62 protein-coding genes, 2 pseudogenes and 1 riboswitch (2 of these 65 running past the window's edge) are annotated in these 56162 nt (G+C 37.9%); of the genes and pseudogenes, 41 read left to right on the forward strand and 23 right to left on the reverse strand.

The genetic code is table 11. From position 1 onward, the window contains the following. From ACW0TQ_RS08705 to ACW0TQ_RS08715, 3 genes and pseudogenes are all read right to left on the reverse strand, one after another. A protein-coding gene (locus tag ACW0TQ_RS08705) for a DUF4183 domain-containing protein (protein ID WP_042536064.1) crosses the window boundary here: on the reverse strand, nucleotides 1–218 show its 5' portion. It extends 166 nt beyond the left edge of the window; only the first 218 of its 384 coding nucleotides appear in the window; the start codon lies at nucleotides 216–218; its stop codon lies beyond the left edge, outside the window. 145 nt (nucleotides 219–363) lie between these two features. Then, on the reverse strand, nucleotides 364–822 hold the full coding sequence (locus ACW0TQ_RS08710; RefSeq protein WP_455725569.1) for a DUF4183 domain-containing protein: 459 nt from the start codon (nucleotides 820–822) through the stop codon (nucleotides 364–366). 128 nt (nucleotides 823–950) lie between these two features. Beyond that, nucleotides 951–1236, reverse strand: a pseudogene (locus ACW0TQ_RS08715) (ATP-binding protein); the annotation flags it as partial. A gap of 653 nt (nucleotides 1237–1889) precedes the next feature. On the opposite strand from ACW0TQ_RS08715, the gene ACW0TQ_RS08720 reads away from it, so the two are divergent. The 3 genes from ACW0TQ_RS08720 to ACW0TQ_RS08730 are packed head-to-tail and all read left to right on the forward strand — an operon-like array spanning nucleotide 1890 to nucleotide 4973. Further along, on the forward strand, nucleotides 1890–2258 hold the full coding sequence (locus ACW0TQ_RS08720; RefSeq protein WP_042532685.1) for an ArsR/SmtB family transcription factor: 369 nt from the start codon (nucleotides 1890–1892) through the stop codon (nucleotides 2256–2258). Next, a complete protein-coding gene (locus tag ACW0TQ_RS08725; RefSeq protein ID WP_368901672.1) occupies nucleotides 2251–4374 on the forward strand; it encodes a heavy metal translocating P-type ATPase in 2124 nt (707 codons plus the stop codon). The genes ACW0TQ_RS08720 and ACW0TQ_RS08725 overlap by 8 nt, the downstream gene beginning before the upstream one ends. Nucleotides 4375–4382: 8 nt before the next feature. Further along, nucleotides 4383–4973, forward strand: a complete 591-nt coding sequence (locus tag ACW0TQ_RS08730) for an NAD(P)-binding domain-containing protein (RefSeq protein ID WP_455725570.1) — start codon at nucleotides 4383–4385, stop codon at nucleotides 4971–4973. A 192-nt stretch (nucleotides 4974–5165) separates the two neighbouring features. On the opposite strand, the gene ACW0TQ_RS08735 is transcribed toward ACW0TQ_RS08730, so the two are convergent. Further along, the gene (locus ACW0TQ_RS08735; RefSeq protein WP_212929579.1) at nucleotides 5166–6098 is read right to left on the reverse strand and encodes a helix-turn-helix transcriptional regulator; all 933 of its coding nucleotides are present in this window, start codon (nucleotides 6096–6098) and stop codon (nucleotides 5166–5168) included. 123 nt (nucleotides 6099–6221) lie between these two features. On the opposite strand from ACW0TQ_RS08735, the gene ACW0TQ_RS08740 reads away from it, so the two are divergent. Together ACW0TQ_RS08740 and ACW0TQ_RS08745 are read left to right on the forward strand one after the other, a co-directional pair. Continuing rightward, nucleotides 6222–6860: a type 1 glutamine amidotransferase family protein gene (locus ACW0TQ_RS08740; RefSeq protein WP_256705940.1), complete on the forward strand. Its 639-nt coding sequence runs from the start codon at nucleotides 6222–6224 to the stop codon at nucleotides 6858–6860. Between the two features lie 218 nt (nucleotides 6861–7078). Further along, the gene (locus tag ACW0TQ_RS08745; protein WP_042532689.1) at nucleotides 7079–7276 is read left to right on the forward strand and encodes a cold-shock protein; all 198 of its coding nucleotides are present in this window, start codon (nucleotides 7079–7081) and stop codon (nucleotides 7274–7276) included. 247 nt (nucleotides 7277–7523) lie between these two features. On the opposite strand, the gene ACW0TQ_RS08750 is transcribed toward ACW0TQ_RS08745, so the two are convergent. After that, on the reverse strand, nucleotides 7524–8627 hold the full coding sequence (locus tag ACW0TQ_RS08750; RefSeq protein ID WP_256705941.1) for a DNA alkylation repair protein: 1104 nt from the start codon (nucleotides 8625–8627) through the stop codon (nucleotides 7524–7526). 676 nt (nucleotides 8628–9303) lie between these two features. On the opposite strand from ACW0TQ_RS08750, the gene ACW0TQ_RS08755 reads away from it, so the two are divergent. Then, nucleotides 9304–10197 carry a hypothetical protein gene (locus tag ACW0TQ_RS08755; RefSeq protein ID WP_455725571.1) on the forward strand — a complete coding sequence of 298 codons (894 nt, stop codon included), beginning with the start codon at nucleotides 9304–9306 and terminating at the stop codon, nucleotides 10195–10197. A 160-nt stretch (nucleotides 10198–10357) separates the two neighbouring features. Here the strand turns inward: ACW0TQ_RS08755 and ACW0TQ_RS08760 are convergent. Next, a pseudogene (locus tag ACW0TQ_RS08760) lies at nucleotides 10358–10939 on the reverse strand (N-acetylmuramoyl-L-alanine amidase family protein); the annotation flags it as partial. A gap of 745 nt (nucleotides 10940–11684) precedes the next feature. After that, nucleotides 11685–12098 carry a MerR family transcriptional regulator gene (locus ACW0TQ_RS08765; protein ID WP_256706289.1) on the reverse strand — a complete coding sequence of 138 codons (414 nt, stop codon included), beginning with the start codon at nucleotides 12096–12098 and terminating at the stop codon, nucleotides 11685–11687. A gap of 218 nt (nucleotides 12099–12316) precedes the next feature. On the opposite strand from ACW0TQ_RS08765, the gene ACW0TQ_RS08770 reads away from it, so the two are divergent. From ACW0TQ_RS08770 to ACW0TQ_RS08790, 5 genes are all read left to right on the forward strand, one after another. Next, a complete protein-coding gene (locus ACW0TQ_RS08770) occupies nucleotides 12317–13072 on the forward strand; it encodes an SDR family NAD(P)-dependent oxidoreductase (RefSeq protein WP_455725572.1) in 756 nt (251 codons plus the stop codon). Between the two features lie 338 nt (nucleotides 13073–13410). Next, nucleotides 13411–13755 (forward strand): LLM class flavin-dependent oxidoreductase, encoded by a 345-nt coding sequence (locus ACW0TQ_RS08775; protein WP_455725573.1) that lies wholly within the window; start codon nucleotides 13411–13413, stop codon nucleotides 13753–13755. 170 nt (nucleotides 13756–13925) lie between these two features. Next, the gene (locus tag ACW0TQ_RS08780) at nucleotides 13926–14054 is read left to right on the forward strand and encodes a hypothetical protein (protein ID WP_256705946.1); all 129 of its coding nucleotides are present in this window, start codon (nucleotides 13926–13928) and stop codon (nucleotides 14052–14054) included. A gap of 367 nt (nucleotides 14055–14421) precedes the next feature. Beyond that, a complete protein-coding gene (locus ACW0TQ_RS08785; protein WP_212929594.1) occupies nucleotides 14422–15444 on the forward strand; it encodes a ZinT family metal-binding protein in 1023 nt (340 codons plus the stop codon). A gap of 192 nt (nucleotides 15445–15636) precedes the next feature. Then, complete coding sequence (locus tag ACW0TQ_RS08790) at nucleotides 15637–15966, forward strand: hypothetical protein (RefSeq protein WP_212929593.1); 330 nt, start codon at nucleotides 15637–15639, stop codon at nucleotides 15964–15966. A 167-nt stretch (nucleotides 15967–16133) separates the two neighbouring features. Here ACW0TQ_RS08790 and ACW0TQ_RS08795 read toward each other — a convergent pair whose 3' ends face one another. Continuing rightward, nucleotides 16134–16334: a hypothetical protein gene (locus ACW0TQ_RS08795; protein WP_332094236.1), complete on the reverse strand. Its 201-nt coding sequence runs from the start codon at nucleotides 16332–16334 to the stop codon at nucleotides 16134–16136. Between the two features lie 9 nt (nucleotides 16335–16343). Here ACW0TQ_RS08795 and ACW0TQ_RS08800 point away from each other — a divergent pair, with 9 nt between their 5' ends. The 5 genes from ACW0TQ_RS08800 (at nucleotide 16344) to ACW0TQ_RS08820 (ending at nucleotide 18348) form a co-directional block, all read left to right on the forward strand. Further along, nucleotides 16344–16646 (forward strand): RpnC/YadD family protein, encoded by a 303-nt coding sequence (locus ACW0TQ_RS08800; protein WP_455725574.1) that lies wholly within the window; start codon nucleotides 16344–16346, stop codon nucleotides 16644–16646. Between the two features lie 107 nt (nucleotides 16647–16753). Beyond that, a complete protein-coding gene (locus ACW0TQ_RS08805; RefSeq protein ID WP_246529059.1) occupies nucleotides 16754–16900 on the forward strand; it encodes a LysR substrate-binding domain-containing protein in 147 nt (48 codons plus the stop codon). A gap of 51 nt (nucleotides 16901–16951) precedes the next feature. Further along, complete coding sequence (locus tag ACW0TQ_RS08810) at nucleotides 16952–17281, forward strand: LbetaH domain-containing protein (RefSeq protein WP_455725575.1); 330 nt, start codon at nucleotides 16952–16954, stop codon at nucleotides 17279–17281. 245 nt (nucleotides 17282–17526) lie between these two features. Continuing rightward, nucleotides 17527–17907, forward strand: coding sequence for a VOC family protein (locus tag ACW0TQ_RS08815; RefSeq protein WP_212929591.1), 381 nt, complete (start codon nucleotides 17527–17529; stop codon nucleotides 17905–17907). 240 nt (nucleotides 17908–18147) lie between these two features. Next, nucleotides 18148–18348 (forward strand): hypothetical protein, encoded by a 201-nt coding sequence (locus ACW0TQ_RS08820; RefSeq protein WP_212929590.1) that lies wholly within the window; start codon nucleotides 18148–18150, stop codon nucleotides 18346–18348. 315 nt (nucleotides 18349–18663) lie between these two features. Here ACW0TQ_RS08820 and ACW0TQ_RS08825 read toward each other — a convergent pair whose 3' ends face one another. The 3 genes from ACW0TQ_RS08825 to ACW0TQ_RS08835 all read right to left on the reverse strand — a co-directional run bounded on the left by ACW0TQ_RS08825 (nucleotide 18664) and on the right by ACW0TQ_RS08835 (nucleotide 21070). After that, nucleotides 18664–20010: a TrkH family potassium uptake protein gene (locus ACW0TQ_RS08825; RefSeq protein WP_212929589.1), complete on the reverse strand. Its 1347-nt coding sequence runs from the start codon at nucleotides 20008–20010 to the stop codon at nucleotides 18664–18666. Beyond that, nucleotides 19994–20659 carry a potassium channel family protein gene (locus tag ACW0TQ_RS08830; RefSeq protein WP_212929588.1) on the reverse strand — a complete coding sequence of 222 codons (666 nt, stop codon included), beginning with the start codon at nucleotides 20657–20659 and terminating at the stop codon, nucleotides 19994–19996. Before ACW0TQ_RS08830 ends, ACW0TQ_RS08825 begins: the two co-directional genes overlap by 17 nt. Before the next feature lie 228 nt (nucleotides 20660–20887). Next, nucleotides 20888–21070 carry a hypothetical protein gene (locus ACW0TQ_RS08835; protein ID WP_455725576.1) on the reverse strand — a complete coding sequence of 61 codons (183 nt, stop codon included), beginning with the start codon at nucleotides 21068–21070 and terminating at the stop codon, nucleotides 20888–20890. 78 nt (nucleotides 21071–21148) lie between these two features. Beyond that, a riboswitch (cyclic di-AMP (ydaO/yuaA leader) is annotated at nucleotides 21149–21302 on the reverse strand. A gap of 569 nt (nucleotides 21303–21871) precedes the next feature. On the opposite strand from ACW0TQ_RS08835, the gene ACW0TQ_RS08840 reads away from it, so the two are divergent. Together ACW0TQ_RS08840 and ACW0TQ_RS08845 are read left to right on the forward strand one after the other, a co-directional pair. Then, nucleotides 21872–22366 carry a hypothetical protein gene (locus ACW0TQ_RS08840; protein WP_256705948.1) on the forward strand — a complete coding sequence of 165 codons (495 nt, stop codon included), beginning with the start codon at nucleotides 21872–21874 and terminating at the stop codon, nucleotides 22364–22366. A gap of 87 nt (nucleotides 22367–22453) precedes the next feature. Beyond that, a complete protein-coding gene (locus tag ACW0TQ_RS08845; RefSeq protein WP_455725577.1) occupies nucleotides 22454–22834 on the forward strand; it encodes a DUF6220 domain-containing protein in 381 nt (126 codons plus the stop codon). Between the two features lie 87 nt (nucleotides 22835–22921). On the opposite strand, the gene ACW0TQ_RS08850 is transcribed toward ACW0TQ_RS08845, so the two are convergent. Beyond that, entirely contained in the window at nucleotides 22922–23017 is a 96-nt protein-coding gene (locus ACW0TQ_RS08850) for a hypothetical protein (RefSeq protein ID WP_425313062.1), read from the reverse strand. Nucleotides 23018–23580: 563 nt separating this feature from the next. After that, nucleotides 23581–24453: a LysR family transcriptional regulator gene (locus ACW0TQ_RS08855; RefSeq protein WP_212929585.1), complete on the reverse strand. Its 873-nt coding sequence runs from the start codon at nucleotides 24451–24453 to the stop codon at nucleotides 23581–23583. A gap of 196 nt (nucleotides 24454–24649) precedes the next feature. Here ACW0TQ_RS08855 and ACW0TQ_RS08860 point away from each other — a divergent pair, with 196 nt between their 5' ends. Both ACW0TQ_RS08860 and ACW0TQ_RS08865 read left to right on the forward strand, forming a co-directional pair. Next, on the forward strand, nucleotides 24650–25735 hold the full coding sequence (locus ACW0TQ_RS08860) for an NAD(P)H-dependent flavin oxidoreductase (RefSeq protein ID WP_193063213.1): 1086 nt from the start codon (nucleotides 24650–24652) through the stop codon (nucleotides 25733–25735). A 286-nt stretch (nucleotides 25736–26021) separates the two neighbouring features. Next, nucleotides 26022–26726, forward strand: coding sequence for an SDR family NAD(P)-dependent oxidoreductase (locus ACW0TQ_RS08865; protein WP_455725578.1), 705 nt, complete (start codon nucleotides 26022–26024; stop codon nucleotides 26724–26726). A 151-nt stretch (nucleotides 26727–26877) separates the two neighbouring features. Here the strand turns inward: ACW0TQ_RS08865 and ACW0TQ_RS08870 are convergent, their stop codons facing one another. The 3 genes from ACW0TQ_RS08870 to ACW0TQ_RS08880 all read right to left on the reverse strand — a co-directional run bounded on the left by ACW0TQ_RS08870 (nucleotide 26878) and on the right by ACW0TQ_RS08880 (nucleotide 29239). Continuing rightward, nucleotides 26878–27255, reverse strand: coding sequence for an FAS1-like dehydratase domain-containing protein (locus ACW0TQ_RS08870; RefSeq protein WP_193063165.1), 378 nt, complete (start codon nucleotides 27253–27255; stop codon nucleotides 26878–26880). Nucleotides 27256–27607: 352 nt separating this feature from the next. Continuing rightward, nucleotides 27608–28606 carry an inorganic phosphate transporter gene (locus ACW0TQ_RS08875; protein WP_455725579.1) on the reverse strand — a complete coding sequence of 333 codons (999 nt, stop codon included), beginning with the start codon at nucleotides 28604–28606 and terminating at the stop codon, nucleotides 27608–27610. Between the two features lie 15 nt (nucleotides 28607–28621). Then, entirely contained in the window at nucleotides 28622–29239 is a 618-nt protein-coding gene (locus tag ACW0TQ_RS08880; protein ID WP_193063169.1) for a DUF47 domain-containing protein, read from the reverse strand. A gap of 416 nt (nucleotides 29240–29655) precedes the next feature. On the opposite strand from ACW0TQ_RS08880, the gene ACW0TQ_RS08885 reads away from it, so the two are divergent. Together ACW0TQ_RS08885 and ACW0TQ_RS08890 are read left to right on the forward strand one after the other, a co-directional pair. Continuing rightward, nucleotides 29656–30522 carry an aldo/keto reductase gene (locus ACW0TQ_RS08885; RefSeq protein ID WP_368901840.1) on the forward strand — a complete coding sequence of 289 codons (867 nt, stop codon included), beginning with the start codon at nucleotides 29656–29658 and terminating at the stop codon, nucleotides 30520–30522. A 157-nt stretch (nucleotides 30523–30679) separates the two neighbouring features. Further along, nucleotides 30680–31036 carry an MmcQ/YjbR family DNA-binding protein gene (locus ACW0TQ_RS08890; RefSeq protein WP_455725580.1) on the forward strand — a complete coding sequence of 119 codons (357 nt, stop codon included), beginning with the start codon at nucleotides 30680–30682 and terminating at the stop codon, nucleotides 31034–31036. A 459-nt stretch (nucleotides 31037–31495) separates the two neighbouring features. Here ACW0TQ_RS08890 and ACW0TQ_RS08895 read toward each other — a convergent pair whose 3' ends face one another. Further along, nucleotides 31496–31936 carry a cell wall hydrolase gene (locus ACW0TQ_RS08895; protein WP_368901839.1) on the reverse strand — a complete coding sequence of 147 codons (441 nt, stop codon included), beginning with the start codon at nucleotides 31934–31936 and terminating at the stop codon, nucleotides 31496–31498. Between the two features lie 244 nt (nucleotides 31937–32180). Between ACW0TQ_RS08895 and ACW0TQ_RS08900 the strand changes: the two genes are divergently transcribed. The 5 genes from ACW0TQ_RS08900 to ACW0TQ_RS08920 all read left to right on the forward strand — a co-directional run bounded on the left by ACW0TQ_RS08900 (nucleotide 32181) and on the right by ACW0TQ_RS08920 (nucleotide 37292). Continuing rightward, nucleotides 32181–33029, forward strand: coding sequence for a helix-turn-helix domain-containing protein (locus tag ACW0TQ_RS08900; RefSeq protein ID WP_368901850.1), 849 nt, complete (start codon nucleotides 32181–32183; stop codon nucleotides 33027–33029). Between the two features lie 171 nt (nucleotides 33030–33200). Continuing rightward, complete coding sequence (locus ACW0TQ_RS08905) at nucleotides 33201–33764, forward strand: hypothetical protein (RefSeq protein ID WP_455725581.1); 564 nt, start codon at nucleotides 33201–33203, stop codon at nucleotides 33762–33764. A gap of 81 nt (nucleotides 33765–33845) precedes the next feature. Then, nucleotides 33846–34820 (forward strand): TAXI family TRAP transporter solute-binding subunit, encoded by a 975-nt coding sequence (locus tag ACW0TQ_RS08910; protein WP_455725648.1) that lies wholly within the window; start codon nucleotides 33846–33848, stop codon nucleotides 34818–34820. Beyond that, the gene (locus ACW0TQ_RS08915) at nucleotides 34810–35283 is read left to right on the forward strand and encodes a DUF1850 domain-containing protein (RefSeq protein ID WP_042536085.1); all 474 of its coding nucleotides are present in this window, start codon (nucleotides 34810–34812) and stop codon (nucleotides 35281–35283) included. The genes ACW0TQ_RS08910 and ACW0TQ_RS08915 overlap by 11 nt, the downstream gene beginning before the upstream one ends. Nucleotides 35284–35318: 35 nt before the next feature. Next, nucleotides 35319–37292 (forward strand): TRAP transporter permease, encoded by a 1974-nt coding sequence (locus tag ACW0TQ_RS08920; protein WP_042536086.1) that lies wholly within the window; start codon nucleotides 35319–35321, stop codon nucleotides 37290–37292. Nucleotides 37293–37477: 185 nt separating this feature from the next. Here the strand turns inward: ACW0TQ_RS08920 and ACW0TQ_RS08925 are convergent, their stop codons facing one another. From ACW0TQ_RS08925 to ACW0TQ_RS08935, 3 genes are all read right to left on the reverse strand, one after another. Continuing rightward, the gene (locus tag ACW0TQ_RS08925; protein ID WP_042532718.1) at nucleotides 37478–38638 is read right to left on the reverse strand and encodes a DUF418 domain-containing protein; all 1161 of its coding nucleotides are present in this window, start codon (nucleotides 38636–38638) and stop codon (nucleotides 37478–37480) included. 20 nt (nucleotides 38639–38658) lie between these two features. Continuing rightward, nucleotides 38659–39123 carry a hypothetical protein gene (locus ACW0TQ_RS08930; RefSeq protein ID WP_455725582.1) on the reverse strand — a complete coding sequence of 155 codons (465 nt, stop codon included), beginning with the start codon at nucleotides 39121–39123 and terminating at the stop codon, nucleotides 38659–38661. A gap of 355 nt (nucleotides 39124–39478) precedes the next feature. After that, nucleotides 39479–39991, reverse strand: a complete 513-nt coding sequence (locus ACW0TQ_RS08935) for a cupin domain-containing protein (RefSeq protein ID WP_042532722.1) — start codon at nucleotides 39989–39991, stop codon at nucleotides 39479–39481. 180 nt (nucleotides 39992–40171) lie between these two features. Between ACW0TQ_RS08935 and ACW0TQ_RS08940 the strand changes: the two genes are divergently transcribed. From ACW0TQ_RS08940 to ACW0TQ_RS08970, 7 genes are all read left to right on the forward strand, one after another. Then, complete coding sequence (locus ACW0TQ_RS08940) at nucleotides 40172–40633, forward strand: GNAT family N-acetyltransferase (RefSeq protein ID WP_455725583.1); 462 nt, start codon at nucleotides 40172–40174, stop codon at nucleotides 40631–40633. A 274-nt stretch (nucleotides 40634–40907) separates the two neighbouring features. Then, nucleotides 40908–41537, forward strand: coding sequence for a DUF1232 domain-containing protein (locus tag ACW0TQ_RS08945; protein ID WP_042532724.1), 630 nt, complete (start codon nucleotides 40908–40910; stop codon nucleotides 41535–41537). Between the two features lie 24 nt (nucleotides 41538–41561). Further along, nucleotides 41562–42503 carry an LCP family protein gene (locus tag ACW0TQ_RS08950; protein ID WP_455725584.1) on the forward strand — a complete coding sequence of 314 codons (942 nt, stop codon included), beginning with the start codon at nucleotides 41562–41564 and terminating at the stop codon, nucleotides 42501–42503. Nucleotides 42504–42652: 149 nt separating this feature from the next. Next, the gene (locus ACW0TQ_RS08955) at nucleotides 42653–43369 is read left to right on the forward strand and encodes an FAD-dependent oxidoreductase (protein ID WP_193063174.1); all 717 of its coding nucleotides are present in this window, start codon (nucleotides 42653–42655) and stop codon (nucleotides 43367–43369) included. A 218-nt stretch (nucleotides 43370–43587) separates the two neighbouring features. Then, nucleotides 43588–44265: a hypothetical protein gene (locus ACW0TQ_RS08960; protein WP_455725585.1), complete on the forward strand. Its 678-nt coding sequence runs from the start codon at nucleotides 43588–43590 to the stop codon at nucleotides 44263–44265. Nucleotides 44266–44459: 194 nt separating this feature from the next. Further along, the gene (locus ACW0TQ_RS08965) at nucleotides 44460–44801 is read left to right on the forward strand and encodes a PadR family transcriptional regulator (protein WP_042532730.1); all 342 of its coding nucleotides are present in this window, start codon (nucleotides 44460–44462) and stop codon (nucleotides 44799–44801) included. Then, nucleotides 44785–45333, forward strand: coding sequence for a DUF2812 domain-containing protein (locus tag ACW0TQ_RS08970; protein WP_052485004.1), 549 nt, complete (start codon nucleotides 44785–44787; stop codon nucleotides 45331–45333). Before ACW0TQ_RS08965 ends, ACW0TQ_RS08970 begins: the two co-directional genes overlap by 17 nt. 587 nt (nucleotides 45334–45920) lie before the next feature. Here the strand turns inward: ACW0TQ_RS08970 and ACW0TQ_RS08975 are convergent. Further along, nucleotides 45921–46112, reverse strand: coding sequence for a DUF6366 family protein (locus tag ACW0TQ_RS08975; RefSeq protein ID WP_256705959.1), 192 nt, complete (start codon nucleotides 46110–46112; stop codon nucleotides 45921–45923). Nucleotides 46113–46335: 223 nt separating this feature from the next. Between ACW0TQ_RS08975 and ACW0TQ_RS08980 the strand changes: the two genes are divergently transcribed. Together ACW0TQ_RS08980 and ACW0TQ_RS08985 are read left to right on the forward strand one after the other, a co-directional pair. Next, nucleotides 46336–48219 (forward strand): heavy metal translocating P-type ATPase, encoded by a 1884-nt coding sequence (locus ACW0TQ_RS08980; RefSeq protein WP_368901831.1) that lies wholly within the window; start codon nucleotides 46336–46338, stop codon nucleotides 48217–48219. Continuing rightward, nucleotides 48212–48343: a hypothetical protein gene (locus tag ACW0TQ_RS08985; RefSeq protein ID WP_368901830.1), complete on the forward strand. Its 132-nt coding sequence runs from the start codon at nucleotides 48212–48214 to the stop codon at nucleotides 48341–48343. The genes ACW0TQ_RS08980 and ACW0TQ_RS08985 overlap by 8 nt, the downstream gene beginning before the upstream one ends. A gap of 122 nt (nucleotides 48344–48465) precedes the next feature. Here ACW0TQ_RS08985 and ACW0TQ_RS08990 read toward each other — a convergent pair whose 3' ends face one another. Then, complete coding sequence (locus tag ACW0TQ_RS08990) at nucleotides 48466–49083, reverse strand: TetR/AcrR family transcriptional regulator (RefSeq protein ID WP_139089090.1); 618 nt, start codon at nucleotides 49081–49083, stop codon at nucleotides 48466–48468. Between the two features lie 136 nt (nucleotides 49084–49219). Here ACW0TQ_RS08990 and ACW0TQ_RS08995 point away from each other — a divergent pair, with 136 nt between their 5' ends. The 4 genes from ACW0TQ_RS08995 (at nucleotide 49220) to ACW0TQ_RS09010 (ending at nucleotide 54991) form a co-directional block, all read left to right on the forward strand. Continuing rightward, nucleotides 49220–52411, forward strand: coding sequence for an efflux RND transporter permease subunit (locus ACW0TQ_RS08995; protein WP_246529042.1), 3192 nt, complete (start codon nucleotides 49220–49222; stop codon nucleotides 52409–52411). A gap of 240 nt (nucleotides 52412–52651) precedes the next feature. Further along, a complete protein-coding gene (gene sda, locus ACW0TQ_RS09000; RefSeq protein ID WP_042532737.1) occupies nucleotides 52652–52831 on the forward strand; it encodes a sporulation histidine kinase inhibitor Sda in 180 nt (59 codons plus the stop codon). A 668-nt stretch (nucleotides 52832–53499) separates the two neighbouring features. Further along, nucleotides 53500–54114, forward strand: a complete 615-nt coding sequence (locus tag ACW0TQ_RS09005) for an arginase family protein (RefSeq protein WP_256706292.1) — start codon at nucleotides 53500–53502, stop codon at nucleotides 54112–54114. Between the two features lie 517 nt (nucleotides 54115–54631). Beyond that, entirely contained in the window at nucleotides 54632–54991 is a 360-nt protein-coding gene (locus tag ACW0TQ_RS09010; RefSeq protein WP_042532738.1) for a Lin0512 family protein, read from the forward strand. Nucleotides 54992–55063: 72 nt separating this feature from the next. Here the strand turns inward: ACW0TQ_RS09010 and ACW0TQ_RS09015 are convergent, their stop codons facing one another. Beyond that, a complete protein-coding gene (locus ACW0TQ_RS09015; protein ID WP_042536094.1) occupies nucleotides 55064–55663 on the reverse strand; it encodes a TetR/AcrR family transcriptional regulator in 600 nt (199 codons plus the stop codon). 305 nt (nucleotides 55664–55968) lie between these two features. Between ACW0TQ_RS09015 and ACW0TQ_RS09020 the strand changes: the two genes are divergently transcribed. Beyond that, on the forward strand, nucleotides 55969–56162 hold the start of the coding sequence (locus ACW0TQ_RS09020) for an ABC transporter ATP-binding protein (RefSeq protein WP_042532740.1). 688 nt of this gene lie beyond the right edge of the window; 194 of the gene's 882 nt are visible here — the first part of the coding sequence; it begins with the start codon at nucleotides 55969–55971; its stop codon lies beyond the right edge, outside the window.

The raw sequence follows: 56162 nt of genomic DNA on the forward strand, positions 1-56162 counted from the left end.
CCGTTAATTTCCACAGTGAAATAACTATTATCTTCTGCAAGTTCTGGAAGTGTCGTTACCGCTTCACCATCATCCCCCAGGAAACTTGCAGCATCAATAGATAAGGTACTTCCTGCTGCTGTATCTTCTGTTGTGATGTAAAAGAATTTTGCGGACTCAGGATTAACATCTGTGTCAATTGTACCGCTAATAGCGATTTTCATTAATTGAAGTGCCATATTCATTTTCACCTCCATTTTATATCAACCACATTTTATTCTATGAAGAGGAGTTGGAAATGCTTGGTCAGACGAATTAGTTCGTATTGAAAGTTAACAAAATGCCCCATTAAAAAAGGCATATTTATTACATAGCCAGGTAATATTATCCTTTAACCGTGACAAACAGAAGCGTAATTGGGGCATCCTTTGGAGGGAGGTCACTGGACTCTAAGTGAAGAATACCTTCCTCGACAGTGTAAATGGACGGGGGCTGCAACACTCCATTGACAAATAAATTAAGAGTGGAAACATTGTCCGGATCAAGTATATCACTGCTTTCATATTGCTTTAATGCATCTTTATTCGTATAAACCTTTTTCCCTTCTTCGGCAAGGGTAAGGTATTGGACCGTCTCCACTCCTATGGGGGTTGGTGTATATTCAGGGGATATATTGACTGTAATGGATGGATTAAATATAGGATTAAAGGTATTTGTATTGGATGTGTTATTTTTATTTCCCTCATGAATTTTTTTGCGCTCTTTACTGCAATGATGGCAGTGGCAATTTGGACAAGAATCCCTGCCGCGTAGCTTTCTACTATGATAATAGCTTTCATTCAACGGTATTTCACCCCCTCCTACGTGAAATTTTGATGTGTTGTTTTATATCTTATTTAAAAAGAAGGTGATTTGACTGTGCAGCTGGCTGTATTTGGCAAGTAAAAATGTATGTCCCTTGCTGTCCCGAATTATTGCTGTATGAATGATTCTTTGTAACGGAAACTTTCACGGTTAAAAAAGGAGTAAATGTGAATGATGAATAAGCCGGCCAATCACCGCTTCAGTTAATATTGGATCTCCTAAAACATGATTCCATTGCCCAAATGGAAGGTTAGTAGTAATCACCAAGCTTTTATTTTCACAACACATAGAGATTACCTGAAACAATAACTCTGCACCTTCTTTAAGGAGAGGAATGTCTAATATAAGTAAATCCAGTCTATCAAGCTGTTTAATCAGCCTAGAGAGCTCGCCAGAAATAATTATAAAACATTATGCGTATTAATGGAGTAGAAATGATGAGCCACTTGCTGAAAAAATGCCAGTGAATATTCAGTTTAATCTTTCTAAGGAAACTTATGTGGATTTCAATGGAAATCAATACATTAAGATGGAATTGGTTCTTTGCCAAAAACCTGCCATAGAGAAAAATTTAGCTGAAAATAGTGATGGCAAGGGTTCTAGGTAACTCACCGACAATTGAGTGAGAATAATTCACTAGTATGATTTGAAGTGAAAACGTTAATTTGGCAGTATTTTAGGGAGACATAAAATGGAAGAAATGATTAAAAATCAATAGATTCCCCGCCAAAATCCCGCAAAAGGAATAGGCAGGGAAGTAGGGTTACTGTATAAAAGCGTGGCTCTTTTTTTGATGATAAAGTCAATGAAGTGGACGAATAGACAGCTTTTTAAGTTTTAATACGTGAAAAATTAGAGTTATTATTAAAATATCTTAACAACCTTAGGTAGAGAATGTTCTCCGCCAGAAGGTCGTTTTTTCTTTTTAAAAACCAAAATTCCATTAAAGTATTTCACCTCTTTATTCAAATATATACTTGAATGAAATTCGTGAATAAGATACTATATATTCAAATGAGTATTTGAATGAAGGTGGAGTGATTACTTTGGTTAAAAAAGATATGTGTGAAGTGTATTGTTATGACGAGGAAAAAGTCAATCGTATACAAGAAGAATTACAAAGAGAAGACTTATCTCATGTTTCTCAATTGTTCAAAGTACTTGCAGATGAAAATAGAACAAAAATTTCTTATGCCTTATGTATAGACGATGAGTTGTGTGTATGTGACATTGCGAATATCATAGGCTCTTCTGTGGCAACTGCCTCCCACCACTTGCGGACACTGCATAAACAAAAAATTGTGAAGTACCGAAAAGAAGGAAAACTTGCTTTTTATTCATTGGACGATGAACATATTAAGCAATTAATTTCGATTACATTAATCCATCAGAAAGAAGAAAAAGCAAATGTCTGAATCACTAACTAAACAAGATGTAAAAGCATATCGTGTTCAAGGATTTAGTTGTGCCGGGTGTGCAAAAACTTTTGAAAATAATGTCAAGAAAATACAAGGGGTGGAAGACGCCGAAGTTAATTTTGGAGCTTCAAAAGTATATGTAAAGGGACAAATAACCATTGAAGAGCTTGAAAAAGCAGGATCCTTTGAAAATTTAAAGGTTCGAGATGAAAAAGAACAAAAGGTAGATCATGAACCTTTTTGGAAACAAAAAGAAAATATAAAGGTTTATATTTCAGCCATATTGCTTTTGGTTAGCTGGTTTTTAGGAAAACAATTAGGAGAAGAAAATTTTTTACCAACAATCGGGTATGCACTGTCTATTTTAATTGGCGGTTACACGCTTTTTATTAAAGGGCTTAGAAATCTGAGTAGATTACAATTTGATATGAATACGCTTATGACCATTGCGATTATCGGTGCAGCTATTATTGGCGAATGGATGGAAGGTGCGACGGTTGTTATCCTGTTCGCTATCAGTGAAGCATTGGAACGCTATTCCATGGATAAAGCCCGTCAATCGATTGAATCGTTAATGGATATCGCACCAAAAGAAGCATTAATCCGTCGGGGAAATCAAGAAATGAGTATCCATGTAGATGACATTGAAATTGACGATATGATGATTGTAAAGCCTGGTCAGAAATTAGCGATGGATGGTACTGTTCTCAAAGGAACTTCCACCTTAAATCAAGCTGCTATTACAGGTGAAAGTGTTCCTGTTACGAAAACAGTAGATGATGAAGTATTTGCTGGAACATTAAATGAAGAAGGCTTACTTGAAATTAGCGTAACCAAACGAGTGGAAGATACTACACTTTCAAAAATCATTCATCTTGTAGAAGAAGCACAAGCAGAGCGTGCACCCTCTCAAGCATTTGTCGATAAATTTGCTAAATATTATACACCAGCTATTGTTATTTTAGCTATATTAATAGCTGTTATTCCTCCTTTATTTATTGGTGGAGATTGGAATACATGGGTTTATCAAGGCCTGGCTGCACTCGTAGTTGGTTGTCCTTGTGCTCTTGTCGTTTCTACTCCAGTAGCTGTAGTTACTGCCATAGGGAATGCAGCAAAAAATGGGGTATTGATTAAAGGCGGTGTCTATTTAGAAGAGACTGGAAACCTTAAAGTTATCGCTTTTGATAAAACAGGAACACTTACAAGAGGGGTTCCTACTGTCACAGATGTTGTAACGTATAGCCGAAGTGAAGACGAATTAATCACCATTACCGCAGCAATTGAAAAAGGATCACAACACCCTCTCGCTTCCGCTATTATAAGAAAGGCGGAAGAAAAAGGTTTATATTACAATGATATAGCTATGGAAGAATTTCAATCCATTACAGGAAAAGGCATTAAAGCTAAGATAAATCATGAAACATATTATGTAGGAAGTCCAAGTCTTTTTGAAGAGCTGCATAACCAAATAGAAAATGACCAAAAAGAAAAGATTACCTCTTTACAAACAGCTGGAAAAACAGTCATGGTGTTAGGAACAGAAACAGAGATTCTTGCATTCATTGCTGTCGCAGATGAAATAAGAGAATCATCTAAAGAGGTTATCAGCCAATTAAATCATCTTGGAGTCGAAACAGTCATGCTAACAGGTGATAATCAACGAACTGCACATGCGATTGGACAACAAGTTGGGGTTGTAGATGTCGAAGCTGGTTTATTGCCAGAAGATAAGTTGACCTTTATTAAAGAACTTCGAGAAAAACATCAACAAGTAGCCATGGTTGGTGATGGTGTGAATGACGCTCCAGCACTGGCTGCTTCTACGGTCGGAGTAGCTATGGGCGGTGCAGGAACTGATACAGCACTAGAAACAGCAGATATTGCTCTTATGTCAGATGAATTGAATAAGTTACCATATACCATTCAATTAAGCCGGAAAGCATTGATGATTATCAAGCAGAATATTACCTTCTCTTTAGGAATTAAAGCTGTTGCTTTACTATTAGTTGTTCCTGGTTGGTTAACCTTATGGATAGCGATATTTGCAGATATGGGAGCGACCTTGCTTGTGACATTAAACAGTTTACGATTATTGAGAATTAAGAAATGAGTTATTCCATGACATATGACGTTATCATAATCGGCGGTGGGCAAGCTGGTTTAGCTTTGGGGTTTTCATTAAAACAGAAAAACATTCCTTTCGTTATTCTTGATGAGAATGAGCAAACTGGCATGTCTTGGCGAAAACGTTATGATTCATTACGTTTATTTACTCCTGGAAGTTACAGTCAATTGCATGGGTTTCATCTGAAGGGCGACCCCAAAGGATTTCCAGATAAGAATGAAATTGCAGATTATTTAGCTGCGTTTAAAATACAGAATGAATTACCCGTTCATCGTGAGAAAGTTATCAGACTAACTCAGAATGAGAGGAAACAGTTTTTAGTCACCACTCCAAATAAAATATATACAGCTAAACAAGTAGTTATTGCTACTGGAGCTTTTCACAATCCTTGTGTTTCAAAGGTTCATGATGGGACAGCAGGTTTTGAAATTCATGCTTCCAAATATCAGAATCCATCTCAAATACCTAATGGGAATGTTTTAATCGTAGGTGCTGGTAATACAGGTGTTCAAATTGCGGCGGAATTGAGTAAGACACACCAAGTTACACTGTCACAAAGCAAACCAATGAAACGTGTTCCTTAAAATATTGCTGGGCGAAGTCTTTTTTGGTGGTTGGAAACATTCCGAATTGGTCGAGCAAAGCCATATTCCTTTGTGGGAAAAATGTTATATGTACGTATCATGTATAGTTTTAAATGTCACTATTTTACCTTGATAAAAGTAAACAGATTTAACTAACTAGAACAATATAAGGATAAAATTGAAATGCTTGATTTAATTTTCATATAAATTAGCTAGAACATGTATTTTCCGTTTCAATTCTGTTCGGATATGTAAAGGCTCTAAACATTCACATTTATCACCAAAACTTAAAAGGATATTGTAATAATAGTCATTTTCTACAAAAGGGAAAGTAACAATGTAGTACTCATCACCGTCTGGTGAAAAATCTTCATATTTACAATAATCAAGTGCTCTATCCATGATAGATTTATGAATACGAAGTTTGATTTTTGTTTGTATCGTTGCCAAAATATCAGTGAAATCCAATAGTGGTTTTTGATAATCTCGTGGCGTAAAGAAGATCTCTTCTAATTTTAGGTTTGATATACGAGCTAATTTGAACAGACGAAAATCATTTCTTTTATAACAGTAGCCTTGAAAATACCAATGATTACCCTTTAATACAATTTGACAGGCTTCAGCTTCTCGTTCCGTGCTGTTTCCATGACGGTCGGCATATTCAAACGAAAGCAGTTTGTTTTCTTGCAAAGCTATTTTTAAGATTTCTAAATAGGATTGTACATTCCTATAACCTATCCACTGACTTAAATCGATATGTATTTGATCCGTTTTTAATTGAATCTCGTCAACTCTATCCGCTGGGATAAAACTTTTTACTTTTGCAAGGGCGTTTATCAGTTCGTCACTTTGTATCATATTGGAGAGACTAGAAAGTCCTGTCAAAATAGTAGAAATATCAGCAGTAGAAAAAACCGTACTATCCATTTTGTAGTTTTTCATAATTTCAAAGCCACCTCCTACTCCCGATGTTGAGCGAACTGGAATACCTGCCATGTTGATGGCATCTATATCACGGTAGATTGTGCGTGTTGAAACTTCAAACATATTTGCTAACTCCTGTGCGCCTATCCGTTGTTTATCGAGCAGTATCATAATAATGCTAACAAGCCTGCTAACCTTCATCTGTTAACCACCTTTCAGGAAAAATATTTCTTCATTCTAGATTGTTGCCATATTGTTGTCAACAATAGATAAGTATAATAATAATCAAACAGTAAATTTATTACAATCAAATGGAGGAAAATGATGAAAATAATTTATATTTATGTACTTGATACTTTAGCAGACTGGGAACTGGGATATGTTACAGCGGAGTTGAATTCCAGGAGATTTTTCAAAGAAGATGCGAATCAAGTATTGATTAAAACAGTCAGTTACTCTAAACAACCCATCCGTACAATGGGCGGAATGACAATAGTTCCTGACTGCTTCATTGATGACATTATGGTAAGTGAAACAAACATGCTGTTATTACCAGGTGCAGATACATGGAATGATCCAAAGCATGAAACTATTCTCGTAAAAGCAAGCGAGCTGCTCACTGCAGGTGCTACAGTATGTGCAATCTGTGGAGCTACTGCGGCACTTGCAAATTTGGGAATATTAGATAATCGCCCCCATACTAGCAATGGTCCAGGATTCCTTGAAATAGTTTGTTCTGATTATAAAGGGAAAGATTTTTATATAGATCAACCATCTATTGCATCTAATAACCTTATTACTGCTGGTTCCACTGAAGCTTTGCTATGGACGAAACAAATCATTGAGTGCTTAGATGTTTTTAAATCAAACACATTAGAATCTTGGTATAACTATTTTAATACTGGCGATTCTAAATATTTCTTTGAACTTATGCAAACTTTACCGTCTAATAATAAAAATTAACCTATTTTTATGTCGAGTGAATAAATTAATGAATTTACTGCTGATGTAGAATGGTATCTTTTTTGAGTGACATGTGTTATATTATAAATAACTTAATTGTTCGTGCTAGCAATACAGGATTTATGTCATAACTTTACAATTTATATCATCGTCTTGAATTATTATCAGAACAACCAAAGTAATAAATGTGTGCATTATGCACAATGGAGGAATTTCATATGAACACAGGTTCAGTAAAATGGTTTAACGCAGATAAAGGTTTTGGATTTATCGAAGTTGAAGGTGGAGACGACGTATTCGTGCACTTCTCAGCAATTCAAGGCGAAGGTTTTAAAACATTAGAAGAAGGTCAAGCAGTTACTTTCGACATCGAAGAAGGTAACCGTGGACCACAAGCAACTAACGTTGTTAAGTAATAATTTATAATTGATAAAAAGTCTTTCTTTCATAGAAAGGCTTTTTATTTTTTACAGACCGCATGATATCAACGGTATTGCACTATATTGTATTGTCGAGATATTGAATGATAATAAAGGGCTATAAACCTTTTCTTTACAAGGATTTATAGCCTTTTATTATATTTTTATAAAAAGTGAAGTAACATGAATAGAAGCAGTACATATTGAAAATGATAAAGTCGCTCAAACGGAATCCAAGATTAGCCTATTTAGCAGCTAACAATTCAAAATCCAGCGTATACTGCTCGACGCCGTTCACAATAAGCGTAACCGAATGGATGCCTGTATAATGCTTCCTTGTGCTTAGATTTGCAAAAGAATGTTTTTTTGTGTAAGTCTTCGTTTCGTTTTTCTTTAAAGAAAGCTCGGATATTTGGAATATTTTACGGTTTCGCTTCCCGTTTGCTTTTACATAATCAATGCCATATTCCAGCCGAACCTTGGTTGCTTTTTTTGCCTCAATCTTAAAAGAAAAGACCATATTCCCGCCAATGGAAATAGACGTAGCATCTAACGTAAAGGCGTCAACATCCACGTAATCGGCATCTGCAAATCCAAAGATGGTCAATACATCCCTGTTGCCCTTTTTAAGAAGTGTCCTGCACCCGTGCTTTACAATCCAATCCGTATGCTCGTTTTGACCGTACCAATCCTTGGCAATTTCTACAACCAGGTCAGGATGTGTTTTGGAAATATCGTTTAGGTTATTGGCCACGCTTTTACGGACATACAGTGATGGATCAGCTTTAAGCTGTTCTAAAATACCAAGAACTGGCGATGGGTCTTTTTTGAAACTGATTAATGCTTGTCCCCATGGCAGTTGAGGGCGGCAACCCTCACTGGCAAGCCGCCGGACATGCTCATTGTCATGCCTGGCCCAGGCAGCCATCTGGGACATCATACGCTCTTCATGGTTTATGATAAAAGGTCTCACGGCAAATTCAGAAGAGGAGGATGAGGTATATCTTTCTAACGCAGCAATTGACAGATCCCAATGGCGTTCATCCTGCCCATAGACTTCAACAAAATCTGGTAAATACATGAAAGAAAAGTCGTTAAATCCTGCAGGATAACCCGCAATGACTTCATCAAGGATATCAAGCGCCTGTTCATAATCGGCTGGCAAATACTTTCCTAAATTTATTGCAATTTGCCGCATACGTGCTTTCAATCCTAATTCATTCCATCTTTCGTCCATAATGTCGTTGACAAAATCATCAATCTGAAACGAATGATATACAGATCGAATACTTAAAGCCAGCTCGTGAACGGACTCGTAATTATACTTGTTTTTTAGTAATTCTGCCATATGCTTCTCCTTCTCAAATGGTGTGTAGCCGAGAGTACTCCGCAATTAACGGGATAACAAAGGAATAACTGCCTTTATAGTCAAGCTGATTTACTCCCTTTCACATGCTAGTATGTGGCTATTATAGCTTAATATATGATAAAAGCATAGATACAACCTCATGCTTGAAGTGTATTCCTTTATATATTGATATAAATAATTACAAAAGGCTGTAAAACTTCCTTACTTTCAAGGAATTGCAGCCATTCATTGTCTGTATAACTATAAATGTTCAAATGATGAAACAAATAACCGCGACTATATACCAATGTTGGAAACATGAATATATAATAGTGTAATGAAACAAGAAGAGATAAAATAAAATATTCATGAAAGTGGTGATGAATACAGCTAAGAATGGGTTACTTAAAATTATTGATGAAACACCTGAACAAGAAGTGGATAAAAATCTGGATTTTGAGGAGTTTTTAAAAGCTAAAAGCGATAAAATCTGAATATTTAACAAAATCTAGTGAGAGCAGCAAGAATCGGGCGTAATTGTTGCGCAACAGAGACAGAAAATAGGTATAAAAGTCAAATGGTCTATTTATACAATAAAATAAGAAATTGTTTTGATGAAATGTCTGAGAGAGCTGTATTACAATGAATCTGAGTATGAAAGGTTAGGAGGTAGCGGATGACAAAAGAATTTAAAAAATACATTAAAGAAGTCCAGGCGAAAAAAGACCAAGTAATAGAATGGAGTGCTTACTTAGAGAACGGGCTGTATACGTTGGATAAAGATCTTAGAACTGTTTTTAATACAACAAAAACTGCTCATCCTATGGTTAATAACCTTAAAAATACAAAAAAAGAGGATCAACTTTCACTGGAAATAGGAGATTCCAGGCTGAAGTATTTCAATGGAAGTATCTTATGGTTCTGTATTAATGGCGATATCAAAATTTTTTCAGATGATGAGGTACTTGTCATTTGTACCAATAAAGAAAGTTATCAAATGAAAATCGCAAACTATACTTATTTTTCACCTTTCTTCCGTATCCCCTCATTAATCAATCAAGACGCCAAGCACAACATGTTGATGGAAGAATTCGTTCATTTTGAAGATAAAACAGATAACGATGAAGCTTTCATTTTGAAAAAAATATATGATGATTATCGTAGTTATTTCAATTATCTAACGCTTCATTCAAAGGTTGATTATCAAACGTTGAACCGCTTATTGAACACAAGTTCAAATGGGAAGCATATCCATCAGTTTGAGAAAATAATAGAAAAAGTTTCCCCAGAATTGCTTTCTCTAAATTTGCCGTTTATCAACTTACACGGCGATTTGTGGTCTGATAACATTCTTTTAACTGATGAAGCAGGGGAAAAAACTTTATGGTATATCGACTGGGAAACTGCAGGCAAATATTTCCATTTAACGTTTGAGCCTAAGTACCGGCAATCTTATTTTTGTCTCTTTTTCCTAAATTTTATTCTCACAGATACAGATAATATGGCGTTTAAATACAAACATGAGGAAATAATTAACTTTGAACGTAAAGTTTTCCCCTTCATGTCTTAAGACGGTATCCATACTATAAAGTGTATAACCTATACTTGAAGAACAGAAAAAACGTACCGCCATCTTCCCTGTAGATAGCGGTACGTTTTCCATCAAACATATTTGATTTTTTCCACTTGCTCTAACCCTGCTTAAGATTTCGAAAACGAACAAAACCTTATTTCGCAGGCAACCCAAGCGCTTTGGCTATTCCATCCGCATGCCCTTGTGCTATTTTTTCTATAGATGCAGCACTTTTCAGCTTGTCCGCATCTGCTGCATTATCGATAAACCCATTTTCCGTTAAAATGGCTGGTGCACTCGATTCGCGTAAGACATGTAAATTGGCTTCTTTTTTTCCACGATCGGTGAACCCTGTTTGTTCCACCGTTTCATTGTGGATTGTATTTCTTATGGCGTTGGTTCTCTCCTTATTTTCATAGCTTCCGTTCCATGTAAAAGATTCATAGCCTGTAGAATTACCTGCATTGATATGTATGGAAACAAAAAAGTTAGCTCCCCAATTATTTGCTTCATTTGTTCTCGCATCTAATGACTTGGTTACATCGGACGTCCGTGAAAGTTTAATCGTGTGACTGCTATACTGTTCATTTAAAATGTCTCTGGTTCTCAATGCGATATCCAGCGTTACATCCTTTTCCTGTAAACCGTTCGCTGATGCCCCTGGGTCAGCTCCGCCATGTCCTGGATCGATATAAATGCGCGTGTTTGCTGCTTCTACTGCATGATGGGAAATAGTCATACCTGTTAGGGCAATTCCCAAAATAATAGAAACAAACAGAAGCTTTTTTAAGTCTTGTTTTACTTGTTTGGAAAAGATAATGCTATTCCTCCTTCTTTATAGTTATTCAACCATTTTAGAATCTATTAAAAAATTTGTCGATAGGCCGATATGTTGATAGAGTGAGGAAATATATTTCTGGATGTTCAAAAAATCGTAAAGTGACAGGTGTTAGAAATTCCGTTTGACACCTTTTATTCATTTGACATCCAAAATTTCAAAAACATTATTTAATCCTGATACACTAGATGTCAGGTTAGGAGGGGTATTCTTCCATTAGCCGTAATGAAAGGAGTTGGATACAATAAACCATAGGATTCATTAAAATACGAACAGATACGGAATAGTCTATTGTTTCAGCCAAGAGGGCTCCTTCCTCAAAAACTCCAAAGAATTATAGGCGGGAGGTGAGTTGGAGGTTTTACCACGTCAGCATTTTAGATTCACGAGTGTCGATTAACCAATAATATACAAAAACAAAAAAGACACCTTCCCGTAGAATGTTAACAAACATACAAACTACAGAGGGGCGTCCTTATGACAAAGAATACCATATTCCATAACTTTTTTAAAAATAGCACAAGTGTTGATTATGCAAAATTAAACAGAAACACCGCTTGAAAATATTCATATCTTTTCAAAACAATAGCCATTCCTGATTGCCAATCCATCGGATCATTCTTTCCCGAAAATGATTGAACATACATTAGTCCATAGGAATTTCAGTTTCATCTTTTTTATGAATAGCTTCCGTTCCTGCCTCCAAGGCTGTTTTGTAATACCACCGTTTATGCTTGATGACCTCCATCGTCTTTTTCATTTTTTCCAGTTGTGCTTCTACCGTAGCTTCTCGTTCGATAAACATGTCATATCTTTGTTGCAACGTAGAATCTCCCTCAGAAATCCAATCAATAAATGTTTTAATTTCCTTAATAGGCATCCCTGTATCCTTTAGACATTCAATGACATTTAAAGTTTGGATATCAGATTCTTTAAACACTCTTGTCCCGCTAGCTGTACGTTCTACAAAAGGCATAAGCCCTTCTTTATCGTAGTAACGCAGGGTATATACAGTCAGATTCAATTCTTTAGCAGCCTCACTGATAGAATATGTCTTCATCATTACGCACCTTTCTTTTTTATAATATAGACTTCGATATAACTATAGGTTATCGTGATATATTCTGAGTGTCAAACGCTTCAATTAACTATATGATTTAAAAAATTTTATAAAAGCGCTTGACCTCGAGTTGACTGGAAGGCTTAACATTTGTTTTGTAAGAGAAAATAACGCAGAGGTACAAGCGTATTCTCATTAAATCATAAGGAGTGGTTTTCATGACAACGATGAAAGGTAAAGTAGCACTGGCAACTGGAGCAAAAGGTGGAATGGGGCTTACAACGGCACAATTGTTTGCAAAAGAAGGAGCAAGTGTAGCCTTAGTGGATATAAACGAACCTAAACAAGAAGCACAAGCCTTAGTTGATGCAGGCTATCAGGCGATATCCATCCAATGTGATGTTTCAGACGAAGAAGCTGTTAAAGCAATGGTAGAAAAAACAGTTGATACATTTGGAAGATTAGATTATGCATTTAACAATGCTGGTATTCAAAACCCGGTGACAGACACCGTTGATTTAGAAGAAGTCGTTTTTGATAATGTCATGGATGTTAATGCGAAGGGCGTTTGGCTTTGCATGAAATATGAATTGAAACAATTTGAGAAACAAGGCAGCGAAGGAGCTATTGTTAACTGTTCTTCCATGGGAGGAATTGTTGGTGTTCCTGGCCGTTCCGTATACCACGCATCTAAACACGGAGTGATTGGTTTAACGAAGAGTACTGCCTTAGAAGTTGCCTCAAAAGGCATCCGTGTTAACGCAGTTCTACCAGGAATCATTGAAACGCCAATGGTTGAAAATATGTTAATTAATGAAAGTGATGCAATGGAGGAATTAATCAGCCAACTCCCTATTCGCCGTATAGGTAAAGCGGAGGAAGTTGCTTCCGTTGTCCACTGGTTATGTTCACCGGCCGCAACCTATGTCATTGGTCAATCAATATCTGTGGATGGAGGATATACAGTTCAATAATTATTTGAAGATACGCAGCGCTTTTTTTTAGTTCTGATTCAAAAAGTTCCGTATCGATTCTAGTACAATGAAAGAACTTCTACTATGACTGCCTGTCAGCGGGGGATAGTAGAAGTTTTTTTGCATTTCTCTTTTCTAAGGGTATACGTAAATCACTTGTATTTCATATAGTTTCCTAAAAGTAACCAGGTTTAAATAAAGTGCCTTCTTCCCAAAAAGAAACGTTAGATTTATGCTAACTTTAGTAACCAAATGAATACAAACGTATGATTTGATTCATTCAATAAAAATTTTGAATATAGATGTTGACCAGTTACAATTTGGACTGGATACATTTGGTGATATTGCTTATTAAAGATGAGACAAAAGAACGGATGAGCTATGAAGAATCATTACGAAACATTGTGGAAGAAGCAAAATCAGCGGATGAATATGGTGTAGATGCGATTGCTTTAGGCGAGCATCACCGTGAAGAATATGCTATTTCAAGTCCAGAGGCCGTTTTAGCTGCTCTTTCTTTGGTAACGAAGAATATTACGTTAGGTACAGGAGTAACGGTTCTAAGTTCAGATGACCCAGTGAGGATATACGAGCGTTTTGCGACAATTGATGCTTTATCAAACGGGCGGATGATCGGACGTGGAGCCTATACGGGGTCTTCCCGCTTTTTGGTTATAGTTTAAGAGACTACAATGAACTTTTTGAAGAAAAGATTGCGCTTCTTAATGAATTAATTAAAAATGAACCTGTCACTTAGAAAGGCAATCTCACGCCCAGTCACTGGTTTATGTTCAAATCTATCCTAAACTGGATGTTGTTGGTGGTGTGGGCGGTATTCCGGAGTCTATCGTTCGTGCAGCGATTTAATTTAGCTTATAGTGTGGGGGGACAGCTTCAAAAACAGCGTTTCCAGACGATTCGTCTATACGGGGAAAAGGTTATTCCAAGGGTAAAAGAATTACTAAAAGAAAGTAATGAGTGAGATTATATAATTCTTATCAAAAAACTACCAAGAAAAATTTGGTAGTTTTTTAGTGATTTTACAAAATACCCACATTAAATTTAGGGTTGAATGCTCAATCTGTGAAAACAGTAATTAGAAGCTAACTTAAGGCAAGCCTTTTAAGGTCTGACTAATAGATAATAAAACTATATCCAATGTAATGAGGGAGATAGGTGGTTACCCGTCTTCCTACTATTACGTAATCACCCAAAATAAACCTACTAAAATTAACGCTTTTTAAAATAGTAAAAAATTTATCTTCATTCCCCTATTGTATTCTTTCAAATATGATGGTAACATGTAAAACGTAATCGTTACTATTTACATAAAGAAAGGGAGAATTTGCATGAGTAAAAACTTGCTCAGAATTGCAGGAATATTATTTCTGGCACTGGTGCTTGCAGCATGTCAAGATACTGCGGACGAAGAAGATACCGGGTCGGAGGAAGAAGCAGCAGCTACAGAAGAAGAAGCAACAGAGGATTCAGAGGCAGACGAAGAAGCGGACCACAATCACGACCATGATCATGAGTCCGAAGAAAATGCAGAAGCTGGCGGTGCTGAGATTGAAGGATTCAATGCCCATTATCACACTGGCGATACATTAAATCTTACAGCAGTCTCAGCTGAAGATGAAGGAGACGGTCATTGGCATTGGTATGTCAGAGGCGGCGATGAAGGGGAATGGGAAGAAGCTGACGGCGGAGATGGAGAAACTTTCGAATCTGAAGCAGTAAACCACCAGCAGATAAAGGCAACATTATATGGTGAAGACCATGAAGTCATCAGTGAAACGGAGCCTGTCACCGTAGTAATTGATGACCATGATGGCGATGTGTATGAAGGCTACTTTGATGATGAAGATGTGGAAGACAGAGATATTTCGGACTGGGCTGGAGAGTGGAAATCCATCTACCCTTACTTTGAAGAAGGTGCTCTTGACGAAGTATATGAGCATCGAGCTGAAGAAAGTGACGATATGACATTTGAAGAGTACAAGGAGTATTATGACACAGGTTATGCAACGGATGTAGATAACATCGAAATCACAGAAGATGGGGAGTTTACCTTCCATGAAGGGGACGAAACCTATTCAGGCACCTATGCATATGACGGCTACGAAATCCTTGAATATGAAGCAGGAAACCGTGGTGTCCGATTCCTGTTTGAATTAGAAGAAGGCGATGAGGAAGCACCTCAGAACATTCAGTTCAGCGACCATATCATCGCACCACAGAAATCTTCTCATTTCCATATTTATTGGGGAGATGACAAAGACGAACTTTTGGAAGAAGTTGACCAATGGCCGACTTACTATCCTGAAGATTGGAGCGAGGAACAGATTATAGATGATCTGTACTTGCACTAAGCATTTAAGGATTTCTATAATGTGCTGTTACATGTAGATAATTAAAGAAAGACTATAAACCTTATCGATTCTATATTATAAGGTTTATAGTCTTTCTATTTAAATAGCAATTGAGAAATAGAACGAGAATCCAAGCCCATTCCTTTTCTAGGTGAATGCATACATTAAAAGTGGATGTGAAAAGAGAAAGGAATGAGCATGAATATGGATGAGACGCATATGCCTTCTGCACAGCAATATAATCAACATGGAATGATGGATTCCCGGCTCTTTTTTGGAGGACCGGGGCCGTGGGGACCGGGATTTTTCGGCCCAGGATTTGGCCCGGGATTCGGCCCGGGTTTTTATGGGCCTGGCTTTATAGGACCAGGTTTTGGAGGCCCGTATTATGGAAACCCAGTTTTCCAATATGGCGTGCCATTTTTGGGCGGAGTCATCACAGGTCTGGCGATTGATAATTTTCCTCGTTCTAGCCCATATGGATATGCAGCTCCTTATTGGGAAGGAAATCAATCTAGTTAAGTAAAAAATTGTCCTGCTGTGAAGCGAGTCGTTCCTGTAGAAGTCTTGTACGGAATTTGGTGGAGACATCCCTCGTTATAAAATGGATGGAATCGGAAGAGAAGTGAAAGATAAGAACAGCTGAAAAAGGCATTCCAGCTTATTAGTCTGGAATGCCTTTTCGCATGTTAAGCTGAAGGATTTTTACGAACAAATAGCAGATAGCTTAACAACCCGCCAAGATTGGCAATCACCATGGTGATCCCCATTGGAACAGCAGTACTTTCTCCGGCAATCCCCACAAAAGGGATCGCGATGCCGCCTAATAGATAAGGCAGAATTCCTAAGAAAGCAGATGCGCTTCCTGCATGCTTTTTCTGATTACGCATGGCTAAAGAATGGAAAAATTGAGAGATACCCCGACGTTTGGAAGACTGTTTAGAGAAATCGAGGAAGAGGCGACAAAAAAGGGCATGGAAAAAGGCATGAAACAAGGTATAGAAAAAGGTAGACAGGAAGGAGTAGAAGTAGGAAAAGAACAGGGAATAAAGCAAGGCAGGGTAGAAGCGGAACGGAATTTTGCCACCAAGCTGTTAGAGAGAAACTATTCGGATGAAGAAATCACTCAATTAACAAGCCTCAACATGGAAGAAGTAAAATGCTTCGGGAATCACTTGAAAATTAATGTAGAAAACAAATGAGAAAAATGATGCTTGTTGCATAAGTTCAAACTTGGTTGCTGCTTCATGACTTGATGGCAACCAAGTTTTTTATGTACACTTTCAAAATAACTTTAGTAAAAATTGCAGTGGTAATATTATCAGAGATTCTAGAGGAATTTATTGCAGATTATCCTGAAGTAACGTTTAGCATTTTCAGTGGTACAGGTGAGGATATTATTGATAAGCTGGATCGAGGATTATTAGACGTTGGCGTATTAATAAAACCAATCTAAACAGTATACTGTCAAACCGCCATTTTATTGCAGCATGGTGCGCATATTTATGTGGGAAATAACTTTTTCTGCAATTTTAACTGTATTTTTTTAGACTTAAACAAGATTCATAATGTTGCGATTGGTCCGAGAGTCAGCATTTACACTGCACTGCATCCCATTGATAGAGAGGGGAGGAATACTGGTCTAGAATATACCTCGCCTGTTACGATTGAAGATGATGTTTGGGTAGCGGGGGATGTTGTAATCAATCCAGGGGTAACTATTGGTGAAGGAAGTGTGATTGGTTCCGGATTTGTCGTGACAAAGAGCATACCCAAAAATGTTGTTGCTTTGGGGAATCCCTGTAGCGTTCAAAGAGAAATTACAGAAAAAAGATAAAAATGATTGGCAGCTCCTGTACGAAGCGTATCGAGCAAGTGTAGAATAAAAGTATTCATAATAATTGTTGTAGAGAATGGAAGAGCAGAGGAACGAATTCTGTTATTATGGATTTAATGATATTAATTAAGTGCACTTATGACGAACAAAGCAATATCCAGCAGGTGCATACTTATTTAAATGGATTACAAAGTCTCGGACTGGATTTCTTGTTAAGAGTGGCCATCCGAAGGGAGAGAAAAAATATGAAAATAGAACACGTAGCAATTTGGGTGAAGGATTTAGAAAAGATGAAGACATTTTATGAAACATATTTTCAGGCGGTTGCAGGTGAGAAGTATCATAATGAAAAGAAGGGGTTTGAATCCTATTTTCTAACATTTGATACGTCTGCACGCTTAGAAATCATGCGCAGAGCAGATATTGAACAATCCGCTTCTGTTGAACTGCTAGGCTGGGCTCATATTGCCCTTTCGCTGGGCAGCAAAGAGCTCGTTGACCAAATGACTGCCAGATTAAAAAAGGATGGCTACCCGCTTGTAAATGGCCCGCGTGTGACTGGGGACGGGTATTATGAAAGTGTCTTTGAGGACCCGGAAGGTAACTTGATAGAATTGACTGTGTAATAGGAGAAGCTGATGGATATAGGGTTGCTTCGGATTCCGTCGTCATAAAGGAAGTGCCCGATAATATTTTAATTGCCGGGAATCCAGCATCCATTTGCTTATGATTAACAAAAGGCATATTTATCAATTCAAAGAGAACTGTTCATAGATAGCCATATTAGTTGAATAGAGAGAGAATAGAGGTCGATTTTCTGTCACTTACAGAAAAAAGTAGACACCATTTCGAGGGAGGGGTAAGTGATGAATGATAAATTAGGATTTTTTGCTATCTATTTCTTTTCTGTTGCGATTATAAGTTTAACGATACTTTATTTTTCTGGATACCTTTCTGTTGCGACTGGTTTAGTAGATATTCTCTTAACGGCGATTACTGGTTTAGGTATTATTAAGTTATTGGAATTAGAAGCAAGGGCAAAAGAAATAAAAAATAAAAAGAGGTGAAAGAAAAAAGCTTTACCTTCTTTAACTAAAAATAAAATGAAAAGGCAAAAGGTAAATATTAACTTAACTTGATTGTCATGTTTTCATACTTGCGAGCAATCCCTTCTCTGCAAAATAGGGATTGCAATTCAACGATGATACCATTATTAAAAAGTTATCTATCATTTAAAAAATCTAAGTAGTAGAGAAAGTAACTTGCAGACATACAAAAAGGGTAATGAATACACTACCCCAAAAGTATGGCGTATGAAGTTGGCGAAAAAAAGTATCTAATTGGAATGATTGGAATGTTTGCACCTCCATCATTAATAATTTCTATCCGATTAAGATATGATCCTCTGGATAACCAATTTTAGAGTTTCTTTTTTTCTTTGCTAATGCATACGCTAAAGTCAGTGGACCTAACCGCCCAGCGAACATTGTTATGGTGACAATTATTTTTCCGATTGGTGATAATTCGCTTGTTAATCCCATCGAAAGGCCAGTAGTACTAAATGCTGAAGTAGCTTCAAATAATACCTCTAAAAAATGTTCTTCTAGCATTCCTTCTGTGATGGTTAATAATAAAGCTACAATGAGGACACAGGCAAGCGAACTCACGACAACAGCTAATGCTCGCATGACAGTATCTATCGCAATTCGGCGCTGGAATACATGGATTTGTCCGCCACCACGAAAAGTATTGATAGTAGCTAATATTAGAACGACAAAGGTATTTGTCTTTATACCTCCGCCTGTCCCCCCAGATGATGCTCCTATGAACATGAGTATAATAAGAAGCAGTTGAGAAGAGGATAACATGCTTCCAATATCAATCGTATTAAAGCCGGCACTTCTTGGTGTCGCACTTTGGAAAAAAGCAGCGGATATGCGCTCTCCCAAATTTAATTCTCCAAATGTAGCAGAGTTAAAGCTTTCTAATAAAAAAAGTAAGAAAAACCCGCTTATCATTAATAGTCCGGAGGTCATCAGTACTACTTTTGTATGCAAAGAAAACTTTCGCCAAGAGTGTTTCCTGAAGAGCTCAACAATAACGATATAGCCTAAGCCTCCGGAAACAAACAGCGTAATAATGATTATATTCACTATAGGGTCTTGAATATAGGCACTAAGGCTATCTGAAGATAAAGCAAATCCTGCATTATTGAATGCAGAGACAGAATGAAATAATGCATAATACATTGCTTGCCCCAGTCCCATATCTCCCATCCATCGAAAAGTCAAAATGATAGCTGCTATGATTTCAAACGATAAAGCAATGAGAATAATATATAAACAGAGTTTGACTAAACCTTGATTAGAACTTGAGTGAGTCGTTTGTTGTATCACCAATCGTTGTTTTAAGCCTATCCTTTTACCCAGCAGGATGGCAATAATTACCCCTAAAGTCATAAAACCAAGCCCGCCAATTTGAATCAAAATCATAATGGTAATTTGCCCAAAAGTCGAAAAAGATGAACCCGTATCTATCACAACTAACCCGTTTACGCAAACAGCAGATGTTGCTGTAAAAAGTGCGTCCTTCCAACCGATGGATATACCATTAGCAGAGGATACAGGCAGGGCTAATAGAATAGTTCCGATAGTGATAAGTAATATAAATATTAACATCACCAACTGAGGCGGGCTCACATTCCATTGACGTTTACCGTTTTCGTTCATATTTTTCCTCCATATGTCGAATATCTTCATTATTTCCCATTAATAACAATGTATCCCCTGTTTGAATAGTGTCCTCGGCCTTAGGAGTTATATTAATTTGTTTTCCATGTTTAATAGCCATAATGTTACACCCATAAGTTGCAGGGATGCTTAATTGTTGAAGTGTACGACCATTCATTGCTGGTGGAGCTTTCATTTCTACTAGATTATAATCAGGAGATAACTCAATATAGTCAATCAAATTTTCCGAACTCAGTTGTTTACCTAGTCGTATCCCCATATCTCTTTCCGGATAAATGATTTGGTCGGCTCCAATCTTTGTCAGCATTTTCCCATGTGTCGCGTTTTTTGCTTTTGCTGTTACCTTTGGTACGCCCAATTCTTTTAACAACAGGGTTGCTAAAATACTTGTTTCCAAGTTTTCTCCTACAGCAACAATGGCGTGACTGAAATTCTTCACACCTAACTCTGTTAATACATCTTCATCAGTACAATCTCCCTGAATAGCTTGGGTAGCGATATCAGACATGGCTTCAACTAGGTGCAGGTCTTTATCTACCACGAGTACTTCATGTTTATTTTGGATAAGGGTTCTGGTTAAACTAATTCCAAACCTTCCAAGACCAATGACAATAAATTGCTTTTTCATAAATAAGATCCTTCCCATGCTTATTTTTCTAAAGAAACGATATGCAAATCGATTTCACCGCAATTCTTTAGCAAGCGATTAATAAAATCCCCTTTTTTTATAATTTCCCAACGGCTTAGATGATATTGTCCGACAAGTAATTGAGTGATGTGATATTGTTTTGCAATTTCAAGAATCGTGGTGACTTTGTAAATCTCATCTTTATAGAGTTGCGAAATAAATTGTGCGTCAGAATCTATTCGCTAAACTTCTTATTTCTTGTTCTTCTGCATGATCTCTTTCTCCATCTTTGCATAAATATAAAACAATTAATGAAGCGTTAAATAAATGTGTTAAATAAACACCTTTGTTTATTAACAGGTTACCAGTCAATTCCATTAATATACATGCCATTACATTTTCTTTTTTCATAAATTTAATCTCTCTAAAAAATAAAAAAAGCCATTGGAAAAGAGAATTATTCCAATGGCATGCAAAGTCTAGGATTTCATTTTCTCTCTCAATGAACATACGAGGTTAGCTGTCGGATTCGGACTTGAGAGTGTCCGTTATTTATAAAAAATAAATAATTCACCCCATGAAACGAGAAGGTTTCGTTGGTTCCCCCGCTTTCCTGAATTAGGAAATTATGTCGTTTTGATTATTAAATTTTTATATTTATAGTTGAATCAGAAGTATAATAACGCTAAACCCAAAGATTGTCAACAACAATTTTTTTCAAATTCTGGTACGCAGATAAATTAAATAGGAAGGAAAAAATTTAATAATGCCAGCTAGGAAATTAATTAATGCAAGACTTGACTAATAGAATAAATTGAAGGTGATAAAAAGCATGAAAACTCAGAAGTACTTCTCTATCTCGTTAAATTACATATTATCCAAAAATTAATGATGGGAAAACCAAATATTATTCCCTGGTTAGTAAACATGCTTGGTGAAGTTCCTCAATCAACATTATATCGTAATATGATTGTTCTACTTGAAGAACCTCTTGTCGAAGTTGTTCATACAAACAAAGTTCAAGGAAGAGAAAAACACTTTTTTATTTAAGGAATATTTAAATAAGAAATCATGAATTTTTTAGTTTTATGATAATCGCAGAAGTAATAAGAAAAAAAGGAGGAATAAAAATGTTTTTAGCATTTAGGGAGATAAAACGATCTAAATTAAAGTACACATTGTTAGCCTTGACGATGGGATGCGATTTATTTTTTGGTATTTTTTATTACAGGCTTGGCTAATGGATTATCTTTGGCGGATAGTTCATCATTACTAAATTTGGAAGCTGACCATGCTGTAATTGATTCAGAAGAAAAAGGACAAATTGTTATTTCAGAATTGACAGAAGATCAAGTGGAAGATATCAGTAATGAACTGAATGGTGGAACCTCACCATTAGATATGACCTTTGCACAATTAGAAATAGATGGAGAACAAAATTTAGATGTTATGTATTTTTCCGTTGACACAGATAAACATCCTAATATGGAGATTTTAGAAGGAAAAAATATAAGAGAGCTAACTGTCAATGAAACCATTGTAAATAACAGCCTTAAAGACCAGATGTACCAGTTAGGGGATAAAATCATTAACGAACATTCTGGAAATACTTTAATGATTGCTTGTTTTATAGAAGGTTCTGAGGAAACAATTGACGGATTTGTCACTTTAAACAGAGATGAACTTGTTCAATCCTTGGAACAATGACATTTAAGAAATATTTAATATTTATCTAATAAATTATTTATTTTTTAATAGTACCCTGAGAATTAACACTAAAGGAGGCTAATACAAATGCAAATTACGGGACGCTGGATTTATGCTGTTTTTTCAATGATTTTTTTAATATGTACATTAGCACAATTTTTTCTGGCAGGTATGGCAATTTTTGGAGGAGGACAGTTCTGGTCTGCTCATAAAATGCTGGTTCACTTGTTTGGATTGAATGTACCAGTAATAATGATGATTGGTGCTTTTATGGGTAATTCCAAAAAGAATGATTATTTTTTCATTCTGGGGTTGTTTATACTTATTGTGACATTGTACGCAAGTGCAAACCTCGGTTTTCTACATTCTTATTTAGGAGCATTGCACCCTGTTTTAGGGGTTTTGATAACGATTTTATCAATTGGAAATTTGTATCGTTCTATAGTTCTTCTAAAAAACAGGACTTGATACATTATCTACTTTAATTATGATAAATATTTTAGGCATTTATCTTTTGTAATAGCAGTGTTTAATCTAAAAAAAGATGGAGGATGACTATCCCTCCACTGTCTTTGATTTAATAATTCCATTAGCACCGCTTTCCATAATAATAAGGTCATTATCTGTTAAATTATCAAGTTTTTTTCTAATAGTCTTCTTTTTGTATTTTTTATCATAACCGAGGCAGGCAGAAAAAACTCCTCAACGGACACATTGAGTAACGATACAAGATTATATAATACCTGTATGCTTGGATGCTGTCCTTTAATTTTTAATACTAAAATGCAAGATTCATGTATATTTCTCTTAATTAAAAAAGATGACAACAAGCATTAAAAATTTGACATCATTTTGATGTACTCCAAACTGTTGTGCCTATAGGCGTCAAGGTATTTTTGGAACTGTTTCCTAATGTTTATCTCCCCCCATGTTAGAAGCAGGGGGGGGGGATTTATTTGTTCATTATCACACTTTTAGAAAAAAGTCATGATTTTAATGTCTTCTCTGATATTTCATTTCCTTGAAGATGCTCTTTAAGAAAGTATTTTCTCATAAAAATTAAAGTAAAAAACAGACGCTCATTTTAGGTGTCTATTTTTTAGAAATTATGGTTTTTGTACAAATTCCACTTGAGCACTGCCTGAAAACGTTGATTTTATAAGGTTTCTTCATGTTTTCTTATGTCAGCAGGCTCGTTGTCCGGTTTTTCTTATTTAAGACCTCACCTCCTCCTGAAATAGGTTGATAAAAGCCGTCAAAGATGCCGGAATATACCTGTCTTTTCTATAAATAAATATGGTTTTCACTTTTTCGTATGGATGAGGGATAGAGTGTTGTTTCAGGCTTCCCTCTTGTATATACTTGGAAACAACACTTAATGGAAGCAGGCTTAGGCCAAGTCCGGCCGATACACACCCAATAATTGCCTCCATTGTTCCGAGCTCCATAATTTTAGCAGGAATCAACCCCTCCTGATGCAGCCAATGTTCAAGCTTTTCCCGGTAAGCACACCCTGAACGGAAGACGAGTATGGTATCGGTTTGAATATCTTCGATGGAAGAGATATCCGGATGCTTCGTATCGGTTATCAGAACCATTTCCTCTTCGAATACTTCCTTTTGGATGAGAGCAGGGTGCTCAACAGGTGCGGCAATAAATGCACCGTCGATCTGATGCTGAAGCACACCCTGGATATTTTGTTCGGTAGGACCTGTTTTTAAGGTTAAATCCACTTTGGGAAAAGTCTGATGATACGTTGAAAGAAAAGGCGGTAAACGCACGGCCGCAGTTGTTTCCATTGACCCGATAATTAACGATCCGTCGGGTGTCTGGTCATCCTTCATCGCCGCTTCTGTCTCTTCTATCAGATGGAATATTTTTTCGCTGTATGCTAAAAGCAAGCTTCCTTTGTCCGTCAATGTCATCCCGCGATTATATCTATAAAAAAGGGGGCTTTGCAGGCTTTTCTCCAATTGCTGAATTTTCATGGTAATGTTTGATTGTGCATATTGGAGCTCTTTTGCAGCCTGTGAAATACTCCCCAGCCTCGCAACCGTACGAAAAATGTTTAATAAATGCAAATCCATATAAGTCCCTCCCCCGGTTTTCTTTGCTATCTAATGTATTGATATCCAATATCATAATTACGTATTATTCAATATACCAAAAAAATTGTATAATTTATATATCATTATTTAATCGAAAACCATATAGTCCACAATGAAATGCTGCATGATAAGAAGAATAGAGGCGTAAAGGAAAAGAATAGGGAGGCGGGAAATGATGCTACGTAATGAAATGACAAAATGTTTAAAGATAGCGTATCCGATTATACAGGCACCAATGGCTGGCGGGGTGACTACTTCAAAATTAGTAGCCGAGACTTCGAATGCAGGCGGTTTGGGGATGATTGGGGCAGGGTACATGGCTCCAACGCAAATACGGGATCAAATCAAGGAAATTCAGAAGCTGACATCCAAGCCGTTTGGAATTAATTTGTTTGTCCCTCAACCATTTGATGTTTCAGAAGATAGTATGAAAGCGGCGAATCAGGCTTTAACCACAATTCGTCAGCAATTACATTTACCTGATAAGGATAACTTTGGAATTGCTGATTATAATGAAGTTTTGGAAGCATTTAAAGAACAGATTCAGGTTGTCATCGAAGAACAGGTTCCTATTTGTTCCTTTACCTTTGGCATTCCATCCCAGGAAGTGATTGCAGAATTAAAACAACATAATATAACGCTGATGGGAACGGCTACAACGGTTATGGAGGCAGTTCAAAATGAAGCGGCAGGAATGGATATGGTCGTGGTCCAGGGAAGTGAAGCTGGAGGTCACCGAGGAGGGTTTCTTAATCAGGAACAGGAAAGCTCTGATTCTGTCGGTTTAATGTCCCTGCTACCACAAGTGACGGATGCGATAACGATACCTGTCGTTGCTGCTGGAGGAATCATGGATGGGAGAGGATTAGCAGCCTCGATGTGTTTAGGTGCACAGGGAGTGCAAATGGGGACGGCCTTCCTGACTTGTGTCGAAAGCGGAGCACATCCGGTCCACAAGGAAGCCGTTCTGAGCATTAGTGAGGATCAAACGGTCTACACCCGGTCATTTTCTGGTAAATGGGCGCGGGGAGTTAAAAATCATTTTATCTTAGAAATGCAAAATCATGAAGTATATTTGCCGGATTTTCCTGTTCAAAATACACTGACGCAGGATATTAGAAAAGCTGCCTCTGCAGAGAATAATCCAGATTTCATGTCTCTTTGGTCCGGGCAAAGTACCAGGTTAGCTAAGAGCCAAACGGTTGAAGCATTAATTGAAAATATGGTTGCAGAAGCTAAAAAATTAAATGTAAATATATAAAAATCGTGTTATTGATTTGTTTTTGTATGATGGGGTCAGCTGAATTATTAGGCTGTCCCTTTTTAATATGCAAGATATGTAAAGCAGGGGCTGTCGATACAATAATATTGCAGCCTTAATATCACTTGACTCAATAGAGGCAAAAATAGATTGCCTTATATATGACCTAGCTCCCCCATAATCCCCGTGTTTTACAGCGTCCATCCAAATGTGTAACATGATTAGGCAAAGGGGGAATAGGATAATGACAAACCAAATGAATCGTTTTGAAGGTAAAGTAGCATTGGTGACAGGGGGGTGTTCGGGAATCGGGCAAGCCATCGCGCGTCGCCTGCATGAAGAGGGGGCGACTGTCATCACTGCGCAGCGCGGCGAGGATAAGATGTTCGACTGGATTCCTGCTGATTTCTCCGATCCACAGACACCTGAGCGCGTTGTAGCGGAGGTCATTGACCGTGCTGGAAAGCTGGATGTTCTGATTAATAATGCTGGCATGATGATGGAAGCAGGAATTGAAGAAATGACCTTAGAGGACTGGCAGCGCAACATCGATTTGAATCTGACTGCACCGTTTCTATTGACTCGTGCCACTTTGCCTTATCTGCGCAAGACACAAGGCAGTATTGTCAATACCAGTTCGGTGGAGGGGCTGGCTGCAAATCCCGGGCATGCAGCCTATGCTGTCACAAAGTCGGGAATTTTAGGGTTAACTCGTTCCATAGCAGTTGATCATGGACATGAAGGAATACGTTGCAATGCTGTTGCGCCTGGATGGATTGACACCGATTTGAACATTAATCTTATCGAAAATTCACCAGATGCCGAAGCATTCAAACGCGATCTCGGAAAAATTCATCCTGTGGGACGGACCGGAAAACCGGAGGAGGTAGCAGCGCTGGTAGCATTTCTCGCTGCTGATGAAGCAGGCTTTATCACAGGACAGGTTTATACAGTAGATGGAGGCAGAACAACCAAGCTGAGTTTGCCTTAATTTTTTCTCTTTTGAAATATATTGTAATGAAGCGATTTTAAACACATTATTTTTACGATTTACTCCCCCTGTAGTAGTTTTCAGGCCTGCTTTAGGGGGAGGTATTCCTCTGCTCCTTTTTCATTTTCCCAATATAAAGATCTGACAAAATTTAAAGTATTATCCCGGAAAAGCTTCCTTTTAATACGTTTTTGCCGTGTTGGTTTTTACATAAGAAGGTCGTATCAATTGTTTTTCGATTCTTTTTTGTTTCTTTATATTCTTCAATGAATACTTCACAAGTGATCGTGTCTCCGGTTAAGACAGGGCGTAGAAATTCAAAATTTGCATTACGGGCAAGCACGTTATTATCTCCGCCGATTTTGGTCGGCAGTGTGGCAGTCAACAGGCCTTGAATAACAAGCCTTCCTTGTTCATCAGGAGTTTGATGATGAATGCCTTCATCACCCGAAAGTGCTGTAAATAATTCAACATCCTTTAATGTAAAGGTTCGTTCAAATGTAATGGTGTCTCCAGCTTTTAATGACATGATTTCTATTCCTCCGGTTAGTTGTAAATAGTAATTATTTTAAAAATATATTTTTATTTTATAGTAGTTTACTTCTTTAAGCTATCCATCATGTGTGCTGATATGATATAACTCGCTATTCTTCTTGTCAGCTTATTTATGGCAGGGCGTTTTTTAAAAACGACATAAGATGAATCCATTGAAACATGCATTCACCTTGTTGTTAATTAAAACATACCAACATCAACAATAAAAAAGGCCTTCCCTAATTAAGGAAAGACCAGATTATCTAAGTGTATAAAGACTTTCTGCTAAACCTACAGCAGAGATACCAAGCTTTTCATGATTTGTTGTAACAGCAGCTAAACCATTTTTAAATAAACAAATCTAAAATATAATAAATAGCCCCGCCAAGCACAGCGGTTATTGGCAATGTAATCACCCAGGTGACAACCATCCGTTTGGCTACTCCCCAATTAACTCCCTTCGGCCGATGCGAGGCTCCAACCCCGAGGATACCGGATGAAATAACATGGGTGGTACTTACAGGTAAATGAATGAGTGTTGCTCCAAAGATGACACCAGCACCAGTAAGGTCAGCTGCAACCCCATTTACCGGACGGATTTTCATAATTTTTCCGCCAACTGTTTTAATAATTCGCCATCCGCCGACAGAAGTTCCAAGCGCCATTGCTGTAGCACATGAAGCTTGTACCCAAAAGGGGATATCTGTCGTTGGATGCATGCCGCCGACAATTAATGCCATCGTAATAATCCCCATTGATTTTTGAGCGTCATTCGTACCATGGGCAAAGGATTGTACCGATGCTGTTAAAATTTGTACGAGCCGAAATCGTTTATTGGTTTTTGCTAAATTGCTGTTTTTAAAAATAACTTTAATAATACTGTATATAATATATCCGATGATAAAGGCAATCACTGGCGAGGAGAGCAGCCCTTCAAGAATCGAGAGAAATCCTTGAAAATGGATGGCATGAACTCCTGCAGATACAATAACTGCTCCCGTAATAGCTCCGATAATTGCGTGAGAGGAGCTGCTCGGGATTCCTGCATACCATGTCACCAGATTCCAGATGATTGCCGCAATCAAAGCAGCTAAAATAACGACTAACCCATTATCCAATTCAAATGGGTCCGTAATGCCGCTCGTAATCGTTTGAGCAACACCGGTAAAGGTTAATGCTCCGACAAAATTCATTACAGCGGCCAATATAATTGCTCTTCTGGGTGTCAAGGCTTTTGTTGATACCGATGTTGCAATGGCGTTTGCTGTATCATGAAACCCGTTTATAAAGTCGAAGAGAAGAGCAAAAATTACAATCAATACGATAATTACAGTAAGAAAATCCATTTTTTAACCACTCTTTTACGCGTTTTTCATGATGATACTTTGAAGTGTACTTGCTGCATTTTGACAGTAGTCAGCAATCTCTTCCAGAATCTCATAAATTTCTTTATACTGAATGACTTTAATAGCATCCTTTTCGGTTTGGAATAAGTTCCTTAAGGATTCACGGTATAACTCGTCGCAGTTACTTTCATATTCTTTGATCCGTATGGCATGCCCTTCTACATCTTTTAATTGATAGTTAGCAATCAATTCCATGGACGTCAAAATTTCTTCGGCGCATTTCAATATATAATTTGTAAATTGATCAATATAATCATCTGAAGATAAAATATGATAAATATCCATTCTGGAGGAGAACTCTTCAATCCCATCCATAATGTCATCCAGATTATTAACAAGCTGAAGAATATCCTCACGCTCAATCGGCGTAATAAAAGCCTGATTTAACTCTTTAATAATTTCATGAACCTTATCATCCGCGACGGATTCATGTTTTTTTATCGTATCGGAAAATTGTTTCAATGTCTCCGAGTCTTTTACCTTGAAATGAACAAAATAATCTGCCGTTTCATGTAAATGCTTTGCAAAATCAACGAGATAAAGGGAAAATTTATCTGGTTTTTTCTTGAACATATTTCTTAACCTCCATTAAACAAAAAGAAACTTCGTATCCTTGTTTCCCATATATTTTACCAGTGATTTATAGAAAATAAAAAATAACTGTCCGATTTTGTCCATTTTCGTCACGAAGTACATTATACACTTTCATTTGATATTTTGTAGCTTTCTGTTAAAGAATATCCAAATATTTTTCATAATTAATTTCCACAATTTTCTGCTATTATCCTTGGAGGATAGATGAGGAGAGGAAATAACAATGTATTTCTATTCCGGGAAGTGCTGAACGAAGGATATGTAAAGACAGGTTTTATCCAATTATAATAAAAAACGATTGACCTATAGTTAACTATAGGTACTATAATCATTTTCAAAGCGGGTAAGCTATAAAATAAAGTCTATTCGTTTTATAAATACGAGGAGATGTTCAAATGATTTTAAATGAAACGTATCAGCTGTCAAATAAGATTGAAATTCCTAAAATAGGTCTTGGAACGTGGTTTATTGATAATGATGATGCCGCTCAGGCAGTGATAGAGGCTGTGAAACTTGGTTATCGCCATATTGATACGGCTCAGGCATATGGAAATGAAAGTGGCATCAGTCAAGGAATTATAAATTGTGGTGTGAATCGAGAAGATTTATTTATTACCACAAAACTTGCTGCAGAAGTAAAATCCTATGAAGAAGCTGTTTCATCGATTAACCAATCCCTGGAGAAGTTAAATCTTGATTATATTGACATGATGATTATCCATAGTCCGCAGCCATGGATGGAGTTTGACGGAGAAGAGCGTTTCTTTGAAGGGAATCGCGAAGCTTGGCGTGCTCTTGAAGAAGCATATGAAGCAGGAAAACTTCGTGCCATCGGGGTATCTAATTTTCAAAAAGAGGATTTGGATAATATTCTTTATCATTGCAATGTCAAACCAATGGTTAACCAGATTTTAGCCCATATCAGCAATACACCATTTGATTTGATTGCTTATACGCAGGAACAAGGCATACTTGTCGAGGCATATTCACCAATTGCCCATGGAGAATTATTTAAAAATGAGGAAGTTGCAGCTATTGCTGAAAAATATGATGTTTCCATTCCGCAATTAAGTATCCGCTATACGTTACAGCTTGGCTTGCTGCCATTGCCTAAAACAGCTAACCCGGAGCATATGAAAAATAATGCCGATGTAGACTTTACCATTTCTGATGAGGATATGGAATTCTTGAAAAATGTCGAGCGCATTAAAGATTATGGGGATGCGAGTGACATGCCTGTGTTTGGCGGGAAATTGAAATAAAAGAATATAGCTCCTCACTTAAATAGCTTTTCTTATTCAAATCGTAAATTTATTGATAACGCTTATGCAGGTTTGATGTTACCCGGAAAAGGGAACAAATTATTGGATAAAGCAATCCATAAATAAGTAGATAAACCAGCGTATAGGGGGATTATCAATGTTAAAAAGAAAAGATATTTTTGAATATGTTAAAGAAAGATGTGATGTAAAACCGGATTATCCCTGGGAAAAATCTCTAAATTTTGCAGCTTTAAGGCATAAAAATAATGAAAAATGGTTTGGCTTAATTATGGATATCACAGAAGATAAGTTAGGAATAAAAAACGATAGAAAAATTGATGTATTAAATGTAAAAGCCAGAAAAGAATTTATAGGTTCATTAAGAAAAAATGAAAATATATATCCTGCTTATCACATGGATAAAAATAATTGGGTCAGCATTGTTCTAGATTATACAAAGGATTTAGACGATATCCGAGATTTGATTGCAGAAAGCTATGAATTAACTACCTAAATAATACTTTTAGTCACTTTACAATTAATACACGACTAGAGTTGGTATTGGAGGATGTTTAAAAAGTCCGGTGAAAATGACACTTAAGAAAGAGAATCTTCTGCTAAGAACGCCCACACCATGCGGGCAACGTAGAAGTTACCGCCTCCTGTGGAAGTCCGTTGACTTGCTTTTTCGTTTCTCATTTACCATTTATGTATACTTTAGTATTCAAAGCTGCGTCACCTCGAAATTCTAGATCCTTTTTATCCTGCTTTTTGAATAGGTACTATTAAAAATTTTAATTCTTTAAAAAAGGGACTGTTGCACAATGAAGTAACCATTGTGCAACAGTCCCTTTTTCTCATACATCATAATTCATTTAATAGAGCCATTTTTCATTGGCTAGGTTCTAATAACCTGATTGTGAAAAATCATTTCTCTCATCTGCATTACAAAAGGTATCCAAAAGAAAACGCATCATCCCATATAAACACTGTCACAGGTTCCAGGCGCCGGTTCATAAAAGCAATGCTGCATAAATTGACCGGAAAAAGGCTGATCATACCATGTTGGAGGGCATGGGGCATACGGATTAAAGTACCAAAGAGCATACTTCGCCGGGTGTTCCCTCCAAAAATCCAGATTCTGTCTTGCTAATCTTTTTTCAAAATCTCTTGCTCTTTGATAAAACATATTTCCTTTTTGAACGGCTTCAAATGAATAATTTCCTCCTTGAACATGGAAAATGACATCGTCAACAGTTCGCAAGTCAACAAAATCACTGCAATCTGCTGCAACGCGATTCACAATGACATTTCCAACATACAGCATGCCTTGTTTTCCTTCGCCTTCCGCTTCTGCTCTCATCATCCTCGCCATTACGTCAACATCTGCTTCTCGGTAAGCTATTCTTCCCATTATCTCACCTCTAGATATAATATGAAGGAAAGGCTGCATTCATGACCATGTCAGCTATAATTTTGAAGTACATGAATACAGGTGGAAAAACATCTGCTATACGAGTGAAAGTAATTAGAAAGAAGGAAAACAAGCACACCGCAAAATATATCAAAAAGCAAATCGTGGATTTTGATATTCTATATTTAGATAAGGAGGGGAGCTTACGTTGAATAACTATGAATTCGTTGTAAAAAAATCCATTATGTATATCGAGGAGCATCTGCACGAGCCGCTTACAATAGAAGACATCGCGCGGCAATCCAATTTTTCGAAATTCCACTTCCACCGCATATTTCAAAAATCGGCAGGTATGACGATTACGGAGTATATTCGGATGCGCAGGCTGGCAAATGCCTCTGCTGCTTTACTCTACTCAAAGGAACGAATTTTGGATATTGCATTTTACTATCAATTTGAATCACAAGAATCCTTTACAAGAGCTTTTAAAAAAATATATAAGTTGCCCCCTGGCCAATATCGCAGGCTGATGTCTGATGTGATAAAAAACAAGGAGGAATCGTACATGGAAACAAAAATAAAGGGCTGGTTTTTGAGCGGGTCAGATCCGTTTAGTTATGAAATGGGTGTGGATCATGAAATTGTTCACCAAGGCAAAGCTTCTGGTTACTTAACATCCAAGACCGTACTCGATTCAACGCATTTCGCCACGATGATGCAGGCATTTAAAGCAGACCGTTTTATAGGAAAACGCATTCGGTTGTCGAGTTTTATCCGCACGAAAGATGTAGAAACCTACGCTGGGATGTGGATGCGGGTAGATGACACGACGGAGGATGTCGTTCAATTTGATAATATGAGTAATCGCCCTATTAAAGGGACGACAAACTGGAATCGTTATTCGATTGTGTTAGATGTACCGGAAAAAAGTGCGGTTATTTCGTTTGGCATCAATTTAGCCGGTCAGGGAACGGTATGGTCAGATCAATTTACATTTGAAGAAGTAGATGAAAATACGCCCACAACGAATCTGGAGATACAGGGTGAACTGCAGGACGAACCAGTAAATTTATCATTTGAAGAAGAAATATAATGGAAGCGCTGATTTCATTTAGCTTTCGTATAAGAGTTAGTAAGCAAACGGAATCTCAATATATCAAGGGAGGCTGCTTAGCTATAACAAAAGCGGGAGGTGAATCCAATGTTGGGTGAGCTCATAGAGGTTGCCAAATTCTTTCTCGAAATGTTTAAAGGGAACCTGCCAATGGTGCAATTATATGTCATAGCAGGAGGATTATTATTGGGGGTTATTTATGAACTTATATATGAAACCAAACATGAGAGACATAGCTTTTGGTATCTACTGATGGAACGTATTTTTCTGAACATAGCAGGGCTGTTATTTTATATGAGCTTCTATATATTTGGATTAAAAACGCTGCTAAATATATGGCCTTCCTTGCTCGCGAATCATTCCATTGAGGCAGTGAGCTGGCTGGCGATAAGCTCTTATCTAAGTATTGTTTTATTGATTCCTTTGGGGATATATACCGTTAAGAGTAAAAACTTCATTTTTCAAGTGTTTGGGGTCAGTTCTTATTTCATTCTTAGTGGAGTGATTATTACATTGGCTCATACCATTTTTGCACCAAATATCGACTTACCGATCTTGTTAGTACTTTTGAATATACTTGTGAATGCAGCATTAACATTTTTTAGCATGAAATATGAATTCAATAAAAATAGACAAAAAAAATTCATAAATCAACAAAGGCGGCTTCCTCTTGATAGAGAGCCCTCTTTGTTTTTACATGACAAAAATAAATAGTCAATATACCTGAGAAAAGTTCTATTTTAAAAATGGGAGGATTATAAATGTAAGAGAGCAGGGGAAAAGGGGGAGAAAATGATGAAACATAAGAAGCTGGGGTTATTAATCTCATTTATTGTACTAGCTGGGCTGCTGCTTGCGGCTTGTGGAAGCAATGGAGATGATGAAGAAAGTGAGAGCGAGAGCTTGGACAGCAATATCGTAACGATTGCTACAGGCGGAGCGTCTGGTCCTTACAATATTATAGCGACTACCTTAGCGGATATTTACACGAATACGTACGATGTAAACTCAAGAACACAGACAACTGGAGCATCGGCTGAGAATTTAAACCTGATGGCAGAGGAAAAAGTGGAAATGGCTTTTGTGATGAGTGATGCGTTGAGTCAGGCGTTAAATGGGGAAGCGAGCTTCTCAGAACCCTTAGAGGGTATTTCCCAGATTGCGAATTTATATCCGAATGTGGTTCAGATTGTTGCCAGGGCAGATGCTGGGATTGAAACAATAGAAGATTTAGCTGGAAAACGCGTTGCTGTCGGTGATCAGGGATCGGGAGTAGAACTGAATGCCCATGCGTTATTGGAGGGACACGACATTTCTTATGACGATTTGCAGGCAGATTACCTTGGCTATGCTGAGGCAGCGGATGGCTTATCTTCAGGGCGGATTGATGCGGCTTTTTTAACAAGCGGTTTGCCTAATGCTTCTTTATTAGAATTATCGGAAACGACGGATATTAATTTAGTAACCATCGATGCAGATAATATTACAGAAATCGCAGAGGAACATCCCTACTTTATAGACTTTGAAATTCCGGCTGGCACGTATGGTAACGAGGAGGCTGTTCCAACTGCAGCTGTACCCAATGCACTGGTTGTGCGCAGTGATTTTAGCGAGGAGGATGTGTATAAATTAACGAAAACATTCTTTGAAAGCCTGGATACCTTAAGTAATTCCCATCAAGCAGCAGAGGATATTTCAATAGAAAATGCTCAGGAGGGGCTTATTGCGCCGTTACACCCGGGAGCTGAAAAATATTTTAATGAGCAATAAGAAAAAAAGAATTTGGATAGGGAGCTCGTTGCTTATCTTGCTCCTTTTTCCTCTTTTCTATCGTATTCCTGTCATCGAAGTAGCGGGAGAGGATACTTCTTTTTTTATCAAAGAGGAAGCGTTTGTTTTAGGATGGATTCATTCGATTGAAAAAGAGGAATGGTTTGAAAGATATCAGAGGAAAGATGAGAAAATCATTTTAAGCGATACGTTTTTTAAAACATTTGGTGCCGGAACTCCCTTTCAAGCCAAGAAAACAATGACAGAAAATGGATTTATTCAAATGGAGCTTGATATAGATTATGAGGATTTAAATGTAACCATTTCTGAATTTGTACAAACTACGCTGTTTATTGGTGATCGTGAAATACCTTTATACCACCATTTTGACCAATATGAAAATGTCATGATTACAACACGAAAATTACCTGTCTGGGAATACATAAGGGGTGATTATTTTTGAAAAATGATAAGCTGCACGCTGCCGCAGATTCTGAGATGTCACAGGACAAGGTAAAGAAGGTACTCGAAAAATATGATTTGGAATCCAATGTACGGAAATGGAACAATAAGTCGATTGTCTGGTTTTTCAGCATTCTGGCGATCAGCTATGCAATATTTCATTTGTATATTACATTTAACCCGCTCCCCACGCTCCTGCAGCGTAATTTTCATTTAATGTTTGGCTTAGGAATGGTCTTTCTGCTTTACCCAACATTTAAAGCCCAAGACCGCAGGAAAATTCCTTTTTACGATTGGATGCTTTTTGGATTAACAATCGCTTCCTGTATTTATTTGTTTACCGTCTATCAGGATATTGTAACGGTACGCGGCGGCGTTGCGAACACTGCCGATATTTTGATGGCGATACTGACAGTTGTTTTAGTGTTTGAAGCTGCACGGCGGGTTACCGGCTGGGTTTTACCTATATTGGCTCTGCTATTTCTAGCCTACCCTTTCTTTAGCCATCAGGATTGGCTGCCGAGAATGCTATTAACAAGGCCTTTTGATTTAGCGGATATTTTCGGGCAATTATACACAAAAACTGAAGGGCTATTTTCTACGGCAATCGGTGCGTCTGTGCAATTCATTTTCTTATTCATTTTGTTTGGCGCTTTTTTAGCGAAATCCGGAATGGGGAAATTTTTTAATGATTTGGCTCTGGCACTTGCTGGTCATAAGCAGGGCGGACCGGCAAAGGTAGCTGTTATTTCAAGTGCTTTTATGGGATCAGTCAACGGCTCAGCCGTTGGAAACGTTGTAAGCACTGGTGCCTTTACAATTCCTTTAATGAAACGAATAGGCTATGATAAAAATTTCGCAGGTGCTGTAGAAGCCAGCTCCTCGATCGGCGGCCAAATTTTACCTCCTATTATGGGAGCGAGCGCATTTATTATGGCAGAAACCACAGGAATATCATATGGAACAATCGCTCTTTCCGCAATTATCCCCGCATTTTTATTTTTTTTAAGCAGTATCATGCAGGTTCATTACCGCGCCGGACGTGCAAATCTAAGAGGCTTGCCGAAAGCGGATCTTCCTCAGGTAAAGAAGGTGTTGAAGGAAGGCTGGCATTTATTGATACCGCTCATCAGTTTGATTATGATGCTATTTGCTAATGTGCCTGTTTCTTATGCGGCCTTTTACACCATCATGATTACCGTTGTTGTATCCTGGTTTAGAAAACATACAAGAATGCATTTCAAAGATATTCTGCAGGCATTGGAAACCGGGACCAGACAAGCGTTATCGACAATCGTTGCCTGCGGGGTCGTCGGCATCGTTATCGGAGTAGTTAACTTAACTGGTTTTGGGGCCACATTATCTTCGGCTATAACGAGTCTTGGTGCCGGTTCATTGATGTTCACGTTACTCCTGACGATGCTTGCGTCGATTGTTTTAGGGATGGGTCTGCCGTCCATTCCAGCCTATATTATTACGGCTACCATGGCTGCGCCTGCTTTGGCGGAGTTCGGTATTCCGGTTCTTATTGCACATTTGTTTGTATTCTATTTTGGTATCTTTGCCAACATCACGCCGCCCGTTGCGTTGGCTTCTTTTGCGGCATCCGGTCTGGCAGGCGGGAGCCCGATGAAAACAGGCTTTATATCGCTGAGGTTAGCCATAGCGGGATTCATCGTCCCATTCATATTTGTTTATGAACCGGCCATGCTTTTGATTGATCCATCGGGCTTGCCTGCGAATGCCACAGAGTTTCCTTTTGCAGCGATCCCTCAAATTATAATGGTTGCTGTAAGCTCTGCCATAGCAGTAGTAGCTATCAGCGCTGCCGTTGAAGGATTTATTCATACGAATCTAAATGTCTTAACCAGGCTGGTGCTTGGGATTAGTTCGTTGCTTTTGATCGTACCAGAGTTCATGACGGATATCATTGGATACCCCATTATTATTTTGATTTTTGTTTTAAACTATATTAAGAGTAAAAAAGAAACGCCGGCAGCTGTTTCTTAAGGAACAAATAAGATTAGAAGGAGTCGTGATGCAGTTCTTGCTGCTTGTGGAATATTAGAAAACTTGGTTGGCACCAAGCCTTTAGGTGACAACCATAGTTACACTTATGCAGTAAGAAAGTTTATACTTACTTAACTGCCAAAGAAAGAAGAAGGCTGGAGCAGAAACCTCTCTAGCCTTCTTCTTTAAGATCGCTGCTTATTATAAATTAAATACCGCAGATAATTTTCTAAAGGCCCGGCTATTTGACGACGTTCCATCCAATACGCAATCGACAGCGTAACCATCCACATCACGGTACCGATCAATAACGACGTGGTGACAGTTAAGGATGCCCCTAGATTAAAAGCAATGGGGGACAACAGGATCACTATTAAAACCTCGTGCAGCACGAAAAATGTTAAGGAACGTTTGCCCATTGCAGCAATTGCTTTTACGAGGCCGCCACGCTGTTTCATGCGGGCTCCTAACCATCCAAACAGTGCTGCATAACTTAAGCCGCCGGCAAAACCAGTGAGAATATGGATGCCATATACAATCCCGGCGGTGAAAAGACTTGGAAACCAAACATCGTTAATCAGCACAAGCGGGATGGCGCCGGCAAGTGAAATGGTAACCCCGATGACGCTTAATTGTTTTAACAGCTTAAGATGATGCTGCGGTTTAATTAATATATTTATATTCCCCAGCCACATTCCAATTAGGACGGAAGGGATAACAGGGAAGGTAATATGCGTAAATAATGGAATAATCGGGATAGAAACCAGACGCTCCAGTATCGTACCTGCATATGTTTCCTGACCAGTTAGCTCTACCGGTAATCCGTACGACTGGTTTTCTGTCAGGACACCACCCCAAAACAATGGAATGTATATGATACAGATAACCGTAGAGATAAGCACATATTTTTTAATCTTTTTGTTATCCTTTTTCAAGCAGGAGACTAACAAAAGACCTGCAATACCATAGGTCATCAAGATATCCTGACCGCCTGCAACCCCGGCGAGGATAGCGCCAAATAATATCAAATACCAGCAGCGTCTCTTAATCAATCGCTTTGCTTCTGCTGTACCTTTTCTTTCTGATTGCTTACGGTAAATCATGACGAGACCATAGCCGAACAGGATAGCAAATAATGGACGTGCCCGATTATCCACGGTGATTTCCATTAGAAAATTTAAGAAATGATCGAATGCTGTACTGCCGGAAACTTTGGTGATGACGCCTGGTTCGATGGTATATAAAAACAATGGGATATGTGAAAGGATTATCAGAAAAAGCATGAAGCCTCGTGCAAGATCCAAAGAAAGTGCACGCTTTGTTTGAGTTGTTTCTAAATCAGCCATGAATCCTCCTCCTCATTTCTTCAGCCTTTTTTATTCCTTAGCTTATTAATCATCCATATCACTCCAGCTATAAAAAGCACAGCTAATATAACAACATCAAATTTGCTTGGATAATTGTCAATAAACGTGCGGACCGGTTCAGGAAGGCTTCCTTGAAAGATTGCATCGACAGCTGTTCTGACTATCGTCAGCAGAAATATAATAAGCTGCAGTAAAAGCAAGATTGGCAGCAGACCAAAACCGCTAATAAACCATTTCCAAGCCAATGCTCCATTAAAAAAATAAATAATAGCAGCCAGTATAAATACCACACTTATAAGAGAAAAGATAATGAAACGAATCCATTGGGCGAATACCAAGGATTCTAAACTGTATAGGTGCATCACATAGGAAAATGAAAGTATCGATAAAATAATACTTAGCAACGGTATGATACGCTGGAACCAGCGGGGGAGATGATGAAATTCATCAGTTTTATTGTCCATTTTTAAACTCCTTTATTAAGTAATCAACATGTAATTTGGTTGATTGATTATATTTTTGGTTGTTTAATCAAAATTTATCATTTAGGACTTTCTTTGTCAAGTAAGCTATCAATCTATTAGCTGACAAAAAATCCTGCCTTCAAGAGGCAGCAGGATGGATTTCAGGGAATAGGCAGGTCAATTTAAGCGTATGTAGAAGAGAGGTTGCTGGCTTTATATTTTGTATTGGTTATCATCTTTTCATTAACAAAAAGAAACCATTTGATAAGGCTGTCATCAACATGGTTTCTTTGTGAGGGAAATATTCTGTATTTTATTCGTAGAATGCTTTTTAAAACACGATGAAGCATCTGCTTTATTCATCCGCCCAATATGAAAACAGGAGACCACGTTCGCCAAACAATGGATCGGTATCAGGTAATGGAACGTTCTTGATATTCGCCAAGTTTTCGGGGCGCTCTTCAGCCTTTCCATAACAAAAATCATAACTTTTCCCATTCGGATAGGCGCCAATTACAGCAAAATCTGTACTGCCTTCCAGCAGTTTGTGACCAACCCCGGCTGGAAGAATGGCTGTATCGCCTTGTTCAACCTGTATCTGTTCTCCCTGTTCCCCGCCAAGCTGAAGCTGAGCGGATCCGCTGACTACGGCAAGAACTTCATGTGTATTACTATGATAATGATGAAAAGAAGCAACACCTCCACGCCATGCGCCCAGCCAGTTATTTTTTGTTAAAATTGCTTTTACATCGTCCGTTGAAGTTATTACATCTCTGTATAAAAGCAGCGGATAGGTCGGATTGTTTGGAATTGAGCCGTCATCTTTGAATTGCAAGAATTTTATCTCCACATCTTCCGGATGTTTCATGATTCTTCCCCTCCTTCAAAAAGCTTTTGTTGCTTTCTTTCCCTGCAACGAAGAAATAAAACATGTGAATGTAAAATAATTTCTTCTATAATAATAGATACATGGAAAAGAAGAACAAGCTTGGTGGAAGGGTATTACAAATTAAAATGAGGAAGCTGCTGCATGAAAGGAGACAGTCAAATGCATTTTCGAAAAGCTCAAAAAGAAGACTTACCTGCCATCGTCCGCTTATTAGCTGACGATGAATTAGGTTCCGGACGTGAAAGGTATGAAGATCCTTTGCCTGAGGAATATGATCAAGCTTTTGATGCAATAGAGGCTCAAATCGGAAATCAGGTTATTTTAGCTTTGGAAGAAGAGGAGGTTATCGGCTGTATTCAATTGACCATTATTCCTGGATTAGCAAGATTAGGGATGAAGCGGGCGCAAATTGAGGGCGTGCGGGTGGATAAGAAGTATCGCGGAAAAAGGGTAGGGGAAGCTTTGTTTAAAGAAGCGATTGCTATCGCAAAAGCGGAAAAATGCGGGCTAGTGCAGCTGACAACAGATAAACAGCGCAATGATGCGCATCGTTTTTACGAAAGATTAGGTTTTTCTGCAAGCCATGAAGGAATGAAATTAATTTTTAAAATGGAAAAGTAATCAACACAGAGTAAAATAAGGTGCAATTCTGTTATAACAAGGATTGCACCTTATTTTTTATCGACGGCATAAATATCTTCCCGAAGTTTAAAGGGCTGTAGTGTTTATTTGGTTGTTGACATTTTGTCAACGTTTGGATATATTGTTTAATAGATTATTAGCTTATCTGACTGGCGATATTTTAAACGATACACCGTCACTGATACTTTTGTAATTGTCTTAACTCAAGTGACGCTAACCATCAAACATCACTATAAATGAAGGGATAGCATATATGTCTGCAGATAATTTTGGTAATAAATTAAAAATGCTATTACATGCTAAATCAATGACGGTAAGAAAATGCAGTGAGCAGACCGGTATTGATAAAGGGACCATTTCACGTATTATCAATGGAAAACGAAAAGCAAACATCCAGCACTTAAAAAAGTTTGCTTCTTGTTTTGATATACCGCTTATAGAACTTCTGCACGCTGCCGGTTATTCCATACACGCTGATGAAGCGCGTGAGATTTCAGATATGCATACATCCATAGAAGAAATTCAGCAAATACTAAAGGCATCGGATCTTTACAATAATCATTTAAGTACAACTGCCGTTGAGCAGCAATTAGACAGGTATGAACAAAATGCCCAAACAGAGGAAGGAAAACAAATTATTCATAATCAGTTTAAGAAAAAGCTTGATGAAGTAGGCAGCATTGGTCCATTTATTAATCAACTCAAGGATTTTTATGCACAATTTGCACAATATAAGAGGGATCCCTTTACTTTAGCTGTCATGGGAGGTGTATTATTATATTTTATTACACCGTTCGATGTAGTTCCTGATTATATTTTCCCTATTGGATATATGGATGATGCTATCGCAGTACAAATTGCTTTAAAAAAACTTTCTAACTAAAAGAATATACAAGGAGCATTCAATATGAAAAGACGTGAAAGAAAATCTGGAAAGCGGAAATGGATACGGCGTGTTCTGTTACTTGTTTTCGTCTGCATCATTGCGGCAGGAGCCTATATCATTACGCAATATTATCAAGGATTATCCGAAGCAAGTGAAGGTCAATACAAGGACGATGGTACAACCTTTATTCCATTTGAAGGATCAGAACCGCAATTTGGAGAAATAAATGTTTTAATGATAGGCAGTGATACCCGTGGAGAAGAGCGCGGGCTCTCGGATACAATTATGATTGCCAACTATAATCAGGAAACCCATGATATAAAACTAGCTTCCATTATGCGTGATACATACGTAGAGATACCTGGATATGGCATGCAGAAGATTAATGCTGCATTTGCATTTGATGGTCCCGAACTGCTCAGACAAACGCTGAAGCAAACTTTTGATATCGATTTACACTATTATGCAGTGGTCGATTTCGAAGGCTTTTCCAAAATCGCAGATATTATCGCTCCTGATGGTATTGAAGTGGATATCCCGCATCAAATGTCAGAGGATATCGGAATGACACTTGAACCAGGGCGACAAGTCTTACATGGAAACGAACTGCTTGGCTATGTGCGCTTTCGGAAGGATGCAGATGGAGACTACGGAAGAGTGCAGCGGCAGCAGGAAATAATAGGCAAGCTGAAAGATGAAGCGGTAAGTATCCACGGTCTGATGAAATTGCCAAAGCTTTTAGGCGTTGCTGATCCATACATTGATACGAATGTAGATAGTAAAACCATTCTTACAATAGGAAAAGGACTGATTAGCGGCAGTGAACACCCGATGGAAACATTAAGAATTCCTGTAGATAATTCCTATCAAAACGTCCGGACCGACGTTGGAGCTGTGTTAGAAATCGATGCAGAACAAAATAAACAAGCTCTTGAAGAATTTTTATCAGCAGATAGGGAATAAAAATTTGTACTACTGATTTCTAAGCTTATATTCGCCAGCCTGTTTGTAAATAGAGAAATAAGGGTAAAATTACTATATGTCCATATGATAACTTACAATCAGCAACTTTCTGAGTAAGTGAATTACTCTATACAAAGGAGCGAATAGAAATGGCAAACAGCAGAATCAAATTAAAGAAAAAAGAATTGGTTGCAAAAGATACAATGGCTTTTCATTGGGAAATGCCAGATGGATTTGAATTTAAAGCAGGTCAGCTGACCCATATTAAATTGATTAATCCAAGCGAGATAGATGAGAAAGGAACGGAAAGAGCATTGTCATTCGTTTATGCACCGAGTGAAAAAGAATTAGTTACAACAACCCGGCTGAGAGATTCCGCTTTTAAACGAGAATTAAAAGACCTTCCCGAAGGCAGTGAAGTCGAATTTGACGGAGCAAACGGAAGCTTTACCCTGCATAAAACGGAATCAACGCCGGCAGTATTTCTCATTGGCGGTATCGGTATCACCCCGATTCGAAGCATGATCGCAGAGGCTACCAATCAGAAAACAGACCATGACCTTACATTGCTGTATTCGAATAAAACACCGGAGGATGCACCGTTTTTATCTGATTTTGAAGATATGGAAAAAAGAAATCGTCATTTCACCTTTGTCCCAGTCATGACAAGGTCGGATGCGGATGAATGGAGCGGAGAAAGAGGGCATATCGATGCCGAGCTGCTTAAGCGGTATGTTTCCGATATTAATAAGCCGATATATTATTTATCCGGACCCGGCGATATGGTAGAAGCCATGCAGAAAATGCTTGTAGATGCCGGTGTCAATGAAGATAATATCCGGTCTGAGGAGTTTGCAGGGTACTAAAAGGTTATATTCTAGAATGAATTTCTTTGAAATAATAAAGAGAAAACACCTCTGAAATTAGATTTTTAATCTGTTTTCAGGGGTGTTTCATGTGATTTCCAAAGTAACGATAGGATAAATGAAGGAAGGCTGGGCTTATTATAACGATGATGAATTGATTAGAAAAACCTATTGCCAGCTAACGCGAAGTCTGTATATGATAATAGCAACTTCTCTCTATGAGAAAAATGAAGGAGCAGATGATGATTACAGATGAAATTCTTTCTACGCTATTTGTAGTTGGCGGCTTTTTGGTTCTTTTACTTATTGTTTATGTTTTTAGCAAAATACCTGGTTCCGGCCTTATCTTTCGTTTTATTCGCAGACTTTTTCTGATTCTGTGGAGTATTGTTATTTTAGGTCTAACTTTCTTTATGTTCTTTATGGTCGGCTATATGGTGATCGTGTTCTTTACGTTTAATGGAAGCGAAGAGGGAATCTTATACCAAGGAGAGCCGATAAACTTTTTGATTGGTGATAATGCGAGAGACGCAGCATTTTTTACGATGCTTTATGCTGGCTTTTGCCTGGTGGCTGTATATATTATTTCGTTTATTTTGGCGATGGGGCGGAAGGTTACGCGTGTCAGCAGAAGGTTCCATGCTGAAATTATTTTAGTTGCTATGATTGGTTTGGTATTTACTGTATTTCCTGTTGTGGTTGAGTCGGTTTTACCAGATTTTGAAGTGGGGCGTTATGGGAGATATGCACTTGGTGTTCTGCCACTGATGATGTATATCCAGGCACAAATGAAAAAATCCAGAGAACGCCGGGGGAATGGACGCTACCCTTCTCGTAAGGAGCGGTTCTATCGCGATTTGAATGAGAAGCAGTCCAATCGAGCTGGGAAATTCTAAGGTGTTTTTATACAACTTCTCAAAAAATAATATGTTTGGAATTGAAAAACCTCGTTTGGAAGGTTTGTCGCATTGATGAACCTTTCAAACGAGGTTTTTTATATCGTTGACAGTTATATCGGGTTACGATATACTAAATTATATCGTCAGTCGATATAACGTGAACAAATATAAAAAGATGAGGAGATAATAAGATGCAGAATGAGCAGATAGCTTTAACAGAAGCGGTTTATTACACGCTGCTTTCTCTATATAAGCCGCTTCATGGTTACGGGATTATGCAAAAAGTAGAAATGATGTCAGCGGGAAGAGTGACTCTCGCAGCGGGTACGCTATATGGTGCTTTGAATAACCTGTTAGACAAGGGCTGGATTGAGGCTCTTCCTAAAAATGTTAATAATCGAAAAAAAGAGTATCTCATTACCGCCCAAGGGAAGAAAATGGTGGAGATGGAACTGTTAAGACTGCAAGAGCTGATTAATAACGGAAAGAAAATAGTAGAAATGGAGGAAAAGGACAATGGAGAAAAAAGTTAAAAAGCTTTTCACTGTCTGGAAATTTGCCGAAGAAGAGCAATGGTTAAACGAAATGGCTTCAGATGGTTGGGAGTTGGTAAAAGTAAGTGTACCCAATTATCGTTTTATAAAAAGCACTCCCAATAAATACATTTATCGATTGGAATTACTCGATCCAAAATTAACGAAAAAAGAACGCAAAGATTACATTGATTTTATGGAAGAAACCGGAGCGGAGAAAATTGGAGAGTTTTCTAACTGGATTTATTTTCGTAAAAACGCTGAACTAGGAGAATTTAATATCTTTTCTGATTTGGATTCAAGGATTGTACACTTAAAGAGGATGTTTCAGCGTCTTCTTGCTGGATTTATTTCGATTATAACGATTTTAATTTTTTCAACTGTGTTGATGATAAATAATTCTACTCCTTATATTTTATCAATGATTACAACGGTTATATTCGTTTTAATTCTATGCTTGTTCTTATATGGATTGATCCAAATAAATAAACGAAAAAAAGAACTGGCAGAAGAGCGACAATTTAGAGAATAAAAATAGGATTGATTTAAACCGCCTATTTGTCAGGGATTATTGTCTTTTTATTAGTAGGAAAAAGTGATAAATCAATGACTTTATGTTCTTATAAAAAGTGCCTGAGAGTTTGACTTAGGCACTTTTTTAAACGCTTATAACTTAAATCGCTGGAAATTATAAACTCAACTTCCGCACATTAAAAAGTAACTTCATTTCTATAGAAACAGGGGGGTGATCGTTCCTTCGATAACCCCTTGACAAAGAATAAAAGGTGAAGTGTAAAGCACCGCTGAGGCGGACCATTTTGCTTTCCGACGTACAGGACGTACTAGTGCAGACGTTGCAACAAATGTTTTCGATGGGGTTGCGATTACTCACCCCATCGAAAACATTTGTACGTCGGAAAGCGGAGTGGTTGGCCGGAGCGGAGCTAAGCACCATCACCAATTCCAAAAAGGCCGGATATTTCACCAAAATGCAAGCATGGTAATGGAGAACATGTTCACCCTGAAATAGCAAAATATATTTGCTTATTCTTAGGTGCGAAAGTTGAGTTATAAATAATAACAACTATCTTCTAAAGCCATGCAACTTAAATCCGCTGTCTACTTTACAAATAGTAATACAATAACACCGGCAATAATTAGAAGCAGAATTAAAATACCTGTACCTTTCCATCCTAACCCGCCAACTAAATCGGACAGGCCTCCACCATGAATACTGCTTGATGATTTTTTTAATTCCTCTTGCCGGAGTCTTTCTCTGGTTTCTTCGGGAGTTTCTTTGTCATTACGCATAAACGAACCCCACCTTTGATAATATTTCCTCTAACCATTGAAATAAGTCTCTTATCTGTGACTATAGCATATCCTAAATAAAATTTGTCACCATTTCTACAAACAATCCAATGAAAAGTATGATATACTATTTATAATAATTATAATCTAATATTAATTATAAATAAATGAAAATGATAATCAATATCAGAGATTTGTATGGTGTTAAAAGGGGGAGTGTAAAATGACGGGAACAAATAGCAGTGGTACTTTCTTATTGTATCTCAAAATACATGGAGAAATCATTGCCGCAGCAATAAGCGGAATACTTATTTTGACTGCCTGGATATTATCCGGCCATATTAGTCACGCCTTATGGATTACTTTATTGATTGCTGCTTTTTTAATTGGCGGTTTTGCAAAAGCGAAGGAAGGAATCACAGAGACATATAAAACCAAAAAATTAAATGTAGAGCTGCTGATGATTATTGCAGCTATTGGAGCAGCTTCCATCGGCTACTGGGCAGAAGGAGCTATCTTGATTTTCATCTTTTCTTTATCCGGTGCTTTGGAAAGCTATACGGAAAATAAAAATAAGAATGAATTGAAAAGCCTGATGAAGCTGCAGCCTGAAAGTGCTACCCTGCTAAATGGTGAGATAATAAGCATTAGTGAATTAAAACCGGGTGATTGCATTACTGTAAAATCAGGGGAGAGAATCCCGGCAGATGGAATTATTGTCAAAGGAGATACAACCGTAGATGAGAGTGCATTATCCGGAGAATCGATTCCTATTACTAAAACAGTAAGCGATGAGGCCTATGCTGGCACAGTTAATCTTGGCAGCAGTCTGCAAATTGAAATAAATACGTTACCGACAGAGACCATGTTTCAAAAAATTATCGAGCTGGTTCAAGATGCGCATGAAGAACGATCTCCCTCTCAGCAATTTATTGAGAAATTTGAAGGGGTATATGTCAACGTTGTATTGGTTACTGTTGCTGTGATGATGTTTCTTCCACATTTTTTATTTGGCTGGTCCTGGACTGATACCATCTACCGCGCCATGATTCTATTGGTTGTCGCTTCGCCATGTGCGTTAGTTGCTTCGATTATGCCGGCGACTTTATCCGCAATTTCCAATGGGGCGCGTCAGGGGATTCTGTTCAAAGGTGGTGTGTATGTAGAAGCTTTAGCTAAATTAGATGCGGTTGCTTTTGATAAGACAGGGACGTTGACCAAAGGAGAACCTGCCGTCGTTGATTATTTTATAAAGCAAGGAGAGAATAGCGAATCCTTGGCAAATGTTATTTATACGATGGAAAGTGAATCCATTCATCCGCTGGCTCAGGCTATGAAACAATGGGCGAGCGTATCCCGGGGAGGTCTAAGAGAGTTATCTGCAGCTGTCAAGCACCATAACGGAAAAGGGCTGTCAGCTGAATTGGATGGAGTGTCTTGGTGGATTGGTAATGCAGAATTGGTTGGAAAGCAGGACGCAGATCAGTTCCTGCAAGTCTTTACTCCACAAGAACAGGCGACGACCAATATATTTGTGCGAAAAGATGCGGAGATTATTGCTGTATTTTTGCTGAAGGATACTCTCCGGCAAGATGCTGTTGAAGCAATACAAGAGCTGAATAAGCTTGGTTTAAGAACGATTATGCTGACAGGTGATAATCAAGCAACTGCAGCAAGCATTGCTCAGGAAGCTGGAATTACAGAATTCCATGCCAATTGCTTGCCGGAGGATAAGGTAAATTATTTAAAGCAGCTGAGAGCGCACAACCAGCAGACAGCAATGATTGGCGACGGTGTAAATGATGCGCCGGCCCTGGCGACAGCTAACATTGGTGTGGCGATGGGCGCAGGAAGCGATATTGCTTTGGAGACAGCAAACGTTGTGCTGATGAAAAATAATTTAGCAAAAATGGTTAACGCGATTCGGATTTCGAAAAAAATGAATGCCATTGTAAAACAGAATATTATTTTTTCTCTTGCTGTCATAGCTATTCTGATTGCCAGCAATTTTCTGCAGATTATCAATATGCCGCTGGGTGTGATTGGGCATGAGGGAAGTACGATTCTTGTTATTCTTAATGGGCTGCGGATGTTAAAGGGTGAATAAAAAGTCAGCGGATACCGTCGTTCACATGCCAAATGAAGATAGCTCTGATTCACCATCATCTTATATACAATCAAGAGAGCCGATTGATGAAGAGTTGATGTTCTTTGATAAAGCAAAACAATAATGCGGAATTAACCGTATAGAAGCTTTTCCTGTCTTATTTCAGAAGGGAAAGCTTCTTTTCTATGCTGCAGCGGCTTTACGCTTCATATCCTGTTCAGCCTTCATTCATTATTTTATCCTGCGTTACTTTTTATTATTAAATATATCGCTGAGCACCTTCTCAAATCCAATTTCCGAGATTTCGTCAAACATCCCATCTACTTCCTCTTTGGATATATTCATGTTATTTTCATTCCAAAGCATCCACGTATGAATGATTCCTGAAAGCAAAAATTCAATGATATATTCCAATTTGATTTGATCTTTTTCATTTAAATCTTTTACTTGCTCCATTACTTTCGTTCGAGCTTCTTTTTTATATTCGTATAAATAATCTGGATCTCCATTTGGTCCAAGCAGCACCATAATCCGTTCATTCATTTTTTCGTTCAATTCGTCGTCATAGGATTGTTCTACTTCAAAGCGGGCTCGTTCTTTCTCTTCCTTTGTAATACTGCCCAGATCATGGTCTTGAAACCACTGTAAAACAGCTGAGATTAATTCTTCTGATGGTACAAGGCCTTGTTTGATTTCATTCAGTATATCGTATACGTCCGTATAATAATTATAAAAGGTTCCTCTGTTATATCCTGCGCGGTCTGTTATTTCCTTAATCGAAATTTTATTGATAGGTTTCTCTTTATAAATATCCCAAAATGCTTCCTGCAAATTAAATTTTGTCTGTTCTTTGACACCCATCATGAATCCCTCCTTTTTTCAACAAATGGACCCTAATTGTTCATTGTTTAATGATACGTATCTCCTTACAATAAATAATACAACATGTTGTTGAAATTTTGAATAGACAACAAAAAATTTAATAGGAGGAATTTTGCAAGTGAAGAATTTATCGAACTTTTCTATCAAGAGACCAAAATTCACGATAGTTGTGATGTTGGTCCTTTTAATTCTGGGCGGCGTATCGCTAACCAGGCTCCCAATTCAAATGATGCCAGAGATTGAACCGCCTGTTGCAGTTGTCGCAACAAGCTACCCTGGAGCAGGGCCTGAGGAAGTCTTAGACAGCGTTACAGAACCTCTGGAAGAGGATCTTTCTACCGTTACAGGGTTACAAAATATTTCCTCACAATCACAGGAAGCTTCCTCACTCGTTATTTTGGAATTTGATTATGATATGACGATAGATGAGGTGGAGAATGAAATAACTCGTACAATATCCTCTACGAATCTGCCGGAACAGGCGGAAGAGCCAAGTTTTATCGAATTTGATATTTCCATGATGCCGAGCATACAAATGGCAGCGACGTCTACGAATGGAGACACAGCAGAATTTGAAAATCAGGTCAATGATTTGGCAAATGAACTGGAATCGATTCAAGGAGTCGCATCAATTAATATTAATGGTTTAATGGAAAGGGAAGTAGCTGTTGAATTAGATACAGAAGCACTAAGTGACTATAATCTCTCTCAATCGGATATTGCCGGAATGATTGAAGCGAATAATATTTCGATGCCTATTAATACAATTGAAGATACAGAGCAGGGTTATAACATTTCTACTCGTACCATGAATGAATTGGATGGATTGGATGAACTGCGGGAACTCGTTTTGCTCGACATGCCTGATGAAGAGGTAACATTGAATGACGTGGCAGATATTTCTATTTCCGAAGATAATGGCGGCGTCATTACCCGCTTTAACGAGGAAGATGCTGTTCAGCTTGAAATGATGTTAGCTGACGGGGCGAATGCATCTTCTGTAAACGCAGAATTTAATGAAGAATTGGATGCTTTGCTTGATGACGAGGAATATGAACAGCTTTCTGTCAGTACACTTTATGACGAAGGCGAGTATATAGATATGGCAATCGACAGTATCTATGTTTCCTTGATCAGCGGTGCGGTATTAGCAATGTTTGTGCTGTTTGCATTTATACGAAATCTGAAAGCTCCATTGATTATTGGATTATCAATTCCATTTTCCGTCATCACTACCTTTGCTTTGCTGTTTTTCACAAATATCAGCATTAACATGATGACATTGGGTGGTTTAGCACTTGGAATTGGGATGCTGCTCGATAACTCAATTGTTGTTATTGAGAATATCTATAGACATCTGTCGATGGGTAAAAATCCGAAACAAGCAGCAAGAGAAGGAACCAGGGAAGTGGTTACAGCAATCCTTGCTTCTACATTAACGACAGCTTCTGTATTTTTACCAGTCGTGTTTGTTACTGGTCTGGTAGGGCAGTTATTTACGCCATTAGCAATTACGGTTGTATTCAGTCTGCTGGCTTCCCTATTTGTAGCGGTCACGGTAGTACCGATGCTGGCAAGCCGTATTTTGACGGTACCGAAAAATATGGATGAAACGAAGCGGAAGCAAAAAGGATATATGAAACGATTGAGAAAGGCTACTGCATGGTCGTTGCGGCACAGGGCCTCTGTACTGTTTGCAGCTGTTATTCTGTTCCTTGCTGGTGCCTTTGGTTTGGCTGTGCAGGGAATGGAGTTTATGCCAGAGCAAGATGAAGGGTTTTTAACCATAGAGGTGGAAAAAGAACAGGGAACCTTACTGGAAGACACCCTGGCAACTGTAGAAGATATTGAAGCAGAACTGGATAATCATGAGGAAGTGGACGCTTATCTAAGTACAGCTGGTTCATCCGGTATGATGTCTTTTGCAGATGAAAGCAATACAGCAACCATAAGCGTGCAATTAACAGATGCAAGTAACCGAAATATGACCACTTCTGAATTTATCAATGAAGTGGAAGATGATATTCAAGATACAGATGCATCCGCAGAAATCAATGTTATCCCGATGTCACAGGCTGGCGCCGGGGAACCAAATACAGTTGTACTGAATGTTTCCGATAATGATGAAGAACGTCTGGATGAAGCAGAAACAGACATCATCAATGAATTGGAGGACGAAGCGGATATTAACAGTGTGACATCCAGCAATTCAGGGACAGTGGAAGAATTGCAAGTAGTTGTGGATAAAGCAGAAGCGCGTGAAAATGGTTTTCAGCCGGCACAGGTAGGAGAGGCTCTATATGAGGCAACCAATGGTGTCGAAGCTTCTACAATAGAAGAATCCGGCGGCTACACCACAATCAATGTGAAATATCCTGCAGATGTCTTAGAAAGTGAAGAGGCATTTGAGAATATCTCTATCCCAAATGATGAAGGAGAGTATATCGATTTAGGCGATATTGCATCGTTAGAAGAGGCTGAATCGCCTACGCTTATAAATAGAGATGAGATGACAGATACAAGGGAATTAACGGTTTCGTTCAGCGACAGCCTTTCTTTAAATGAAGCAAGTCAGCTGATTGATGACGTTATTACAGACCTTGACCTGCATGAAGATACAGAGCATTCTATGGGCGGCGATATGGAAATGCTCAATGATGCCATTCCGCAATTAATCCTTGCAATTGCACTTGGAATCGTATTTATCTACCTTGTCATGGTTGCTCAGTTTGAATCATTTAAAGCACCATTTGCTGTTATTATGACAATTCCATTAGCATTTATTGGGGTTGCTTTGTCTCTGTTAATTACCAATAATCCGCTGAGTGTCATAGCAATGGTAGGTATTATTCTGCTTATCGGAATTGTTGTGAACAATGCAATCTTGATTGTCGATTATATCCAGCAGCAGAAGGAAAAAGGAATGTCTGCTTATGAAGCGATTGAAATCAGCGTTCAAGACAGATTCAGACCGATTCTCATTACAGCTGTTACAACGATTCTGGGTATGCTTCCGCTAACGCTGGAAATCGGTGAAGGCATGGAAGGAATTGCACCAATGGGGATTGTTGTTATCGGCGGCCTGACTGCAAGTACGTTCTTAACCTTGTTTATCATTCCGATTATCTACAGCTTTATTGATCCGGAAACAAGGAAGATGAACAAGAAATATATGACGCCGGATGGAGAAATCATCACGCAGCGTCAAGTTGATGAGAGAAAGGAACAGGAAGCTGCTGCTTCTTATGAGCAGAGTGAACAAGAAGCAGATGATTCTCCAGAGGAAAACACAGGTTCAGAACAAAAATAGTAACCAATGTAATAGAATAAAATAATGTTTAAAGAGTAATCCAAACTTATTCAAGCTAAGAATAGGTTTGGATTTTCTTTTTTAGGATGTTCAAAAGAGACCTAAAAATATTATCCTACCTGGCGGTTATTGTCGAATTATTTTGCCCTTTCTGTCTTACTTTGTAATATTTTAGATAGATTCTACTTCCGGCTGTTGAAAATCGAAAGGTTCAAAAATGCTAATGTGGGAGGGATATTCATGAACAGTCTTAGGCATTTGTCAGACGAGCTCTTGCAGGAGTCCTTGAGAAATGCAGTAAAATTAAAGCTGGAACAGAATTTTTGTGCAACATTAAGAGATGAAATCAGCCAACGGGCAGAAAGGAGCAAAAAAGGCACCAGAAAAGCGATGGACATGACGAACACTTTTGAATGGTAATAACGGCAAGAGGTTCTATTGTCCTTTAATTGGTAATTGCTGAAACCGGAAGTAGAATCCCCCAGTCTGAATTTCAGGCTGGAAAGAGCAGCGTTGGTACTGAATGGTACGCAGCGCTGCCTTCTTTTTTTGTTAATAGATATACTTAGTAATCGTTGTCGAATTTTAATATTTTTAGAGATGAAATATTCATTGAGACAAAAGAATAACGTAATGAAAATTGTTGGAAATTTCCCGGGAAATAGTTTGGGAGGGTTATGAAATGAATTTTGCAAGGGAATTTTTTGTTATTAATAGAGAAGTACATCAATAAATAGTAATAAATTACTTTTATGGAATATATAGTTCATTATTTTGAATGGAATAATAGAAGGAGGCAAATTATTACTTATTTATTTTTAACTGACTTCCTTTAGAATCTTTTTTAGTAATACGTATACTATAATAAATTCAAATTAAATTCTCCGCTCTGTTGTAGAGCAACATAGATCTGTTATAGAAATAACGTAATAGATGGAATCATATTTAAAGAAAGGAATGTTATATTTGACGTCATGTTTAACAGTGTAGGAATTTAGGAAAAAGGAATAGCAGGTGGCAAAGCAATATCTCAACAAATGGAAAAGACAGCTGATATCCTGAAAGAACAATAGCCGGATAAAGTCATTATTTTTGGCGGGGGCTGCTCCATGGACCAAGTACCATTTGATTATTTGAGTGGAAAATATGGAGATAAGCTAGGGATTTTATGGTTGGATGCACATCCTGATATTGCAACAACAAATGGTTCGTCAAATGGGCATGAGATGGTTGCAGCGAATTTGCTTGGAAAAGGTGCGGATCAATCTGTTACCAAAGTGAAAAATCCAATTTCTACAAGTCATATGATGTATGCAGGATTAATAGAAAAGAATTTACGTGATAGAGATAAACTAGTAAAGGAATTAAATGTACGCTTTGCCGGTCCGGATGAGCTAAAAGAGAATAGCCAGCTAATCATAGATTGGATAAAGGAAAACAAAATCGAATATTTAGCTGTTCACTTTGATCTGGATGTCTTGTCTCCAAAAGATTTCCGTTCCGTTTATCCGGCAGAACCATATACGGATGCAGAAGATTTTCCTGCTGCAGTGGGAAAAATGAAGCTTGCTGAAGTGGTCCGTGTACTGAACGATGTTTCAGGAAAAGCTGAAATTGTAGGACTTGGGATTGCTGAACATCTGCCTTGGGATGCTATTAATCTTAGAAAAGCACTTTCTGAAATCTCGATTTTTGATGATTAATTTCATTACACTAATATTATACCGCTATAAATCATTGATTTGTTTTGAGCTATCTACGTTCAAATTTGCTTGATTGAAATCTAAATTCCAGCCATCCGCGATTGATTTTCCTGTTTTCTCTATTTAGAAGCGGAAGTCTTGCAGCCAGTTATACTGCGATAAAAGCAATTCTTAAAAGATTTTATATTTGGAATAACTATAAAAGGAGTGTTTTATCACAAATTTTATCGGGAAAATGTAGGAATAAGAGCCACTTATCTAAAATGTAATTAATGAAGTCGCAGCGAACTTTGCTGCTTATGGAATTACAGCGGAATTGGTAATAAAAACAGCATAGAGATCTGGTTCGTTTATTCCAGAACGGTTGGACATATTCTATTATCTGGATTAAAAACGGTGGTTGAGCATAAGCAGTTGGAAAAATGAAAGTAATTATCATTCAAAATCAGGTATGCATAGCAAAAGGGTATTCATGTGTTATACCGAATTTGAAAAAAATCAAGAAGGAGAGAACAACATGGAAAAAAAGATATTCATTCAGACAGGTACAGGAGTAGATCTCCATGGACAGGACGTGAACCAAGCTTCAGAGCGTGCCATTAACAATGCGATACAATCTAATTCAATGCCAGGTATTCAGGACGCTCTTCCTAATCAGGATTTAAATAATATGAAGGTAAATGTGAAATTAGGCATCCCCAGAGATCTGGAGGACTTGGATGAGGAAAGAATCAAAAAGCTAATACCATATGGCGATGTGTCGGTGGAAAAACTGGAAGGAGGCTTGGCCTCGACAAATGGTATCTATCTAAGTGAGCAAAAGGATAAAAATGACCTGATGTATATTGTCAATGCCGTTGTGGAAGTAGGGTATTAATTAAGACAGAAGGGAAGGAACCGGCGCCGGTTCCTTCCCTTTTTCAACCGGATAACTGTCTAAAAGCCATTATCAATCCTTCCTCGGGGCAATCCCTTTAATAAGCATCTCTGTCCATTCTTCGGTATAGGGAGCGATTTTCTCATAAATCTGCGGCTTGGAAATGCCTTCTACAATTGCCTGGAAATAAAGAATCAGAAATTCATCGGAATATTTCAAGTCCACTTTTCCCTCTTTACGGCCGCGATGGAATAAATCCAATAGCATGCCGTAATTTACTTCATTAAATTTCTGCATCATTAAAGATAGACCTTCCTCATCCTTTTTCGTGAAAAAATCCATCATTCGCATATAAAATTGGTGATTGATTTTATCTAAATAGCTGATTTTATTTTGGCTTAATGCAATCAGTGTTTCTTCAAAAGAGTGATTTTCAGCTATAATTTCTTTGGCATCGGTAATCAATTGATTAATAAAGTCCTGAAAAACTTCACGAATCAGATTATCCTTGCTGCCAAAATACTTAAAAAGGGTAGCTTTTCCGACATTTGCATGCTTTGCGATTTCCTCCATGGTTACATTGCCGGCATCTGTATCTCCGTTTATCAGCTCAAAAGCTGCTTCTAAAATCTTTCGTTTCTTTTCCTCTGTTCTTTTTTCAAAACCATTCACATATATAACCTGCTTTCCGTTGAACATTCAATAAAATTTCTAAAAATGAATGCATCTCTTCCTATTTATTATATCTGTCTAATTATGAACTGGCAAATAAAAAATAGTATATATTATATTGACTTCATTTATAAAAAGGAATAATATTGAACTGTAAAATAGTTTTGTGGTTTAAAACTTTTTATTTGAAGTATTATTTTGAACTGTGGTGTGGTGAATAGTTTTGTTTAGTTTTTTGAACGATTAAATAGGCAGAACTGGGTAAAACAGCGTATGAAATGAAGGAGAGAAGGAGTGTCAGCCTTATGACAAAAATTGTGAAATTACAAGGCCTGCAAAAGAAGTTTGGTAAGTTTCAAGCGTTAAGTGATGTGACTTTCACTGTAGAAGCGGGAGAAGTTGTTGGTTTTATCGGTCCCAACGGTGCTGGTAAGTCAACGACAATTCGTGCTTTATTAGGAATTATTAAGCGGGATGCCGGGCAGGCAGAAATTTTTGG

The organism is Oceanobacillus sp. M60 (genome assembly GCF_053839645.1).

Bases quoted from the DNA above. Each gene is read 5' to 3' on its own strand.
- ACW0TQ_RS08725 (WP_368901672.1), top strand. From the start codon at position 2,251: ATGTCTGAATCACTAACTAAACAAGATGTAAAAGCATATCGTGTTCAA.
- ACW0TQ_RS08730 (WP_455725570.1), top strand. From the start codon at position 4,383: ATGACATATGACGTTATCATAATCGGCGGTGGGCAAGCTGGTTTAGCT.
- ACW0TQ_RS08735 (WP_212929579.1), bottom strand. From the start codon at position 6,098: ATGAAGGTTAGCAGGCTTGTTAGCATTATTATGATACTGCTCGATAAA.
- ACW0TQ_RS08740 (WP_256705940.1), top strand. From the start codon at position 6,222: ATGAAAATAATTTATATTTATGTACTTGATACTTTAGCAGACTGGGAA.
- ACW0TQ_RS08745 (WP_042532689.1), top strand. From the start codon at position 7,079: ATGAACACAGGTTCAGTAAAATGGTTTAACGCAGATAAAGGTTTTGGA.
- ACW0TQ_RS08750 (WP_256705941.1), bottom strand. From the start codon at position 8,627: ATGGCAGAATTACTAAAAAACAAGTATAATTACGAGTCCGTTCACGAG.
- ACW0TQ_RS08755 (WP_455725571.1), top strand. From the start codon at position 9,304: ATGACAAAAGAATTTAAAAAATACATTAAAGAAGTCCAGGCGAAAAAA.
- ACW0TQ_RS08765 (WP_256706289.1), bottom strand. From the start codon at position 12,098: ATGAAGACATATTCTATCAGTGAGGCTGCTAAAGAATTGAATCTGACT.
- ACW0TQ_RS08770 (WP_455725572.1), top strand. From the start codon at position 12,317: ATGACAACGATGAAAGGTAAAGTAGCACTGGCAACTGGAGCAAAAGGT.
- ACW0TQ_RS08785 (WP_212929594.1), top strand. From the start codon at position 14,422: ATGAGTAAAAACTTGCTCAGAATTGCAGGAATATTATTTCTGGCACTG.
- ACW0TQ_RS08790 (WP_212929593.1), top strand. From the start codon at position 15,637: ATGAGCATGAATATGGATGAGACGCATATGCCTTCTGCACAGCAATAT.
- ACW0TQ_RS08795 (WP_332094236.1), bottom strand. From the start codon at position 16,334: ATGCGTAATCAGAAAAAGCATGCAGGAAGCGCATCTGCTTTCTTAGGA.
- ACW0TQ_RS08800 (WP_455725574.1), top strand. From the start codon at position 16,344: ATGGAAAAATTGAGAGATACCCCGACGTTTGGAAGACTGTTTAGAGAA.
- ACW0TQ_RS08815 (WP_212929591.1), top strand. From the start codon at position 17,527: ATGAAAATAGAACACGTAGCAATTTGGGTGAAGGATTTAGAAAAGATG.
- ACW0TQ_RS08820 (WP_212929590.1), top strand. From the start codon at position 18,148: ATGAATGATAAATTAGGATTTTTTGCTATCTATTTCTTTTCTGTTGCG.
- ACW0TQ_RS08825 (WP_212929589.1), bottom strand. From the start codon at position 20,010: ATGAACGAAAACGGTAAACGTCAATGGAATGTGAGCCCGCCTCAGTTG.
- ACW0TQ_RS08830 (WP_212929588.1), bottom strand. From the start codon at position 20,659: ATGAAAAAGCAATTTATTGTCATTGGTCTTGGAAGGTTTGGAATTAGT.
- ACW0TQ_RS08835 (WP_455725576.1), bottom strand. From the start codon at position 21,070: ATGAAAAAAGAAAATGTAATGGCATGTATATTAATGGAATTGACTGGT.
- ACW0TQ_RS08845 (WP_455725577.1), top strand. From the start codon at position 22,454: ATGCAAATTACGGGACGCTGGATTTATGCTGTTTTTTCAATGATTTTT.
- ACW0TQ_RS08855 (WP_212929585.1), bottom strand. From the start codon at position 24,453: ATGGATTTGCATTTATTAAACATTTTTCGTACGGTTGCGAGGCTGGGG.
- ACW0TQ_RS08860 (WP_193063213.1), top strand. From the start codon at position 24,650: ATGCTACGTAATGAAATGACAAAATGTTTAAAGATAGCGTATCCGATT.
- ACW0TQ_RS08870 (WP_193063165.1), bottom strand. From the start codon at position 27,255: ATGTCATTAAAAGCTGGAGACACCATTACATTTGAACGAACCTTTACA.
- ACW0TQ_RS08875 (WP_455725579.1), bottom strand. From the start codon at position 28,606: ATGGATTTTCTTACTGTAATTATCGTATTGATTGTAATTTTTGCTCTT.
- ACW0TQ_RS08880 (WP_193063169.1), bottom strand. From the start codon at position 29,239: ATGTTCAAGAAAAAACCAGATAAATTTTCCCTTTATCTCGTTGATTTT.
- ACW0TQ_RS08885 (WP_368901840.1), top strand. From the start codon at position 29,656: ATGATTTTAAATGAAACGTATCAGCTGTCAAATAAGATTGAAATTCCT.
- ACW0TQ_RS08890 (WP_455725580.1), top strand. From the start codon at position 30,680: ATGTTAAAAAGAAAAGATATTTTTGAATATGTTAAAGAAAGATGTGAT.
- ACW0TQ_RS08895 (WP_368901839.1), bottom strand. From the start codon at position 31,936: ATGGGAAGAATAGCTTACCGAGAAGCAGATGTTGACGTAATGGCGAGG.
- ACW0TQ_RS08900 (WP_368901850.1), top strand. From the start codon at position 32,181: ATGTATATCGAGGAGCATCTGCACGAGCCGCTTACAATAGAAGACATC.
- ACW0TQ_RS08905 (WP_455725581.1), top strand. From the start codon at position 33,201: ATGGTGCAATTATATGTCATAGCAGGAGGATTATTATTGGGGGTTATT.
- ACW0TQ_RS08910 (WP_455725648.1), top strand. From the start codon at position 33,846: ATGAAACATAAGAAGCTGGGGTTATTAATCTCATTTATTGTACTAGCT.
- ACW0TQ_RS08915 (WP_042536085.1), top strand. From the start codon at position 34,810: ATGAGCAATAAGAAAAAAAGAATTTGGATAGGGAGCTCGTTGCTTATC.
- ACW0TQ_RS08920 (WP_042536086.1), top strand. From the start codon at position 35,319: ATGTCACAGGACAAGGTAAAGAAGGTACTCGAAAAATATGATTTGGAA.
- ACW0TQ_RS08925 (WP_042532718.1), bottom strand. From the start codon at position 38,638: ATGGCTGATTTAGAAACAACTCAAACAAAGCGTGCACTTTCTTTGGAT.
- ACW0TQ_RS08930 (WP_455725582.1), bottom strand. From the start codon at position 39,123: ATGGACAATAAAACTGATGAATTTCATCATCTCCCCCGCTGGTTCCAG.
- ACW0TQ_RS08935 (WP_042532722.1), bottom strand. From the start codon at position 39,991: ATGAAACATCCGGAAGATGTGGAGATAAAATTCTTGCAATTCAAAGAT.
- ACW0TQ_RS08940 (WP_455725583.1), top strand. From the start codon at position 40,172: ATGCATTTTCGAAAAGCTCAAAAAGAAGACTTACCTGCCATCGTCCGC.
- ACW0TQ_RS08945 (WP_042532724.1), top strand. From the start codon at position 40,908: ATGTCTGCAGATAATTTTGGTAATAAATTAAAAATGCTATTACATGCT.
- ACW0TQ_RS08950 (WP_455725584.1), top strand. From the start codon at position 41,562: ATGAAAAGACGTGAAAGAAAATCTGGAAAGCGGAAATGGATACGGCGT.
- ACW0TQ_RS08955 (WP_193063174.1), top strand. From the start codon at position 42,653: ATGGCAAACAGCAGAATCAAATTAAAGAAAAAAGAATTGGTTGCAAAA.
- ACW0TQ_RS08960 (WP_455725585.1), top strand. From the start codon at position 43,588: ATGAGAAAAATGAAGGAGCAGATGATGATTACAGATGAAATTCTTTCT.
- ACW0TQ_RS08965 (WP_042532730.1), top strand. From the start codon at position 44,460: ATGCAGAATGAGCAGATAGCTTTAACAGAAGCGGTTTATTACACGCTG.
- ACW0TQ_RS08970 (WP_052485004.1), top strand. From the start codon at position 44,785: ATGGAGAAAAAAGTTAAAAAGCTTTTCACTGTCTGGAAATTTGCCGAA.
- ACW0TQ_RS08975 (WP_256705959.1), bottom strand. From the start codon at position 46,112: ATGCGTAATGACAAAGAAACTCCCGAAGAAACCAGAGAAAGACTCCGG.
- ACW0TQ_RS08980 (WP_368901831.1), top strand. From the start codon at position 46,336: ATGACGGGAACAAATAGCAGTGGTACTTTCTTATTGTATCTCAAAATA.
- ACW0TQ_RS08990 (WP_139089090.1), bottom strand. From the start codon at position 49,083: ATGATGGGTGTCAAAGAACAGACAAAATTTAATTTGCAGGAAGCATTT.
- sda (WP_042532737.1), top strand. From the start codon at position 52,652: ATGAACAGTCTTAGGCATTTGTCAGACGAGCTCTTGCAGGAGTCCTTG.
- ACW0TQ_RS09010 (WP_042532738.1), top strand. From the start codon at position 54,632: ATGGAAAAAAAGATATTCATTCAGACAGGTACAGGAGTAGATCTCCAT.